Source organism: Streptomyces sp. NPDC006798, assembly GCF_040635975.1.
Taxonomy (GTDB): Bacteria; Actinomycetota; Actinomycetes; order Streptomycetales; family Streptomycetaceae; genus Streptomyces.
The window spans coordinates 1-40,565 of sequence record NZ_JBEYIS010000059.1; the positions used below are offsets into that span (position 1 = coordinate 1).

Genomic DNA, 40,565 nt, shown 5'->3' on the forward strand with positions numbered 1-40,565 from the left:
CGCCTCGCGGGCCCCGGCCGCGCCCGCCGCCCCCCGCCGCCCCCCCCGACCCACCACGGGCACCGCGGTCCCCGGTGCCGGATCCCGGCGCCCGGCGCGGCGGCGTCACGGTGCTGATACGCCGGACCACTGGCGGGGCGCCCGGACGGCGGTCCTGGGCGGCCGCGCGGAGTGGTAGATGCGCCGCTGCCGGATCTCGGGCGGCGGGGTGAGCCGCCGGTAGGCGTGCGCGGCGGAGACCAGGGCCATGTGGTGGTACCAGCCGGGCAGGGAGCGGCCCTCGAAGTCGAGCAGCCCGAACTCGCGGGCCATGGTGTCGACGGAGGCCGCGGTGGCGGCCCGCAGTCCGGTGAGCGACGCGACCTCGCCCAGGGGCCGGGCGGTGAGATTGGTCATCCACAGCGGGCCGGCGCGGCCGTCCGGCCGCGGCTCGGTGAAGAGGCGGTGGGGGCGCTCCGGCAGCCGGGTCGTCCCCGCGCCCGGGGGAGTGACCAGTGCCGACTGGACCCGGACCCGCTCCCGGCGGCCGTCCGCCGTCGTGACCGGCACGTCGTCGGGGGTGCCGCACGAGGACAGCAGGGACTTGGCCGTCACGAACTCCGGTGCTCCCGGGGGACGTTCGACGGCGAGCCGGACCCGCAGGGCCGGTGGTACGGCGATGACGAACTCGTACCCCCGGCGGCCCAGCGCGCGGAGGAACAGGCCCGCGTCCGGGCTGTCGCTCAGATCCGCCACGACGGGCGCGGGGGTGATGTCGTCATGGGCCGCGAGGGTGTCGACCAGTTCGAGCGCCTGGATCCACAGCGGGCGGTAGTGCACGGTGTCGGGGATGCGTACGCGCCGGCGCTGCCGGGGATCCTCGGTCCACTGCGTGGGCAGATGCAGCCGCCAGTCGACGGGTACCGGGGTTCCGCCGATACAGGTGAAGGCGCCGATACCGAGCTGGCAGTTGAGGGTCCGGCCGGAGAACGGGTCGAAGTAGCGGTGTACGCCGACGGACCGGTCGCCCCGCTTGGGGAGCACCGCGCGGCCGATCGTCCAGGCGGTCGCCGGACCGTGTCCCTCCGCCCAGCGGGTGAGTTCCCGCATGACCGGCCCCCAGTCCCAGGGGCTGATACAGATGAATTGACGCATCGACTGGGCGGCGGTGGGTGAGGCGGAGACGGTGTCGGCCATGCGGCGAACGGACTTCTTCCCTTGGGTGATGAGTAACCCGAGCAGGTAGGACTCCGCCCATCTTCGCTGGTCGGCCCTTCGCAGGCTACCGAACAGCGCTGCGGAGAAGGCAGTTAAGGAAGCGCTAAAATCTGACACTCCGTGCCCCCGTTGGTCTGAGTCGATACCGGGAAGTGGGGATTTCCCGTGCTGCCATGGAGATAGAAGCTAAGCGGAACCCGGCCGTCGCTCCATAGGCTCGCCGTGTCCGGGGCGCGGCGACGGGCCGGGGTCCCGGCCGTCCCGGTGGCCGGGCCGCGAAGTGCGGGGTAAGCGGTGCCTCCGCCGCAGGCGTCCCGGGATCCCGTCCGGTAAACCTCGAAAAGTAGTGACGGTCCTGACCATGATCCTTGCCCCCGCAGGAGTTCGCGCGGTCTACTCGGATAGGCGTTCGGAACGAGCCGCTTCGGTTGGGAAGTCGGCCTGAACCGTACCGCCTCAACGCTTCCGGTAATGGCTTCGGCGACCTATCGGATCGCGGGCGATGCGAACGGGGGAATGCTGATGTGCGGGTTCGACGGAGAAGGGGGCGATATGTTCGGTGTATATGGCATTTATATGCTGGGCGGTCATTGTCCGGATATCGCCGCGGCGTTCGCATCCGGGTTCTGACCCGATATCACTGCCGCAACTCCGCGGTCCTGAGAGTCATACCCCTGTCCAAGAGCTGCATATTCGCCTGGAGGTATGGTGACCAACCGTAACGGGGGCCCCGAGGGGGAGCAGCCCGCCCGGTTCCGCAGAAGCCCGCACCCGGCGCCGCGTACGTACCACGCGGTCGACGGCGAGCAGCGGCACGGCCGGGTGCTCACGACCAATGTGGGGCTCCAGATCCCCGCCGGGCTCGCCTTCGAGGAATGGGAGCGGGCCGGACGCCGGTTGTCGGGACTCGTGAACTCCTCTTCCTGGTGGCTCGGTGACTGGCTCGTGTACGGCAAGGACCACTACAGCGATCGTTACGAGCGGGGAATCCGCGCGGCCGGACTCCAGTACCAGACCCTGCGGAACTACGCCTGGGTGTCCCGGCGGTTCGACGTCGTCCGGCGGCGGGCGGGCCTGAGCTTCCAGCACCACGCCGAACTGGCCCCGCTGCCCGTGGAGGAACAGGACGCGTGGCTGGACCGGGCCGAACAGCTGGGCTGGACCACCAAGCAGCTGCGGGGGGCCATCCGGCTCGCCCGTGAGGACGCCGCCGACACCGGCCGCGAACCGGCGGCGGAGACCGAGCGCCCGGCCGAGCCGACCCGCCGGCTCGCGGTGCCCGACAGCCGGCTCCAGTGGTGGCACAAGGCCGCGGAGCAGACCGGGACCGACTTCGAACAGTGGGTCATGGCGACCCTCGACAACGCTGCCGAGCAGGTCCTGGAGGAGGCGCGAGCCTAGCGCTGTGACCGGAAGGTTCACCGGCCCGCGACGCCCCGCGCGGCGCTAGGGCGTGTCTGACGGATCTTGCCGGGCTCGCGGCCCTGGCACCGCTCCCCCTGGGCCCGGCGGCCCGGGAGGTACCCCCACGCCGCGTTGTCGTCGGTCGCCTACGGCCCCCTGCGCCTGGCGGCGCGGGTGGGGGCACCTCCCGGGCGGAGCCCAGGGGGCGTACCCCCACCGCGTGGACTCCCTCCTCCGCCTTGCGATCCACGGCACCCCGCTCGCTGATCCAGCCTGATCCGTCAGACACGCCCTAGAAGGTGTCCGGGCCGGGCCCCCGGGACGGGCCGATCGCGGCGTCCGGCAGGGCCGGTCCGAACCAGGTGGTGAGGGCGGCCCGGAGCGCCGGACCGCCGGGCCCGTCGCCGTCGCCGTCGTCGGCGGCCCAGGCGACATGGCCGTCGGGGCGGACGAGGAGAGCGGCGGGAGCGGGGATCCCGCCGACGCCGGGCACGGCCCAGTCGGAGTCCGTACTCCGCGCCTCGACCAGGTCGACCCGGTCGGCCCAGCCCCGGACGGCCGCCGCCGTCCCGGCGCCGGGACGCAGTTCCAGCAGTACGGGGCGGGCGGCGGCCAGCAGCTCGTACACCCGGGTGGTGCCGTCCGGTGTCTTGAGCCCGGCGTCGGGTACCCGGCGGCCCGTCAGGGCATGGCCGCCGCCTGCCGGATAGCGGATGTCGAGGGCCGTGAGCATATTCCGGAGGTACCGGTTGACGTCGTCGTAGACCATGATCGAGGCGAAGACGTCGCGCAGCGCCTCCGTCTGGGGGTCGGGGCGCCCCAGGGCCGACTGGGCCCGGGTGTTGCGGAGTACGGCCTCCGCGACGGGGTGCCGCTCGGTGTGATAGCTGTCCAGCAGGCTCTCCGGCGCCCGACCCCGGATCACGGCACCGAGCTTCCAGCCGAGGTTGACCGCGTCCTGCACTCCCAGGTTCAGCCCCTGGCCGCCCGCCGGGAAGTGGATATGGGCCGCGTCGCCCGCGAGCAGCACCCGGCCCGCCCGGTACCGGTCGGCCTGCCGCGCGGCGTCGTTGAACCGGGACACCCACCGGGGGGCACGCATCCCGTAATCGGTACCCGCGAGCCTGGTCAGCGACTGCCGGAGCTGTTCGAACGTCACGGGTGCGGTGCCGTCCGCGACCCGGTCGTACTCCGAGGTGATCACCCGGTGCCAGCCGGGCTCGAAGGCGATCGCCGAGAAGTTCCCGCCCGCCACCCGCCGCCCCCAGATGTACTCCTCGGGCAGGCCGGGGAGTTCGACGTCGCCGATCAGCGCCGTCATCGTGGCCGGAGTGCCGGGGAAGCCGATTCCCGCCAGCTTCCGGACCGTACTGCGCCCGCCGTCGCAGCCCACCAGATAGCGGGCGCGCAGCGCGGCCGGAGCCGTACCGGCCGGGTCGAGTCCGACCGTGACCCCGTTCGCGTCCTGGTCGATCCGGCTCACCCCGGCCGAGCGGTGGATCCGTACGCCCAGCTCCACCGCCCACTCCTCCAGCAGCCGCTCGACGGCGGGCTGAAGGATCATCAGCGGATAGGGATGCCGGGACTCGGACGGGTCGAACTCCAGATAGAGACCGGAGAAATGGCCGACCGGCTGGAGCTCCCCGGCCGCCAGGAAGCGGTCCAGGACGCCGCGCTGGTCCAGCACCTCCAGCGTGCGCGAGTGCAGCCCCCCGGCTCTGGTCTCGTCCGACCGCCGGGAAAGCCGCTCGGCCACCGTCACATCGGCGCCCGCCAGCCGTAGCTCGCAGGCGAGCATCAGTCCCGTCGGCCCGGCGCCCGCGATCACCACATCCGTGTCCGTGCCGGTCTGCCCCATGCCGCTTCCCCCTCGCTCCGAGCGCCTCCGCCGTCGTGGCGACACCGCCCACGTTCGGGTCGGTGCCACGGCGGTTCAAGAGGGCCGGGGTGCCGGGACGGCGGACCGCCACCGGGCTTGCCGTCCCGCCGGCGGGACAGCCGCCCGCCCGAGGCCCTCATGCCTCCGGACTCCGTGTGAGGAGCGCCACCCGAGGACCAATGGCTGGAAAGAGGGGGTTTGCGGCCGGTGCGGACGGTACGCGGCCGGTGCGGGGCGCGCGGCCCCTACCGTAATGATCACGACCGGGTTCGTAGTGGCGGGCCCGGGGACGACACGAGCGGGAGTGTGGGAGCGGGATGACGGGAACCGACTGGGGCAAGCGGTCCGTGGTGGTGACGGGTGCGACCCGAGGTATCGGACGGGGGATCGCCGAGCTGTTCGCGGCCCGGGGCGCGGCCGTCGCGATCACCGGCCGGGACGAGACCGGCGCCCGCCGGGCCGCCGGTGAACTCGCCGCCGCCACCGGCGGCCGGGTCACCGGGTTCGGCCTGGACCTGCGGGACCCGGACGCGATCGAGACGGTCGCGGCGGAGGCCGAACGGCGGCACGGACATGTGGACGTGGTCTGTGCCAATGCCGGGATCTTCCCCGGGAAGCCGCTGCGGGAGATGACGGCCGCCGATGTGGACGACGTCCTCACCGTGAATCTGCGCGGCTCGATCCTGGTGACGAAGGCGTTCCTGCCCGCGATCGAACGCGCCGGGCACGGCCGGATCGTGCTGACCTCCTCCATCACCGGCCCCCTCACCGGGTACCCCGGCTGGTCCCACTACGGGGCGAGCAAGGCCGGGCAGCTCGGTTTCCTGCGGAGCGCGGCGCTGGAGCTGGCACCCGCCGGGATCACGGTCAACGCCGTACTCCCCGGCAATGTGCGGACCGAGGGCCTGGACGGTCTGGGGAAGGACTATCTGGCCCGGATGACCGCCGCGATCCCCGTCGGCCGGATCGGCGAGACCGCGGATATCGCGCACGCGGTGCTCTTCCTCGCCTCCGACGAGGCCGCGTTCATCACCGGCCAGACCCTCACCGTCGACGGCGGGCAGACCCTCCCCGAGTCCCTGGAGTCCATCGCGGCGACCTGACCCCGGGCGCCGTGGACCGGTCCTGCCGACGGAGTGGGTCAACCCCGCCGTCCGGAAACGCGATTGACCTCAACCTTGGTCGAGGTTGTCGCATGGTGGTCGGCGGCGATGCCCGTCGCCCCGGACCCGCGTGGTCCGGAACCGGAGGGAGCGATCATGAGCGATGAGGTCCTCGTGGTGGGAACGGTGCCGCGGCGAACCCGGGAGGCGGTGTCCGCGGTGGTGAAGGCGCTGGAGGGGGCGTTCAACACCAAAGACCCGGTCGCACTGGGCGAACAGTTCTCCACCGACGCGTCCTGGACCAATGCCATGGGCGCCCGGCTGGACGGCCGGAAGGCCGTCACCGAATTCAGCGCCCCCGCTCTCAAGGGTTTTCTCAGCGACTCCTACGCCCGCTACGACATCGTCAAAGTCCTGGAGGTCGCGCCCGGGGTCGTCGCCGTCAACGTGGTCCAGACTCCCACCGACGCCGTGGGCGGTCCCGCCGGCGGTCCGTGGGGCTCGGCGCTCTATGTGATCGCCGAACGCCCCGACGGCTGGAAGATCGTGGCCGGACAGAACACGGCGGTGAACACCCCGGCGGCCTGACGCCCGGCGGGGCGCGTCATCGGGTGGAGGGCCCGTACCGGTGAGCCGGTGCGGGCCCTTGTCGCGCTGCCCGGCCCCCTTCCCCTGCCGCCGCACGGCGGGATCCGGCCGACCAGTGGCACGGGCTGATCCTCGCCGGCCGTGATAAGCCCGGCCGACTTACAATGATCATGACCATGCCCCCCTTGTCGCGGTTTGACCGGCCGCGAGGCAAGGGGCGCAGTATGAGGGGGAGACTCAGTCATGCGGTTAACCGTGTTCAGAGGCGAGGCGGTTCCCGTCCGGGAGAGATTCGACTCCTGGCGGACCCTGGTTCATTCAAGCCACGCGCCCGTCGACATCTGGACCGACGGAAACGACGACTTCCGCGCCACCCACCGGCTGCTGAACCTCGGCCCGGTCACGGTCTCGGAGTTGCACAGCACACCCGTCCGGACCCGGAGAACGTGCCGCCACATTCGTCAATCGGACCCCGAGCTGTACTTCCTGTCCTTCATCCGGGCAGGCGGGGCCGCCGTCCAGCAACACAGAACCCAAGGCACCGCGGAACCCGGGGAGACGCTGTTCTACAGCATGTCCCACGCACACGAGGGCAGGCTCGCGCCGGGGCGGCCGACCCAAATGGTGGAGCTGATCCTTCCCCGGGCGTCCCTTCCGGTGCCGTCCGCGCGACTGGACCGGCTGCTGGCCACCCGGCTGCCCGCCGGTACCGGACTCGGCGCCCTGCTGCGGGACATGGTGGCACGGATATCCGACGACCCGTCGGTCAGCGACCCCGTCAACGCCCCCGTACTCGGCCGTACCGTCGTCGATCTGACCACCAGTTACCTGGCCCGGGCCGCCGCCGTGGAGCTGCCGCCCGACGCTCTTCCGAACGCCTTGTTGTTCCGGATTCGGGGCTTCATCGAAAGGAATCTGGCCGACCCGGACCTCACCCCGTCCTCGATCGCCGAGGCGCACCACATCTCCCTGCGCACCCTGCACCGGCTCTTCCGGACCACCGGGGTCACCGTCGCGGCCCAGATCCGCGAAGCCCGGCTGGAGCGGGCCCGGCTGGCGCTGGCCGACCCGGCCCTGCGGGCCGTCCCGATCCGGGAGATCGCGGTCTCCTGCGGCTTCCCGCGCCCGGCGGAGTTCACCCGCGCCTACCGGGCCCGGTTCGGCCGGCCTCCCAGCGACTGCCGGACGGAGGGGGCTGCCGCCTGACACCGCCCGGTCCCGGAGTGCCGGGACCGGGCCGCGGGTTCCCCCCGCCTCCGTGATGGCACGCAGGCACAACAAAGCTGTCACCGGGTGCTAAGGGCATCACCACCCCCCGACGATCACTCTGTACATGTCACGGGGACGGGGCCCGGGGGGACCGCCGCACAGATCCGGTACTGCCCGGAAACGTCTCCGATTCCGCCCGCCGGGGGAGTGCTGCCGCCGGTGGGACGGGGTGGCCGGAAATCAGCCCGGCCCCACCGGGATCGCTCCGTGCCGATGTCTCAGGGCCGGCTGTCGAGCCAGGTCAGATCGTGTGCGTAGAGCACCCGCTGGCAGATCGGGGTACAGCCGGTCGTCAGCGGTGAGTACTCCGAGACGGACCAGAGCCGATTCTTGCCGCGCTCGATCGTGAGGGCTTCCGTACCGACCGCGGTCAGGACGGGTGAGCCGATGGTGGAGAGGGTGCCGTTGGTATTCCACTGGGCCCGGTAGAGACGGCCGGGGTTGGACCTGCCCTGGCTGACATTGATGTAAAGCTTGTTCGACTGCTCGATCGCCGCCACTCCCTGGACCTGGCCCCCGGGGACCGGGAGGTAGTTGCTCCAGCTCCGGGCGGGGACTTCCCCGGTCCGCAGGGCCAGGTCCGCCACCGGATAGGAGGCGATCCGCCCGGGCGAGGGGAGGGCCGCGGTGGGACGGCAGTACTCACCCATGATCAGCTGGTCGGGGACGGTGGAGCGGTCGAGCGTGAGATACGACGCCTTGGGCGCTCCGGTGGCGACACAGGCTTGCGAGACCTCGGGCTGCGGATTGGTCTGGGGAGCCTTGAACTTCCAGGCCGCCACCTGCGGGATCACATACCGGTAGCCGTAGCTGTACCAGACGTTGCCGTGCCGCCCGACCTTGGTCTTGTCCCGCACATCGGCGGTGGTCGGTACGCCGTCGGTGTCCGCGCCCATGGCGTCACGGGTGGCCGGGTTCCCGTCGGGGTCCAGATCCAGGATCTTCTGGACGTCGAAGACCCGGATGCCGTTACGGGTGTCGGCGACGTAGAGGTAGTCGCCGTACCAGACGATGCCACCGGCGTGCAGGCCCTCCTGGATCGGCGCGTCGTCCGAGGCCACCCCGTAGTACGAGATCCTGCCCGCGCTCACGGTGGTCCAGGCCAGCAGGGCGTGCTGGTACTTGACCTCGGTGACGGCCTGGGTGACGGGATCCCTGAGGGTCTTCACGAAGGTGACGCGTACGCCCTTCTGATTGCACGCGTCGTCGGCCGCCAGCTCGGTCGCCGTGCAGTCGGCCGTGGTGTTGTCGTTGTCGTTGTTGCGGCCCGGGTCCTCGGTGTCGTACGAGGTGAAGAGCTGGATGTCGCCCCCGGCGTTCCCCCAGGACTCGTTGAGCTTGGCGTCCGAGACTCCGGACACGCCCTGGGGGACCCACTCCTTGTCGACCGAGTCGACGTCGTCCAGACAGTACTTGACCTGGGGCTGGGGAGCCGTCGGGCCGAACGGGTCGCGGGCACAGCCGGGCTGGGCGGTACGGTCCGCCGACCCGATGGCGTTCGTCAGGGTCCGCTTGGGCAGGACCGACTCCAGCCGGGTGACCCGGGTGGCCGTCTCGGTGTTCATCGCACCCGCCACCAGAGTGTGGTCGGCCGGGTCCGCGACTCCGCCCGGCGCGGACCAGGCCCGGGTGCCCGAGGCGCGCAGCGGGCTCTCGGCGGACCGAGGGTCGTGTATACGGCTCTCGGACGGCTCGGATGCCGGGGGAGCCGGATCGGCCCGCACCGGTACCGCGAGCCCGGTGAGTACCAGAGCCGTGGCCAGACCGACCGTCAGACGCCGTCGGCGGTGGGATCCCGGTCTCCGGGGATTGCTCGTCAGTGATCTCAACTGTCGCATGTGGCGCAGATTTTCAGACCGCCTTCCGGGCGGACAAGACCGTTTTCGGAGGGTGGGCGGCGGACCGGTTTCCGGTACAATCCCGCCGGTCGGAGAGCCGCACGGCCCGTGCCGGACGTTGCCGAAGCTCTCCGGTGGAGCTGAGTATCCGTCTGAGTAGCGGTGCTCAGGACCCGGGCGGGCGCGCCCGGAAGGCTGACGGATATGCCGACGCCATCGCATCCGGGTCCGCCGCCGTATCCGCCGCCCCCGCTGTCCCCGCCGGGCGCCGCCGGACCGCCCGCGCGGTCCCGGAACCGCCGGAGCCGGATCGCCGTGATCACGGTCGCGCTGTGCGTGCTCAGCGCCGGGACGGCCGTCTGGTGGCTCACCCGCGACGACGGTTCCCCGCTCGCCGACCGGCCCCGGGTCGAGGACGAGAAGGCCGGGATCTCCTACGCGATCCCCGAGGGCTGGCGCGCGGAGCGGAAGGGGCTGATCGAAGCCTTCACCTCGGCGGTCGTCGGCCGGGGCTCCGAGGAATCCGACGGCGCCGGAACCGCTGACGGAACCGCCGGGGGCGAGGGCGGCGAGGGGGGCTCCCTGTTCGCGGGCCGGGCCGAAGCCGTGCCCGGAGCCGGTCTCCGGCGGGAGACCGAGCGGGCCGCCTCCTCGAACGCCGGTTTCTTCTGCCCCGACGGGCGCTCCGCGCTCCAGGAGTCGAAGGCGACGACGGTGGACGGCCGCCCGGCCCATACGGTGGTGGTGAAGGTGACCGGCACCGACTGCGGAAAACTCCACCTCCGGCTGAACGTCGTCTCGGTCGACGACAGCCGGTCCGCTTTCCTGCTGGGCGTCACGGACGACACCGGAGCCGGGAACAGCCGCCTGATCGACGACGTACTGGCGGATATGTCCCTCTCGTGACCCGATACCGCCGACCCGCCGACAGCCGTAGGGCCCGGAGGTCCCTCACCCGCGCAGCCCCCTCGGCGTGCTCCCCGGCCCGGCGGCGGGCAGATTGGCGGGACGGACGCGGCGAGAGGCGAGACACGGATGGGGCAGGACGAACGGGACGCCGGTGCGCGGGCCGGGCGCGGCCAGCCGTACGGCGAAGCCACGGCCGCCGGGCGCGGCGGTACGGCCTCCCGGCTGCTCGCCCGGCTCGCCCTGCTGGCGGCGGCGGGCGTGCTGGCGGTGCTGGTGACGGCGGTGGGCGAGGCAGGGCTGCTGATCGTGGTGGCCGCGCCGCTCGCGGTGGCCGGGTGTGCCGTCGGCGTCTGGTGGTTCCTGGCCTACCGGGGTCCCGTCCGGGTACTCGGGGCGGCCGTGGCGATCGCGGCGCCCGCCGTCGTCGTGGCGCTGCTCACCGTCGCCGGGCTCTGGCTCACGGCCCTGCTCCTGGCCGTGTGCTGGGCCGCGACCCTGAGCTGTGCCCGGGCGGCCCTGCGCCTGTCGTACCCCCGGAGGGCACGGCGGGTACGGCGGGCGGCCCGGCCCGGCCGCGCCGTACTGATCATGAACCCGAGGTCCGGGGGCGGAAAGGTGGACCAGTTCGGGCTGGCCGAACGGGCCGAGCGGCTGGGCGCGCGGGTGATCCGGCTCGACCCGGAGGCCCCGGCCGATGTCGCCGGGCTGGCCCGTACGGCGGTCGCCGGGGGAGCGGATCTGCTGGGCGTGGCGGGCGGTGACGGCACCCAGGCCCTGGTCGCGGCCGTGGCCGCCGACCACGATCTGCCGTTTCTGGTGATCCCGGCCGGAACCCGCAACCACTTCGCCCTCGATCTGGGCCTCGACCGCGCCGATCCCGGCCGTGCCCTGGACGCCCTGACCGACGGCGAGGAGGTACGCGTCGACCTCGGCACGGTCGACGGCCGCCCGTTCGTCAACACGGTCTCCTTCGGCGTCTACGCGGATGTCGTCCAGCGCCCCGAGTACCGCGACGCCAAAACGGGCACGGCGCTCGCCGCCATGCCCGATCTGCTGGTCGGCCCGGACGTCCGGCGGCTCGACGCGCGGGCGGACGACACGGACCTGTCGTCCCTTCAGGCGGTCCTCGTCAGCAACAACCCGTACACCTCGCCCGACGTACTCGGCGGTTCGGGCCGCAGACCCCGGCTGGACTCCGGTCTGCTGGGCGTCCTCGGGATCCGGGTGGAGGGCGCGGCCCAGGCCGCCGAACTGGCCGTCCGGGGCTCCCAGTCGACGGCGCTGACCGTACGGACCGCCCGGCGGGTGGAGGTGTCCGCCGACGCGGCCGAGATCCCCGTCGCCGTGGACGGCGAGGCGCTGCGGATGCCCACCCCCGTCGTCTGCGCGCTCCGCCCCGGCGCGCTGCGGGTCCTGGTGCCGCGCGACCGCGCGCCCGCCGCCGTACCCGCGCGGCCGGTGGACTGGCGGCGGCTGCTGCGGCTCGCGTTCGGCCGGTCCCCGTGACGGCAGGGCCCGGACGGGAAGCCGGACCGCCGGTGACCGTACCCGCGCGGCCGTCGTCCGTCAGCCGCCCCCGGGGGCGGCGGGGCCGGCCTTCCGTACGGTGGTGTCGCCGGGGGTGACCCGGCGTCCGTCCGAGGCCCGTACCTCCAGATCGCGCAGGGGCTGCTCCCGGCGGCGGTCGACCAGCTCCGAATGGGGTTCGCCCGGTTCGAAGAAGTGCTGCTCGCCCCACTGCCGCAGCGCCACCACGACCGGGAAGAGCGCCTCGCCCTTGGCGGTCAGCACGTACTCGCGATAGGCGCTGCCGTCGGACGCCGGGACGGTTTCGAGGACACCGCCCGCGACCAGGGCCCGCAGCCGGGCGGTGAGGATGTTCTTCGCCACGCCGAGGCCGCGCTGGAACTCGCCGAAACGGCGGCTCCCGTCGAAGGCGTCCCGCACGATCAGCAGGGACCACCAGTCGCCGATGGCGTCCACCGACCGGGCGACGGGGCAGTCACTGTCGTCGAAGCGCGTCCTGGCCACCATGGCGACCCCTCTCATGTCGGTTGCAACATGCTACCAGTGGGCGCTACGGTCGCCATTGGTAGCAAAATGAAACCAGATGGTGGGGGGATGCCGATGTCCGTCGACGAGAAGGCGGCGATACGAGGGGCCGGGACGCCGGGCGGTCCGCCCCGGGGGCTCGTCGCCCTGTTCGCCGTCGCCTGCGGGGCCGCGGTGGCCAATGTCTACTTCTCCCAGCCCCTCCTGGTGACCATGGGCCGGGATCTCGCCATGAGCCCGGCACTCGTCGGCGCCGTCGTCACGCTCACCCACACCGGATACGGGCTGGGCCTCTTCCTCCTCGTACCGCTCGGCGATCTGGTCGACCGCCGCCGGCTCGTCGTCGCCCAACTGCTCCTGCTCGTGGCCGCGCTGCTCGCGGTGGCCGCCGCCCCCACGGCGGCGGTCCTGCTCGCGGGCATGGCGGCGACCGGACTGCTCGCGGTCGTCACCCAGACCCTGGTGGCCTTCGCCGCCTCCCTGGCCCCGCCCGCCGGACGCGGCCGGGTCGTCGGCCTGGTCACCAGCGGTGTCGTCATCGGAATCCTGCTCGCCAGAACCGTCTCGGGTCTCGTCGCCGATCTCGCGGGCTGGCGCGCCGTCTATCTCGTATCGGCGGCCCTGACAGCGCTGCTCGCCCTGGTCCTGTACCGCGCGGTGCCACGCGACCGGGGCGCCCCGGCGGCGGCACCGGGCTACGGCCGCCTGCTGCGTTCCACGGTCACCCTCTTCGCCCGGGAACCGCTGTTCCGGCTCCGGGCCCTCTACGGGCTGCTGGTCTTCGCCGCCTTCAGCACCCTGTGGAGCGGGGTCGCGCTGCCGCTCAGCGAGCCCCCGTATCAGTTCTCGCACACCGCCATCGGGGCGCTGGGCCTGATCGGGGCCGCGGGCGCCCTCGCCGCGACCGCGGCGGGACGGCTGGCCGACCGGGGTTACGCCGGAGCGACCACCGGCACCGGTCTCGCCCTGCTGCTCCTCTCCTGGCTGCCCCTGGCGTTCACCCCCGACAGCCTGTGGGCGCTGGCCGCCGGGGTGATCCTGCTCGATCTCGCCGTCCAGGCGGTCCATGTCACCAACCAGACCGTGATCTACGCGCTCCGGCCGGACGCGGGCAGCCGGCTCATCGGCGGCTACATGATCTGCTACGCGATCGGCAGCGCCACCGGCGCCCTCACCGCGACGTCCCTCCACGCGGTCGCCGGATGGGGTGCCGTCTGCGCGGCGGGCGCCGTCTTCAGCTTCCTCGGACTGGCCGTATGGGCGGGTGCGCGGCGAACGGCCCGGGGCGCGGGGCCCGGGCCGCGGACATCCTGAGGCGACCCGGTGTGACCCGAACCCGCGCGGCGGGCACCGGGGCTCCGTAACGGGGCTGTCACACACCCCCGCCGACGGTATGGGGCCGCCCGTCCGCCGGGAAGGACGTACGGGACAAGGCGTGGAAAACGCTCCGAGGTCCCGGGAAGGGGATACATGGCAAGAGCGACAGGGCGGACGGTGGCGGTCCTCGCGGCGGCGGGGGCGCTGGTCCTCGGAACGACGACCGGCGCGTCCGCCGCCACCGGCACCTTCGTCTACCACACCCAGCCGGGCAATGTGGCGCACACCCTGACCGACCCGTCGGAGAGCCGGTGCTACCCGGTGGGCCGCGGCGCGCAGGGGCGGGTCGACAACAACACCGACCGCCGGGCGGTCCTCTACGCGGAGAAGAACTGCCGCAACGCCACGGCCGAGGAGCTGGAACCCGGACAGTGGGTCGCCGACGCCGTCTTCATGTCGGTGAAGTTCACTCCCTGAGCGGGGGCGGTACGGCACCCCGGCCGGGCGGCCGGGGTGCCGTCGCGTGCCCGGAGGCGGTCCGAGGTGCGAGGCCAGGGGTGCGGCACCGGGTGCGCGGCCGGGGGAGCGGAGCCGTACCTAAATCGATGCTCAGCCGCGAATGACGTCATCATCTTCCGTTTCCGCCCGGCCGACTGCCAGCATCTGCGCAAGTCACCCCGTGTGGAGAAAAACTGGAGGATCCATGGCAAACCGGAGACGCGCCCGCTCCCTCGCGGCCCTGGCGCTGGTCGCCCTGCTGACCGTCTCCTGCGGACGCTCCGAACAGGGCGGCGGCAGCTCCGCCGCGGACCCCGCCGCCTCGGGCAGGAGCGCCGCCGAACTGGTCCCGGCGGACATCCGGAAGAAGGGCGTACTGCGGGTCGCCACCGCCGTCGGCTATCCGCCCATGGAGATGTACAAGCCGGGGACGACCGAGCTGACCGGGGTCGATCCCGATCTGGCCCGGGCCGTCGCCGACCGGCTCGGCCTGAAGCTCGAACTCACCAACGCCGCCTTCGACGGGCTGATCCCCGGACTCCAGTCGGGCCGGTTCGATCTGGTGATGTCCTCGATGACCGACAGCCCCGAGCGGCGCAAGGCCGTCGACTTCGTCGACTACTTCCGGACCGGGGGCGTGGTGATGACCAAGAAGGGGAACCCGGAGGGGATCACCTCCTTGGAGGACCTCTGCGGCAAGGCCGTCGTCCTCGCCAAGGGCAGCTCCAACCTCGCGATCGGCCAGAAGCAGAACGCCGAGTGCGCCGAGAAGATGAGGATCTCGCAGAGCGAGGACGCGCCGACGGGGCTGCTCCAGCTCGACAGCGGCCGGGCCGTGGCCACCATCGTGGACTATCCGGTCGCCGCGATGTTCGTGAAGGAGAAGGGGGTCTACGAGGCCCTGCCGACGCAGTACGGCTCCGCTCCCTGGGGCATCGCCGTCGCCAAGGACGACTCCGGACTGCGCGACGCCGTCCAGAAGGCCCTCCAGGGGCTGATCGACGACGGCGGCTACCGGAAGATCCTCGACTCCTACGGCGTCGGCGGCAGCGCCGTCCCGAAGGCCACCGTCAACGACGGCGCCTGAGCGGGAGAACACCATGACCCAGCTCCGAAAAAACGATTCTGCAATGACCGGCTCCGGACCGGCCGCGGCTCCCGCGTCCCCGGTGGCGGATCCCGGCACGGACACCGGCCCCGCCGACGGCGACGCCCTCGCCCTGAAGGTGTCCGCCCGGCCCAGGCCCGGGCGCTGGCTGGCCGTCGCCGCCGCCGTCTTCTTCGCGGTCTGGCTGGCGTACACCGTCGTCGTCAACCCCAACCTCCACTGGGACATCGTCGTCGACTACCAGTTCGACCAGCGGATTCTCAAGGGCCTCTGGGTGACTGTCCAGCTCACCCTGGTCTCGATGGCCGTCGGGATCGCCATCGGGGTGCTCGTCGCGGTGATGCAGCTCTCCGAGAGCCCCGTACTCCGGGTCATCGCCAGCGCCTACACCTGGTTCTTCCGGGGCACCCCGCTCCTGGTCCAGCTGATCTTCTGGTTCAATCTGGCGCTCCTCTTCCCGGTGATCGGCATCGGGATCCCCTTCGACGGCCCCAAGCTCGTCGAGTGGCAGACCAACGCGGTCATCACCGGCTTCGTCGCGGCCCTGCTCGGGCTCTCCATCAACGAGGGCGCCTATATGGCGGAGATCGTCCGGGCCGGGATCCAGAGTGTCGACCCCGGACAGCGCGAGGCGGGCGAGTCCATCGGCATGTCGAACCGGCAGGTCCTCACCCGGGTCGTCCTGCCGCAGGCGATGCGGGTGATCATCCCGCCGTTCGGCAACCAGTTCATCTCCATGCTCAAGACCACGTCCCTGGTCTCGGTGATCGCCGGATCCGATCTCATGACCGTCTCCCAGCATCTCTACCTCGCCAACTTCGAGGTCATCGCCCTGCTGATGGTGGCGTCGATCTGGTACCTCGTCCTCACCACCGTCGCCAGCGTCCTCCAGCACTTCGTGGAACGGCGCTACAACCCCGCCGCCGTCCCGGTACGCCGCCGGGTCCTGGCCAACCTCGTACCCGGCCGTACCGGCAAGGGAGCCGCCGCGTGAACGACATCGTCCTCGAAGCCCGGGGCATCCGGAAACGGTTCGGCGACACCGAGGTGCTCCGAGGCGTCGACCTCGACGTCGCCCGGGGCGAGGTGGTCTGCGTCATCGGCCCCTCCGGCTCCGGCAAGTCCACCCTGCTGCGGTGCTTCAACCATCTGGAGAAGATCGACGCGGGCCGGGTCCGGGTCGACGGCGAACTCGTCGGCTACGAACAGCACGGCACCTCCGGGACCGTACTGCGGGAGCGGCGCCCCAAGGACATCCGCCGCCAGCGGGAACGCATCGGCATGGTCTTCCAGCGGTTCCACCTCTTTCCCCACCGCACCGCCCTCCAGAACGTGATGGAAGGGCCCGTCGCCGTCAAACGCCGCCCCCGCGCCGAAGCCGAACGGCAGGCCCGGGAACTCCTCGACCGGGTCGGTCTGGCCGACCGCGCCGGCCACTACCCGGCCCAGCTATCCGGCGGCCAGCAGCAACGGGTCGCGATCGCCCGCGCCCTCGCCATGGAACCGGCCCTGATGCTCTTCGACGAACCCACCTCCGCCCTCGACCCCGAACTCGTCGGCGAGGTCCTGGCCGCCATGCGCGACCTGGCCCGGAGCGGAATGACGATGATCGTGGTCACCCACGAGATGGGCTTCGCCCGGGAGATCGCCGACCGCGTCCTCTTCCTCGACCGGGGCGCCACCGTAGAAGAAGGACCCCCGGAGCAGCTCTTCGGCGACCCCCGGCACGAGCGCACCCGCGCCTTCCTGTCGACGGTGCTGTGATGGCGGCTCCCACGGCCGCCCCACGGCCCCCCTACGACGTACTGCTCCGAGGCGGCACCCTGGTCGACGGGACCGGCGCCCCGCGCCGGGCCGCCGACATCGGGATCACCGGCGGCCGGATCGCCGTACTGCCGCCGGGCACCCGCCCCGAGGCGGCCGAGGTGATCGACGCGGCCGGACGGATCGTCACCCCCGGCTTCATCGACGTCCACACCCACTCCGACGCCCTGGCCGCCCGCCCGGCGGACCGGGCCGAAGGAGGGGGAGACGGCGACGACGCCCTCGAAGCCCTCCGGCTCGCCCCGCTGCTCCAGGGCGTCACCACCGAGATCGCGGGCAACTGCGGCAGCGGACTCTTCCCCGCCCGGCCCGAACGGCTGCCCGCCCTCGCCGAGCACACCCGGGTCGTCTTCGGCATCGGAGCCGTACCGCCCGCCGAGGACTTCGACGGCTTCGCCGCGGGCCAGGACCCGGCCCTGCGCCGTACCCATATCGCGTCCCTGGTGGGCCACGGCACCCTCCGCGCCGGAGTGATGGGCTTCGACGACCGTCCCCCCGCCCCCGGCGAACTGCGCGCCATGTGCGCCCTGCTCGACCGCTGTCTGGCCCAGGGCGCCGCCGGGCTCTCCACCGGACTGATCTACCCGCCCGGCGGCTACGCCGGCACCGGCGAACTCATCGCACTCGCCGAGGTGGCCGCCCGGCACGGCAAACCGTATGTGACCCATCTGCGGGACGAGATGTCCCAGGTGGAGACCGCCGTCGAAGAGGCCCTGGAGATCGCCCGCGAGTCCGGCGCGCCGCTCCAGATCTCCCACCACAAGACCGCCGGACGCCACGCCTGGGGCGCCACCCTGCGGACCCTGCCGATGCTGGAACGCGCCCGGGCGGAGGGCGTGGACGTCCTGTGCGACGTCTACCCCTACACGGCGGGCAGTACGGTACTCCACGCCCTGCTGCCGCCCTGGGCCAACGAGGGCGGCATCGGAGCCCTGCTCGCCCGGCTCCCCGACCCGGCGGTCCGCGACCGGATCCGTACCTCCATCGCCCGGGGCGTCGACGGCTGGGAGAACACCGTCGGCAACGGCGGCTGGGACCTCGTCTCCGTCGCCGCCGCCCCCCGCCACCCGGCCGCCGAAGGACGGCGGATCGCCGACCTCGCCGCCGAGGCGGGCACCGATCCGGTGGAGTACGTCTGCGATCTGCTGCTCGCCGAAGCGGGCGGGGTCACCATCATCAGCCACTCCATGCGCGAGGACGACGTACGCCGGGTGATCGCCAGCCCCCTGTCCATGATCGGCTCCGACGGGGTGCCCAAACCGGGGCGCCCGCACCCCCGCTGGGCGGGCAGCTTCGCCCGGATCCTCGGCCACTACGGGCGCGACGAGGGACTCCTCACCCTGGAGAGCGCCGTCCACAAGATGACCGGAGTGCCCGCGCGGCGATTCGGGCTCACCGGACGCGGCACCGTCCACGACGGGGCCCGGGCCGATCTCGTCGTCCTCGACCCCGATACCGTACGGGACAACGCCACCTTCGACCGTCCGCTGCTCGCGCCCGACGGCGTCGCCGCGGTCGTGGTCGCGGGGCGGGTCGCCGTCCGCGACGGCCGGCCCACCGGGGTGCGCGCCGGAGAGGTGGTGAGGGTGCCGTGACACTGGCCCGAGTGGCCGCGGCCGCCCGCAGCGCCGCCGCGCTGCCGTTCGTCCTCGGCGTCGCCGCGATCGACGTGGACGACGGCCGCGCCATCGGCGTCGACGACACCGTCGTCCTGCCGGTCGCCTCCACCGCCAAGCTGCTGCTGCTGGCCGAGGTCGCCCGCCGGATCGACGCCGGTGAACTCGACCCGGCGGCGCCGGTCGAACTCGACCCGGCCGACCCCGTCCACGGCACGGGCCTCCTGGTCCGGCTCGGCCGCACCGGCTGGACCCTCGGGGACCTGGCCCTGCTGACCGCCGCCGTCAGCGACAACACCGCGACCAACGCACTGCTGCGGCTGGTGGGGACCGAGTCGACCGGCCGCCTCGCCCGGCGGCTCGCCCTCGGCGAACTGACCGTCCACGACCGGGTCCGCGACCACCGGGGTCCCGGTGACCCGCCGGTCTTCGCCACCGGCACCGCCCGCGCGCTCGCCGAACTCGCCGCGCACACGGCCCGCGGCACCCTGGTCACACCGGGGGCGTCCCGGCTGCTCCTCGGCTGGATGCGGGCCAACACCGACCACGGCCTGGCCCCGGCACTCGCCGTCCACGACCCCTACACCGAGGACTTCCCGGTCCCGCCGCCCGGCGTCCTGCTGGTCGCCAACAAGACCGGCACGGACCCCGGGGTCCGTGCCGACACCGGCGTCTTCATCGGCGCGCGCAGGGTCGCGTACGCGATCGTGGCGCACTGGGACACGGCCCTCGGCGAGAGCACCGAACGGGCGGCGGTCCACGCCATCCGCGACGTCGGCCGCACCCTCGCGGAGTACGCGGCGACGCCCGGAGCGCCCTGAACCGGCGGGGCGCGGGACGCCCCGCCCCGGAGCGCCGGACGGGCCGGGTGCGGTCCGCCCGGCCGGGGTCGGACCCGATGGTCCCGGCGTACGGAGCCCTCCGGGCCCGGAGCTCCCGGTCCGCCGGGCCGGCGGCGCACAGGAGGCGTGGGGGCGGTGGGCCGATGCGGGGACGGGGGCGCCGGGACATGCCGGCGGCTTCCGCGTACGGCGTGGGTCCCACAAGGGGCCGCGTCCGCCGGACCCGGGAGCGGTGATGCCGTACGCGGCCGGGGCCCCCGCTCCGGCGGACGTACGGGACTTCTACGGCGGCGCCCCCGGACTCACGCCCACTGCGCCCCCAGCAGCGCCCCGACCTCCTCGGCCGCCGAGCGCAGATCCGTCAGGAACGAACGGAGCAGCGGATTCTCATTGGTGCCCCGGGTCGCGACGCCGATCCGGCGGTGCAGGCGGGGGTGGTCGAGCCGGCAGACGTGGACGCCCGCCGTATCGCCCAGACCGAGCGCCGGGACCAGGGCGATCCCCATACCGGCCCGGGCCAGATTGATCGTCACCTGGTAGTGGTCGCTGCGGCAGCGGACCCGGGGCAGAAAGCCCTCGACGGCGCAGGCGCGCTCCAGGACGGGCTCCCCGCTGTGGCCGCCCCGGGTGCCGATCCAGGTCTCGCCCTCCAGGGCGGCCAGCCGGACCACCGAACGGCGGCCCAGCCGGTGCCGCAGCGGCACCACGATCAGCTGCGGCTCGTCGAAGAACATCTCCACGTCCACCGACGCCTGACGGCACCACGGATCCAGCGGATGTTCGAAGACCACCACCGCGTCCAGCCGTCCCGCCTCCAGATCGGGGACCAGTTCGTGCGGCTGTCCGAGGATCAGCTCCAGCTCCACATGGGGCCGGGCCGCCGCGAACGCGGACAGCGCCCGGGGCAGCAGCTCCAGACCCGCCGAGGCGAAGAATCCCAGCCGCAGCACCCCGGCCTCGCCGACGGCATGGCCGCGCAGATCGTCCCGCGCGACGTCCATCAGATCGGCGATGGCCTGGGCGTGCTCGGCCAGCCGCCGCCCGGCGGCCGTCAGCCGCAGACTCTGCGGGGCGCGCTCCACCAGCGCGACGCCCATCTCCTGCTCCAGCCGGGCCAGCTGGTGCGAGACCGCCGACGCGCTCAGATGCAGCGCCCCGGCGGCCCCCACGATGGTGCCCTTCCGGGCGATCTCCAGCAGGACGAGCAGACGGCCACTGTTCAGCATCGCGCCAGATTAGGCCGTGGTCAGCCGACGCGCGGTGACCTGTGCCACCCCCGCCGTGCCCGGCACCTCACCGGGGCCGGGGACATCCAGCCGCAGCAGATCGTCCTCGGTCTCGCGGCGGACCACCAGCCGGGCACCGCCGTCGCGGACGAAGACCACCGCCGGACGGGGCAGCTTGTTGTAGTTGGACGCCATGGCATAGCCGTACGCCCCGGTCACCGGGGTCGCCAGCAGATCGGAGACCGCCAGATCGGCGGGGAGCGCCGCGTCGTCGACCAGGATGTCGCCGCTCTCGCAGTGCTTGCCCACCAGCCGGGCCCGCAGCGGGCGGTCAGCGAACGGCGCGCGGGGCAGGAACGCCTCGTACCGGCCGCCGTAGAGGGCGGGGCGGATGTTGTCGCTCATCCCGCCGTCGACCCCGACATAGGTCCGGACGCCCTCGATGTGCTTGATCGTGCCCACCCGGTAGAGGGTCAGCCCCGCACGGGCCGTGACGGACCGGCCGGGCTCGACCACGAACGGCCCCGTCCAGCCCGCGTCCCGGACGGCCGTCCGGACCCCGGCGGCCCACTCCGCGAACGAGGGCACCCGCTCACCCGCCTCGTACGCCACCCCCAGCCCGCCGCCCACGGTCAGCCCGGCCACCCCGGATTCGACGGCGAACCGGGCGATCGTCGCCGCGCCGTCCGCGAGCCGCCCGGCGTCCAGCACCTGGGAACCCACATGGGCGTGGACACCCTCCAGCGCCATCGCCCCGGACGACCGGGCCCGCCGTACGGCCGCCGCGGCGGCACCCGTCGCCAGCCCGAAACCGAACTTGGAGTCCGTGCCGCCGGTACGGATCGCCTCGTGGCCGCCCGCGGCGACCCCGGGCGCCACCCGCAGCACCACCGGGACGGGGGCGAGCCCGTGGACGGCGGCGAGCCGCTCGATCCGGTCCATCTCGTCGAAGTTGTCCACCACGACATGCCGTACCCCGGCCCGGACCGCGGCCAGCAGTTCGCCGTCGTCCTTGTTGTTGCCGTGCAGGACGATCCGGTCGCCCGGCACACCCGCGTTCAGGGCCACCCGCAGCTCACCGCCGGAGGCGACGTCGAGCAGCAGCCCCTCCTCGTGCGCGAGCCGGGCCATCGCGGTGCACAGGAACGCCTTGGCGGCATAGGCGACCCGGCCGGGCCCGAAGGCGGCGACCGCCTCCCGGCACCGCCGCCGCAGATGCTCCTCGTCGTAGACGAACAACGGCGTCCCGAACCTGCGCCCCAGCTCCACGAGGGAGACCCCGCCGACGGACAGCCCGTCGGGGCCGTCCTGCGCGGTCAGCGGCAGCAGATCCGGGGAGACGGCTTCTGACATGGTTTCCTCCCCGTTGGCCGGACTCACCGCCATCCTCCGGCCCCCGGCCGGGCGGCAAAAGCGGAATCTTCGGTGGGTGAGCATCGGAAAAACGGTGGCTGCCGCCGGGGCGCCGCGGGGCAGCGCCGTCACGTTTCATCACCGGGGGAGCCGGTTTCATCACACCAGCCGCCGGGACCGCGCCCGGCGGGGTTGCCGGGCGACACCACCGGGGCGGGCGGCGGCCCCGCCCCCGCCCGCCTTTGACATCACGTTTCCTTCAAGAACCAGGATGGAACGCGAGGCCGGGCCGGACCGGACGCCTCCGGCCGGGACCGCCGACGCGGCACCGGGGAGACGGGCCGGGCCGCCCGGCACCGACGACGTCCCGGAGGACCATGGGCATGAGCACCACCACCAACGCACGGACGGCCGCCGCGCCGGGAGCCGCCCCGGACGCGGAAGCGGACCCGGCGGCCGGGCTCGCGAGAACCGGCGCCCTGGCGCGGCTGCTCGCCCCGGTCCGGACCCATCTCGTGATCTGCGCGCTCCTCTCGGCCCTGGGCGCGGCGGCGGGCATCGTGCCGTACATCGCCGTCGCGGAGATCGCGGCGCTCGTCCTCGACGACCCGGGGGGCGCCGACCGGGCCGTGTGGACCTGGGTCGGCGTCGGCGCCGCGGGCGCGGGCCTGTGGCTGCTGATGCTCGTCCAGTCCGCCCGGATCGGGCACTACGCGGACGCGGCGATCCTGCACGATCTGCGGGTCCGGATCGTCCGCCATCTGGGCGCGCTGCCCCTGGGCTGGTTCCGGGCCTCCGGCTCCGGCCGGGTCAAGCGGGCGATGACCGGCGACCTGGAGGAGATGCACGAGGTCATCGCCCATGCCCTGGGCCGGCTCACCGGCGCCCTGACCGTCACCGTCGTCGGTACCGGCTACCTCCTCCTGGTGGACGCCCGGATGGCGCTGATCGCGCTCGGCGTGCCGGCCCTGACGGCGGTCTTCTACCGGATCTCGATGCGCTCCATGACGACCCATATGAACCGGCTGATCGCCGCCGAGGGCCGGATCAGCGCGGCCAGCGTCGAATACGCGGACGGCATCCAGGTCGTGAAGACCTTCGGCACCGGCGGACGGGTACTGCGCTGCTACGACGACACGGTCGACGAGTACGCCGCGGCCTTCGCCGCCTGGGTCGCCGAGGTCCGCTACAGCTCCGCCGTGTCCCGGCTGTGCGGCTCCGAGACGGCGGTCCTCGCGGCCGTCGCCACCGCCGGACTGGTCCTCGTGGACCGCGGCTCGCTCGCCGTCGCCGAACTCGTCGCCTTCCTGGTCGTCGCGATCGGACTGCCCAACTCGATCATCCCGGCCGTCACCGCCTCCCAGGGGGTCCGCAAGGGCCGGATGGGCGCCACCAACATCGAACGGCTGCTCGCCCAGCCGCCGCTGCCCGAACCCGGCGAGCCGCGGCGCCCCGCCGGACACGGTGTCGAGTTCGACCGGGTCACCTTCTCCTACGACGGCGTCACCAACGCGCTGGAGGAGATCGACGCGGTCTGTCCGCCCGGAACGGTCACCGCGATCGTCGGACCGTCCGGCGCGGGCAAGACGACCCTGGCGAGCCTGCTGCCCCGGTTCTACGACGTCACCGGCGGAGCGGTCCGGATCGGCGGTACCGACGTCCGCTCGATCCGGTCGGCCGAGCTGCTGGCGTCGATGTCGCTGGTCTTCCAGGACGTCGCCCTGCTCCGGGACAGCGTGGCCGAGAACATCCGGATCGGCCGCCCCGGCGCCGACGACGCCGCGGTCCGCCGGGCCGCGACCGCCGCCCACGTCCACGAGGTGATCGAGCGGCTGCCCGACGGCTACGACACCCCGCTCGACGCGGGCGGCGGCGCCCTCTCCGGCGGGGAACGCCAGCGGCTGACGATCGCCCGCGCCATCCTCTCCGAGGCGCCCGTCGTCGTACTCGACGAGGCCACCGCGGCCCTCGACCCCGACAGCGAGTCCGCCGTCCAGAGCGCCCTCGCCACCCTCGCCGTCGGCAAGACCGTGATCGTGATCGCCCACCGGCTGCACACCATCGCCGGAGCCGACCAGATCCTCGTCCTCGACCGGGGACGGCTGGCCGAACGGGGCCGCCACGAGGAACTGCTCGCCCGCGACGGGCTCTACGCCCGGATGTGGGCCGCGCAAGAAGGAGTACTCGTATGATCCGCCGGCTCTACCGGCTCTGGCCCGACCCCCGGCTCCTGGGCCGGCTCTGGCTGCTGACGGCCGCCCAGGCCGTCCTCCAGGGGCTGCTGCTCGGACTGCTCGTCCCGGTCCTCGACGCCGTCGTCCGCCCCGAGCCCGACCTCGGCGCGGCCCGCCCCTGGCTGGTCACCGGCGCCGTCGGCGCCCTCTGCTACGCCGTACTCGGCGTCGTCGCCACCCCGGTCGGCTTCGCCGCCGCCGGATCCCTCGCGGCCCAGCTCCGCCGCAGGCTGATGCGCCATGTCAGCACCCTGCCGCTGGGCTGGTTCACCGCCGAGCACAAGGCCCGGCTCGCCCGGGCCGTGACCGCCGACGTCGGCGACGCCCCCCATCTCGCGGTCACCGTCGCCGGACCCGCGATCACCGCCACCCTGCTGCCCGCGACGGTCGTCGCCGTGACCCTGGTGGTCGACTGGCGGATGGCGCTGCTGCTCTGCGTGATCGCCCTGGTCGCCCTCTGGGCGCTGCGGCGGGCCGGGCGGATCGCCGAACTGGCCGAGACCGAACTCGAACGGGCGGCGGCCCAGGTCGCGGGCCGGGCCGTCGAACTCGGCCAGGCCCAGACCGTGCTCCGGGCCGCGGGACACGCCGACGGCACCCCCCGGATGCGGGCGGCGCTGGCCGACCACCGCGAGACCTACCGCGAGGGCATGCGCCGGGCCCGGCGCCCGTTCTTCGTCTACACCGGTGTGATCATGGCGGGGTTCGTCGCCGTACTGGCCCTCGCCGCGGCCCTGATGCTCGGCGACCGGGTCGAGGTCGCCGAAGGCATCGCCCTGCTGGTACTGGCCGCCCGCTTCCTGGAGCCGCTGGGCAATCTGATCGACCTGATCGGCGCCCTGCGCGCGATGACCAACAAGATCGCCCGGATCGAGGAGCTGCTGGCCACCCCCACCCTGCCCGCCCCGGCCGAACCGGTCCGCCGGATCGACACCGCGGACATCGAGTTCAGCGGCGTCGGCTTCACCTATCCGGGTGGCGACACTCCCGCCCTGACCGGGGTGTCCCTGCGCTGCCGACCGGGTACCACCACGGCCCTGGTGGGGCCCTCGGGCTCCGGCAAGACGACGGTCACCCGGCTGATCGCCCGCTTCTTCGACGTCGACGCCGGGGCGGTCCGGGTCGGTGGCACCGACGTCCGCGAACTCGACCCGGGCACCCTGCTCGACGAGATCGCCATCGTCTTCCAGGACGTCTATCTCTTCGACGACACCATCGAGAACAACCTCCGGCTGGCGGCCCCGGACGCGACCGAGGAGGAGCTGGCCGCCGCCGCCCGGGCGGCCCGGCTGGACGAGGTCATCGAACGGCTGCCGGAGGGCCGGCGGACCCGGGTCGGCGAGGCCGGGGCCCAGCTCTCGGGCGGTGAGCGCCAGCGCGTCGCGATCGCCCGCGCGATCCTGAAGCGGGCCCGTATCGTCCTGGTGGACGAGGCGAGTTCGGCGCTCGACCCGGAGAACGAGGCGGCGGTGGCCCAGGCCCTCGCCAACCTCGGCAAGGACCCGGACCGTACGGTGATCGTGATCGCCCACCGGCCCGCGACCCTGGCCACGGCGGATTACGTGGTCTCGCTCGACGGCGGTCGCGTCACGGAGTACGGCACCCCCGGGGAGCTGGCCCGGACGGACGGCGCCTTCGCCCGGCTCCGCGGCCAGTACGAGCGGGCCCGGCACTGGCGGATCGCCGACCGCGGCTGAACCGTCCGTACCCGCCCCGTGTCCGCCCCCCCCGGCGGGACCGACGGCCGACGGCCACCGGCCCGCCGGGCGCGCGGCGGACCGGCAGCCGGTGGACGGGCGGTTCAGCCCTGGTGCCGCCACCAGAACGAGGCGGGCCGGTCGTGCCGGGTGACACCGAGCCGCCGCCACAGCGGCCGCAGCAGATCGCGGAGTCCGGGATCGCCGTGGACGAAGGCGTTCGGCAGGACGACGTCGAACCGCTGCGGGGCCGCCGTCAACAGCGCCGCGAGCAGATACTGCTCCGAGTAGAGCCGCCACCGCCAGGACTCCGGATAGTCCGACGGCAGCATGATGTCGTGCACCTGGACCAGCACACCCGGCTTCAGCCGGGGCAGCAGCTCGAAGAAGAAGACCATCACGTCCGAGCCCATGTGCAGCCGGTGCGAACCGTCGAGGAAGACGATGTCACCCGGCTCCAGCGCCTCGAAGACGGCGGGATCCGCCTGCTGGAGCGGAACCCGGATCACCTCGTCGCAGATCGCGTCGATCGGGGCCCTCGGCGTGGGGTCGATCGAGACGATCCGGGTGGCGAGCCCGAGATCGTCGACGGCCCGCCGGGCGAACATGGTGGAGTTGCCCGAGCCGATCTCCAGATACCGGGCCGGCTTCACCTCGGCGAGCAGCCCGTAGAGGGCGAGCGCGTCCAGCGGGGGTAGCCAGGTATTGCCCCAGAAGGGGTCGGAGCCGTACTCCAGGCCCTGGACGGGGATCCGGGCCAGCAGGTCCTCGTGGTCGAGGAAGCGGGTCAGCCGATCCGCGTAATCCGTCCGCCCCTTCTCCAGCAGAGCGCGTACGGGGGCGAGTTCGGCCCGGGGCTCCGGGGTGATCATATGGTCGAGGAAGACCGGTTTGACCAACCCCGAGGCCCAGAGCAGCAGCCCCTGGGCGAAGGGTCTGTCGTCCAGCCGGTCGAGGCCCCGCTGAAGTGCGGGAAACCGGTCGAACAGATTGGGTGAGGGTTCGCGGGCGGCGGTGGACTTCTGTGCGCGCAAGGGAGAGGGAGCCTTTCGGTCACGATACGGCCGGGAAGGACGTGCTCTGAGGCGTGCGCGGTGCGTGTTCGATCGGAGGAATGATCCGGACTCGAAGATCTTTTCCCGAAACGCCCGGGTGAAATCCGGCGCCTTCCGGCCACTCCGCCACCTCGACGGCGCCCCCGCCCGGCGGGACACTCGTCGCGCCCGGAGTGTGTTTCGAGGGGGAGCGATGCCGGCGACCGTCGGGGAACGAACAACCGCCGCACTCTTCGGTGGCACGGTGGGCGGACTGCTCACCGCGGTGACGCTCGAATACTTCGTGGAGGCCGCGCTGAGCCTGGACTGCTCGGCGTCGCTGCCGTGGAAGGCCGGTCTCGGGGTCGGCGTTGTCGTCGCCGCGGCGCTCTGGTTCGCGGCGGGGCCCGACGACTACGGGCCGCGCCCGGGCGGAAGGTCCTGGGAGGAGGAGTTCGGCGACGGCGGCGGCAATCTCAGCTGCGGCGACCGCGGTGGCTGTGGAGGAGACTGACGGGCCGTCCGGCCCGCCGCCCGGGGCAGGGCACGGTTCCGGCCACGGCCCGGGGCTCCGGACCGTTCTCGCCCTGCGCGAGGTTCCGGCGCAGCCAGCCGGGGACCAGCAGACCCGCCGCGGCGACCACGACCGCCAGCAGTACCGGCCAGACGAAACCGGTCCGGGCGGCGAGTGCCAGCCCCGCCGCGTTGACCGCGGTGATGAAGACGCCCTCCACGCAGAGCGGCAGGGTGTAGTCCCCGGCCGCCGACTCCGGCCGGGCCAGCCGCATCGACACCGCCGAGATCAGGGTGACCTTCGCCCCGTACACCGTCCCCGTGGCGATCAGGACCAGCGCCGTGGGCCCGAGGGGGCGTGCCCGAGGGCGAGCGGCAGCAGGGCGGCGGTACCGACGATCCCCGCGACGGCCAGGACCGGTGCGCACCGGCGGACCCCGAACCGGGTCAGCGCCGCCCCCATGACCAGCGCCGCGACCGTCTGCACCCCGTATCCCACCGACTGGACCAGGGCGATCCGGTCGGCCTGCCAGCCGGCGTCCAGCAGCATCGCCGACTGCGGGCCCGACACCAGCCAGCCCCCGGCGGCGAAGGCCGGAATGACCGCCAGGGCCCACCAGCGGGTGCGCGGACGCCGGAGGTAGTCCAGCAGGGCCCCGAACCCCGCCGCCCGGGCGGAGGTGTCCGGGGCGGCCGGGCGGACGGCCGGTTCCGCCACCCGGGACAGGACCGCCAGCGGTACGGCGTACACCAGGGCCAGACAGACCAGGGCGGCCGTCCACCCGGCACGGGCGTACAGCAGCAGGGCGCCGCCCGAGCCGATCAGCATGGAGAGGGACGCGGCGGCCGTCTGGACGCCGTTGGCGGTGCCGTACGACCCCGGTGGCACCAGACGTACGGTGAAACCGGCGAGGGCCGTGTCATGGACCATCGACACCAGCATGAGCAGCACCGTCAGCACCAGGACCCGGGGCAGATCGGCGACCGGGTCCAGCGGCGCGAGCGCCAGCAGTATCGCCACGAGCGCCAGCTGGGTGGAGATCAGCACGCCGCGGTAGCGGCCCGCCCGGGACGGCCGGACCCGGTCCACCAGCGGCGCGGCGAGGAACCGGGCCGCGTAGACCAGCCCCAGCAGATTGACCAGGGCGACCGTGCCCATCGACACGCCACGGTCAGCAGAATCGTGCCCAGGGTGAGACAGAAGAACGAGAAGCCGATGTAGGCGACCAGATGGAGGGCCCCGAGGACGGGGAGCACCCGGCGAGCGGGGTGGGTCGTCGCCGTCGTTCCGTTCATCGCACCTACGCTCTCCAGCGGTGGGTAAGGTTAGGCTCACCTTGCTTGTTGCGGTGGACGTGATGTCAACTGGGCCCATGGACGAGCACCGTGTCGACATCGGCGAGGCGGCGGCCCTGTTCGGGCTGTCCCCCGCGACCCTCCGCTGGTGGGAGAGGACCGGCGTACTGCCCCCGCCGCCGCGTATCGGTGGCCGCAGGCGGTACGGCGAGCGCGAGCTGCGCCGGGTGGGACTCGCCTACCTCTGCTGCGTCCTGGGACGGATGCCGCTGGGCAGCGCCGTCTCCGTGGTCTCCGGGAACGACGGCCCCGAAACCTGGCGGCAGGCGGTCACCGACCAGATCTCCCGGCTCGACCGGGAGCTGGACGAACTGCGCACCGCCCGTACCTATATGACCCATCTGCTGCGGTGCGAGGACGACGACATGACCGACTGCCCCTATCTGGAGTGGGAGGTCCGGGCCCACACTCCACGGGGCAGACTGCCGCACGAGGACGTCGTCGCCGCGGCGCGCGCTGCGGGCACCGGAGCATCCCCGTACGGCCGGGACACCGGCCGTACGGGACACCGCGGGCCGCGTGACGAAACGGGTGACGGGGCGGCGGGGAGTGACGCAACACCCCCGGTCTGCCGGGCCTGCGGCTGGGCCCTGCCCACCGGGCCGCGCGCCGGCAGGCCCCGGGTGTACTGCTCCGCGGCCTGCCGCCAGCGGGCCTTCCGCACCCGCAGGGCCGGAGCCTGACCCGCCGGCCGGGGCCGGTGCCGACCGGGATTCCGTACGGCCCCGGTCCCGGCCGCCGCTCACTCGTCGAGATCGTCCTCGGTGAAGAGGAAGATCCCGCCGATGATCAGGGCCGCCCCGATGAACTGCCAGACGGTGACGGACTCCTTGAGGAAGACGATCGCCGCGGCCACCCCGAAGACCGGGATGATGTTGAGCACGATGCCCGCGGCGCTGACCGAGAGCCGGGTGATGGCGTGGTTGTAGAGGAGATAGGCCACCCCCAGGCCGAAACCGCAGACCACCGCGGCCACCAGCCAGTGCCCGGGATGGACCGAACCGGTCAGCGCGTCGGCACCCGCCCCCCACTGCCAGGCCAGCAGCGGCAGGGTGAACAGCAGGCCGAAGGCGAACTGATACGCCGTCACCGCCAGCGGATCCATCACCAGCACCGCCCGGCCCGCGATCATGGTCGCGACAGCCGCCGCCAGCGATCCGGCCAGCACCAGCAGGGAACCGGCGGAGAGACCGAGATCCGCCCGGGGCCCGCCGAGCACGGCGACGCCCGCGGCGGCCAGTACCACCCCGGTGACCGCCCGCCCGGTGGGCATCCGCCGGTTGAGGAACGCGGCCAGCGCCACGATGAAGACCGCCTCCGTGCCGTCGAGCAGGGCGGCCTCGGTGGCGTCGATATAGGCGAGCCCCAGGCCGATCGCCCCGTACCCCAGCATCGGCTCGAAGAGCCCGAGCAGGGCGAGCAGCCGCAACTGCTCACCGGTGGGCCGCCGGTGCCCCCGGGCCAGCAGGATCGTCCAGAGCAGCGCCGTCGACGCGGCGAGGATCAGGGCGAGCAGACTGACCACGGACAGCCCGGCCAGCGCGTACTTCTGTCCCGTGGTCCAGACGCCCCACAGCACCGCGGCGATCAGCAGCGGCGGAAGTCCGGTCTGCCGCCGGGTGAAGACGGTGGTCATCGGGTTGACTCCGGCTCCGGAAACCGGGCCGCCGGGGACGGCCGCCGGGCGAAGGATCCGGGGGGCGCGGTGTGCTGCATGGGCATACGATCCCGTCGTCGGCGTCGCCGCGCGGAAGAACGCGCGAAGGAACTCATGGCGGAAGTGGCGGAAGCGGCACGGATGTAGCACGGCGAAGGACCCGGCCGCCACACCGGTGCCCCGGCCCGGAGGACCGGCGGCACCGTTCAGATCCCCAGCGCCTCCTCCACCACCCGCTCCGCCTCCGCGACGGTCTCCGCCGCCCCGCCCGCCACGAGATAGCGCCACTTGCCGTCGAGATGGCGGGTGTCCGAGGTGATCACGGCCCGGACGTCACCGGACGGATCGGCGAGACCGGCCGCCGCCAGCCGGTCCACGGCCCGGGGAAAGTCCAGGTCACCCGTGCACAGCCGGCCGTCGGCACGCCAGTGCAGCGGTCCCGGTCCCGGCCGCAGCCGCCGGGCCAGCCGCTGGAGATAGGTGCCCCCGGTGGTCCGTACATTGGCCTCGGTGATCACATAGCCGCCGTCGTGGACACCGAAGTCCACATCGAGGATCCCCCGGTAGCCCGCCGCGCGCAGCCGCTCCCCGACGGCCAGGGCGGCGGCGCGCAGTCCGGCCGTACGGGGCCCGTCGGCGGCCGGGGTCACCATCCCGGTCCAGGCGTTGTTCACCGTCCGCTGGTCGCAGCTGTAGTACTCGGTGACCCCGGTCTCCCCGGCGATCAGCTCCAGGCTCGGTGACGCGGTGAGCGGCAGGAACTCCTCGTAGACCCAGCCGCAGTCCTGGTCCGGCTCGTCCGCCAGCGCCGCCCGGACCCGGCGTTCCCGCCCGGCCCGCGCCCCGGCCGGCACCACCACATTCCCGAAGCCGGTGGAGGAGCGGTCGCGCTTCACGATCGCCGCCGGACGGTCGGCGAGAAACGCCGTGACGGCGGTGACGAGCCGCTCGCGGTCGGCCGCCCAGCCGCCGTCGGCGACCGGCAGCCCCAGTTCGGCGGCCGTCTCCCGGATGCCGCTCTTGGTGTTGATCCGGCGCACCTCGCGCAGGGTGGCATCGCTCGGATGGGACGCGTAGGGAAAGAGCCCGACCCCGGTCGCGCGGGCGAAGTCGACGACCCGGCGGTCCAGCGCGAACGGCTCCACGAGCCCCGGCGCGACCAGCGCGTCCAGGGCGCCGAGCGCGGCGGCGACATCGAGGACATGGCCGGTGGTGATCTCCGCCGGGGCCACGACCTCGACCCGGTCGACGTCGAGCCCCACGGTCCGGGCCACGTACTCCCGGAACCGGCCGCCGCACGGCGCGAGCGTCACCACGCAGTCGCCCGGCTCCGCCTCCCAGAGCATCCGGGGCGTGGGCAGGGCCATGGCCCGCAGATAGCGGGCCGTGGGGTTGGCGGCCATGGTGTCGCTGTTGAGGTTGGAGAGGATCGTCCGGTTCGGCCGCGGGGTCATCCGCCGCTCTCCTCGGCCGCGGGTGCCGGGGGATAGTGGTGCTCCTCGCCCCAGGGGTCCGTGACCCGGGTGGTGTCGTCGCTCAGATAGCCCGGGCCGATGGGCACCTTTCCGTGCCCACCAGGGATGTCGAGCACATAGGTGGGCTGGCACATCCCGGAGACCCGGCCGCGCAGACTCCGCATCAGCTCCTGCCCCCGGGTGATGGTGGTACGGAAGTGGCCGGTGCCCTTGGCGAGATCGCCGTGGTGCAGGTAGTACGGCTTCACCCGGTTGACGATGAGCGTACGGAACAGGTCCTCCAGCGCCTCCGGCGTGTCGTTGACCCCCTTCAGCAGCACCGTCTGGCTGACCAGGGGGATCCCGGCGTCCACCAGCCGGGCGAGCGCCGTCCCGGCCTCGTCGCCGATCTCCTGGCTGTGGTTGGTGTGCACCACGATCCAGACCGGGGTGTCCATCCGCAGGGCGTCGATCAGTTCGGGGGTGATCCGGCCCGGATCCACCACCGGCACCCGGGTGTGGAAGCGGATCACCTTGACGTGGTCCACCGCGTCCAGCGCCGTCAGGATCGGCCGCAGCTTCGACGCCGCGACGACCAGCGGATCGCCGCCGGTGAAGATGACCTCCCACACCTCGGGCCGGGCCCGGATGTAGTCCAGCGCGGCCTCCAGGGCCGCGCCCCGCAGCATCGGGTCACCGGGGCCGACGACCTCCCGGCGGAAGCAGAACCGGCAGTAGACCGGGCAGACATGGACCGGCTTCAGCAGGACCCGGTCCGGATAGCGGTGGGTGATCCCCTTGACGGGTGTGAAGGGGTCGTCGCCGATCGGGTCGTCGCTCTCCTCCGGGGCTTCGACCAGCTCCAGTGGTGTGGGCACGAACTGGCGGCCCACGGCGTCGTCCGGGTCGGCGATCCGGTCCAGGACGGCGGGGGTGATGCTCACGGCGTAGCGCCGGGCCACATCGGTGATCGCCGGCAGATCGGCCTCCTCGACCAGCCGGCCGGCCACGAGGTCCTTCGGTGTGCGGGCGGAGCGACGTCCCACTGGTCTCTTCCTCTCCCGTCGTGCCATCGCTCGGACGCGATGCCTGACCTGTGCGGATCGGATGGGAAACGCTGGTACGGCGGAGCGGCGCCCGGTGGCGCGTGGCGGAGAGCGGGAGCCGGGTTCACACCGTGGAACAGATTGAAGCCCCGGCCGGTCATCTCGATGAACGACCTCGGCATACCCGATGCTGGTGGCCGCATCGGTGACTTGTCAACGAGAAGAGGCGAAGCAATGGAATCGTCATACGATTCCATTGGCCTATCGGCAGGTTGTCGCAAGATCTGTGCATCGAAGCGTTTTCGACAATCAACGCGGGCCGTATGGTAAGACCTCGTAACTTTCTTTGCCGACCGCCCTTGCGCGCCGTCACCGGCTTCCGTTAGCGTGCCGTTCGCCGCGGTATTTTCCGTTCCCTCGCCGGGCGCGACCGTCCACCGGACGGCCGTGCGTCACACATCCGTGCCATGTGGGGAGCCAGGCCCATGCACGCAGCTCAAACGGATCACCACCACCCCTGTCCCGGCCCGGCGGACGCCCGTCGCCGCCCGGGCCGCCCGTCATGACCCCTCGTATCGGGATCACCGCCCGCTTTCGCCGGGAACAGCTCAGCCACTGTATTCACCGGGGATATGTCGACCAGGTGGTGCGGTCCGGCGGAATGCCACTCGTCGTCCCCTGTACGGAAATCGCGCTCTGCGAACCCTATCTCGCCGCCTTGGACGGGCTGTTGCTCACCGGCGGCGAGGACATCGACCCGGCGCACTGTGCGGGCCCGGACCGGCAGGGCGATTATGCCTACCAGCCCCGACGTGATGCGTTCGAGCTGCGACTGGCCCGTAATGCCATGGACCGTGGAATGCCGGTCCTCGGTATTTGCCGCGGTGCCCAGATCCTCTATGCGGTGACCGGGAATTCCCTGATCCCGCACATTCCCGACGTCAACGGGGGACTGGTCGCCCACCGCGCGTCCCTCTCCGAATCCGTCCGGCACTCCGTCACCCTCGCCGAGGACAGCCGGGTCCACGCGGCCTACCGGGAGCGCGCGGTGAAGGTGACCTCGTACCACCATCAGGGCCTCGGGGAGCAGTCGCCGGGCGATGTGCGCTGGCGCGTCACGGCCACCGCCGACGATCTGCTGCCCGAGGCCGTCGAAGCGGAGGGGCACCGATGGACCGTCGGCGTGCTGTGGCATCCGGAACTCCCCGCCGACCCGGGCGGACCGGACCCCGATCCGCTGATCGCGGCGTTCGTGACGGCGGCGGCAGCGGCGGTGACGGCGAGGGGCTGACCTTCGAGGTACGCCGGCTCGGACCCGGCGACCTCCCCCTCCTGCTCGACCTCCAGCGGCGGGTCCACGGCGCCCTGGACGACCCCTCGATCCTCCAGACCAGTACCCCCGAGTTCATCGCCTACTGCCTCGGCGGCGGAGGACGCTGCTACGGGGTACGGCACGGCGCCCGTACGGTGGCGTACCGGATCGTCTACTTTCCCCGCGACCGCCCGTTCAACCTGGCCCGGGACACCGCCATCGACCCCGCCGAGCACCGGTACGTCGCCCACTGGGACACGGTCGCCGTCCTGCCGGAGCGGCGCGGCCACGGGCTGGCCCGGCTGATGAACACCCGGGCACTCGCCGACCTGGCGGATACCGACATCCGCCATCTCCTCGCCACCAGCGCCCCGGCGAACCCGCACGGGGTACGGACCCTGATGGCAGCCGGATTCCGGCCCGTGGACCTGGTCCGCAAGTTCGGCGGCCGACTGCGGTTCCTGCTCTACCGGCCCGCGCCCGCCGCCGGACCCGCCGCGCCCGCCGCCGGGCCGACCGGCACCGCCCCGGCGGCGGGCGGACCCCCGGAACCGGAGCGCGTGGTGGACTTCGCCGCCACCGCGGAACTGGCCCGCGCCTTCGCCGACGGCTGGACCGGCGCCGCCGTGGAACCCGGCCGCGACGGCGAAGGCCCCCGGCTGCGTATGGTCCACCGCCCCCACCCCTTCGGCACCGCCCGGAACTGAACCGACCGCAAGAACAGGACCGCACGAGATGGAGATTCTGCTCACCAGCCCCCGACCGGACCTGGGCACCACCGACTTCGCGCGGGCCGGGAACGTCGTCCACGCCCCGGAGCTGGACACCGCCCCCGCCGACCGGCTGCTGGCCGCCCTCCTCCGGTACGGCGCGACCGGGCTGATCGGCTCCCGGCGCCCCGCCGGACCCCTGCTCGACCACTGGGAACGGCACGTACCGGGGGTGAAGTTCCTCGCCTACGAGACCGGGCCGCCGGTACCGGGACCGGCCCGGCCCGGCGGCATCGAGGAGTACCGCGGCGGTACCGGACTCGACGGTCTCGCCGCCGCCCTCGCCCGCTGCGAACGGCGCTACACCCTCGCCCGCCCCCTGCCCGGCCCCGGCGGCCCCATCGGCCGCCGATTACCCGAGACCGTCCTCGTCGGCGCCGGGATCGTCAATCTGGTCACCGCGATCGCCCTGGTCGAGGCGGGCCACCGGGTGACCGTGATCGACCGCTCACCCGCCCCCGGACGGGCCCGCTGGGACGCGTACGGCTGTACCCACGCCGGGGACGACGCCCGGATGTTCACCTTCACGGAGATGGACAACTACAACAACCAGGACTTCCACGGCGGCCCGCCCCGCCACTTCCGCCGGCTGATCGAGGACCACGGCTGGCTGGCCCGCGAGCCCGCATCCCTCACCGCCGCCGAACGGGCCTGGATCGACGAGTTCGAACGCGTACCGTCCTGGCTGGCCCGCGCCTACAACGAGGACGTCTTCACGCTCAGCGCCGAAGCCGCGGGCGAGTGGACCCGGCTCCGCCGCGACCGGCCCGAACTCTTCGACGGCGTCGTCCTCGCCGACGGCATCCTCCGGGTCTACTCCGACCCCGGCCACCTCGCGGCCGCACTCGCCCGCCACCACGCCATCGGCGCCGTCCTCGCCGAACCCACCCCCGCCCGGCTCGCCCACGACGCCCCGGCCCTCGCCCGCCCCCTCGCCGACGGCACCCTCGCGGGCGGCTTCCTCGTCCCCGGCTTCACCCTCAACGTCCACAAGTTCACCCGGCGGATCACCGCCTGGCTGCGGGGCCACGGAGTCCGCTTCCACTGGAACACCCCCGTCACCGGCGTACGGCGCGACGCCGACGGCACGGTCACCGGACTCGACTGCGCCCTGCCGATCCCGCCCGGCGCCCATCTCGTCGTCTCCCCGGGCGTCCCCGGCGACACCCTGCTGGCCCGCACCCCCTGCGAGGGACGGATCCACGGAGTCCTGGGCGGCTGGACCCGGGTCGGCAACGACCCTCCCGGACTGCGGCACTCCCTCAAAGCGGGGCGGCGCGGCCATCTCGCCGAGGACGCCAATGTGACCCTCGCCGTCGACGGCGCCGGACGGGACATCCTCGTCGTCGGATCCGGCTACGGCTACACCGGCGCCGGAACCGAACCCGACCCGCGCCAACTGCGCGCCCTGCGCCGGGGCGTCCTCGACACCGCCGACCGGCTCTTCCCGGACCGGAACGCGCCCTACACCTCCGCCGACCCCCACGACGGCTACGCCTTCAAATACTGCGTACGGCCCTGGACCGCCACGTCCCTGGGCGTCCACCACACCGAACCGACCGCCGACGGGGGCCTGTTCGTCGTCACCGGCGGCCACAACACCGGCGGATTCGCCCAGTCGCCCGCGGTCGCCCGCGCCGTCCTGGCATCGCTGCGCCGGGAGAGCCACCCGATGCACCGGCTCTACCACCCGGAGCGCTTCACCGCCTTCGCCCCCGCGCCCCGGGCGATCGCGGCGGCCCCCCTGGCCGGCCGCTGACCGCCGCCCGGCCCGGCCCATCCGCGAGACGAGGACGCCATGCACACCGACCCCCCGCTCGACCCCGACTGGGACGAGTTCCGCGCCCTGGGCAAACGCATCGTCGACGAGATGGCCGACCACCTCGCGGGCATCCGCGACCAGCCGGTCTGGCAGCCCGTCCCTGACACCGTCCGGGCCGGTTTCACCACCCCCCTGCCCACCGGGGGCCGCCCCATGGACGAGGTCTACGAGGAGTTCCGGGCCACGATCCTGCCGTTCCCCCGGGGCAATATCCACCCCCGCTTCTGGGGCTGGGCCAACGGTTCGGGCGTCCCCGTCGCCGCCCTCGGCGATCTGCTGGCCTCCCTGATCAACTGCACCCTGGGCTCCGGCGGCAACGCGGCCATGATGGTCGAGGAACAGGTGGTGGAGTGGTTGAAGGAGGCCATGGGCTGGCCCGCCACCGGCTCCGGAGTCCTCACCAGCGGCGCCTCCATGGGGCAGCTCACGGCACTGGCCGCCGCCCGCCAGGCGTGCGGGGCGGCCGACGTCCGCGGCGAGGGCGCCGTCCTCGGCGGCGTCCAGTACACCGTCTACGGTTCCGTCGAGACCCACCACTCCGTGGAGAAGGCGGTGGAACTCCTCGGCATCGGACGGCGGTTCCTCCGGCTCGTCCCGGTGGACGACGCCCACCGGATCGAGATCGGCGCCCTGCGCCGTACCATCCGCGCCGACCGGGCGGCCGGACTGCGCCCGCTCTGCGTCGTGGGCAACGCGGGCACCGTCAACACCGGCGCCGTCGACCCGCTCGACCAGCTCGGCGCCCTGGCCCGGCGCGAGGGCATGTGGTTCCACGTCGACGGCGCCTTCGGCGCCTTCGCCCGGCTCGTCCCCTCCCACCGGCCCCTGCTGGCCGGACTCGCCGAAGCCGACTCCCTCGTCCTCGACCTCCACAAATGGCTCTACATGCCGTTCGACGTCAGCTGTCTGCTGACCCGGGAAACCGGCGTCCTGGAGGCCGCGTTCCGCTCCGGCGCCGACTACATCGCCCCCACCGAACAGGGCCCGTCGGCCTATCCGGTGGCCTTCTCCGACCGGGGCGTCGAACAGTCCCGCCGGTTCCGCGCCCTCAAGGTCTGGTTCGCCCTCAAGACGCACGGCGCCGACGCCTTCGCCGAGGCCCTCGCGGAGAACCTCGCCCAGACCGCGCACCTGGCCCGTCTGATCGAGGCCGACGACCGTCTGGAGCTGGTGTCCCGGGGCGACCTCAACGTGGTCTGCTTCCGCTACGTCCGGCCCGGCGCCGACGCCCGGGAACTGGACCGGATCAACCGGACCGTCCTCGGCCGGCTCCAGACCCGCGGCCTCGCGATGCCCTCCCACACCCGGATCCGGGGCGCGTTCGTGCTGCGGGTCGCCCACCACAACCACCGCTCCGAACCGGCCGACTTCGACTTCCTCGTCGACCAGGTACGGCGGCTCGGCGACCTGGCCGTCCGGGACGGCGGGTCATGACCGGGCCGGGGCGCGGACGGCGTGGGCTCCCCGCCGTACCCCGGCCGGGCGGGCATCATGTCCCCGGAGAGGCCCCGGCGGCGCTCCGGGCCGGCGGGCGGAGCAGACGGGAGAGACGTACGGATGACGCGTACGGCACCGGGCACCCCGGCCGCGGGACTCGCCGCCGCGCTCACGGCCACCGCGCTCTGGGGCTTCACCTTCCTCGGTCCCGCCGCCGTCGCCCCCGTCAACGTCTACGCCCTCGTCGTCGGCCGCTACGCCGTCTTCGGAGTGCTCTCCCTGGCCGTGCTGCTGACCCGCCGCCACCGGCTCCGGGCGCTCGACGGCCGCTCCGTCCTGGCCGCCCTGCACCTCGGCGTCGTCGGCTACATCGGCTTCTATCTGCTGCTGGGGCTCTCCGCCGAGACCGGCGGCAGCGTCCTGGCCGCCACCCTGACCGGGCTGATCCCCCTGATGGTGGCGGTGGTCTCCAACGCGCTGGAGCGGGTCCTGCCGTGGCGCGCCCTGGTCCTGCCCGTCCTGCTGACCTCGGCCGGACTGCTGCTGGTCAACGGCGGCGCGCCGACCGGCGGCACGGAGGGTTCGGGACCCGCCGCCGGGGTGGTGCTCGGGGTGCTGGCGAGCGCCGCGTGGTCGTACTTCGTGATCGTCAACCACCGGCTGCTCGCGCGCCGGGCGACGGTCGACAACACGACCTGGACGGCGCTGATCGGCCTCGGCGCCTTCGCCGGATCGCTGGTCCTGGTCCCGGTCGCGGCTGCCGCGGGCGGCCCGGCACCGTTCTCGGACGCCGCCGTGTTCGTCCCGTTCCTGCTCTGGTGCGCGGCGATCGCGGTCCTGGGCTCCTGGTGCGCCACCTGGTTCTGGAACATCGCCTCCCGCCGGCTGCCCGCCGCCGTCATGGGTCCGGTGATCGCGATGGAGGCGGTCTTCGGCGCGGCCTTCAACCTGCTCTGGGCGGGCCGGACCCCGACCTTCCACGAACTGTGGGGCGGTGCCCTGGTGGTCGCAGGGGTCCTGCTGGGCTCCGTACTCTTCCACCGCGCGGGCCGCGCCCGGAGCCCGGCCGGGCCCGCCGTGCTCCACGACGCCCGGGAGGAGCCGTCGGGTACGGGCCGCGGCTGACGGCGGCGGGGCCCTGCTGGTGACATCGGCCGCCCGACAGCCCCGGCGATAAGGTGCACGGATCGAATCCGGGGAGGAACACATGCGGATCGCCGTGGCCGGTGCCACCGGCAATATCGGTACGCTCACCGTCGCCGCGCTGGCACGGAACGGGCACGAGGTCGTCGGGATCAGCCGCTCGCTCGGTGTCGACCTGGTGTCAGGGGAGGGGCTGGAAGAGGCCCTGACCGGGGTCGACGCGGTCGTCGACGCCACCAACAACCCGCCCGGTGAGCGGGAGAGGACGGTGGAGTATCTGGGGACCGCCACCCGTAACCTGCTCGCCGCCGGATCCGGGGCCGGGGTCCGGCACCATGTCCTGCTGTCGATCGCGGCGGCGGTCCGGGTGGACGGCAACGCCCACTACGCGGGCAAGCGGGAGCAGGAGCGGCTGGTCGCCGAAGGGCCGGTGCCGTGGACGATCCTTCCCGCGACCCAGTTCCACGACTTCGCCGAGATGGTGGCGGGCTGGTCCGAACGGGACGGGGTGGCCACCATCGCCCCGCTGCTGGTCCAGCCGGTCGCCCCGGCCGATGTCGCCGACGTACTCGCGGAACTCGCCGAGGGCGAACCGCGGGGCCGCTACCCGGACCTGGCCGGTCCCGACCCCCACGACCTGGTCGACATGGCCCGCCGTACCCACCTGGCCCGGGGCCGTTCGGTGAAGCTCGTCCCCACCTGGTCGGGGATCATCGGCCCCGCCATGGCCGGAGACGTCCTGCTGCCCGCCGACGGCGCCCGGATCGCCCCGACCACCTTCGACACCTGGCTCGACCAGCAGCGCTGACCCGCCGACCGGACCGGCACCTTGCGGACCCCCGTTCCCCGGTCCGCCCCGGGCGCGGCCACGGGATCCGCTCCGGGCCGTGTGCGCGAGGGGCGGCCGACGCGACCGTCACCGAACGGCTCTCCGGCACCGGGCCCCACCGCGGGGGCGCCACCCGCCGGTGGCGAGGACGACGTGCTCGGCGCGGTGCTGGACGCGGGCGCCGAGGAGGTCAACGACCTCGGTGAGTCCTTCGAGGTGCTGAGCGAGGCCACCGACC

The 40,565-nt window shown here is 73.1% G+C and carries 36 protein-coding genes and 1 pseudogene; 25 read left to right on the plus strand and 12 right to left on the minus strand.

The window, feature by feature from the left end:
* Positions 1 to 105: 105 nt before the first annotated feature.
* Complete coding sequence (locus tag ABZ714_RS29445) at positions 106 to 1,314, minus strand: transposase (protein WP_358828395.1); 1,209 nt, start codon at positions 1,312 to 1,314, stop codon at positions 106 to 108.
* 354 nt (positions 1,315 to 1,668) lie between these two features.
* On the opposite strand from ABZ714_RS29445, the gene ABZ714_RS29450 reads away from it, so the two are divergent.
* Together ABZ714_RS29450 and ABZ714_RS29455 are read left to right on the plus strand one after the other, a co-directional pair.
* Entirely contained in the window at positions 1,669 to 1,827 is a 159-nt protein-coding gene (locus ABZ714_RS29450) for a hypothetical protein (RefSeq protein WP_358828396.1), read from the plus strand.
* Between the two features lie 75 nt (positions 1,828 to 1,902).
* Complete coding sequence (locus tag ABZ714_RS29455; protein WP_358828397.1) at positions 1,903 to 2,598, plus strand: LmbU family transcriptional regulator; 696 nt, start codon at positions 1,903 to 1,905, stop codon at positions 2,596 to 2,598.
* Positions 2,599 to 2,893: 295 nt separating this feature from the next.
* Here ABZ714_RS29455 and ABZ714_RS29460 read toward each other — a convergent pair whose 3' ends face one another.
* Positions 2,894 to 4,459 carry an FAD-dependent monooxygenase gene (locus tag ABZ714_RS29460; protein WP_358828398.1) on the minus strand — a complete coding sequence of 522 codons (1,566 nt, stop codon included), beginning with the start codon at positions 4,457 to 4,459 and terminating at the stop codon, positions 2,894 to 2,896.
* Positions 4,460 to 4,797: 338 nt separating this feature from the next.
* Here ABZ714_RS29460 and fabG point away from each other — a divergent pair, with 338 nt between their 5' ends.
* The 3 genes from fabG to ABZ714_RS29475 all read left to right on the plus strand — a co-directional run bounded on the left by fabG (position 4,798) and on the right by ABZ714_RS29475 (position 7,377).
* On the plus strand, positions 4,798 to 5,583 hold the full coding sequence (fabG, locus tag ABZ714_RS29465) for a 3-oxoacyl-ACP reductase FabG (RefSeq protein WP_358828399.1): 786 nt from the start codon (positions 4,798 to 4,800) through the stop codon (positions 5,581 to 5,583).
* Between the two features lie 156 nt (positions 5,584 to 5,739).
* On the plus strand, positions 5,740 to 6,171 hold the full coding sequence (locus ABZ714_RS29470) for an SgcJ/EcaC family oxidoreductase (protein WP_358828400.1): 432 nt from the start codon (positions 5,740 to 5,742) through the stop codon (positions 6,169 to 6,171).
* A 243-nt stretch (positions 6,172 to 6,414) separates the two neighbouring features.
* A complete protein-coding gene (locus tag ABZ714_RS29475) occupies positions 6,415 to 7,377 on the plus strand; it encodes a helix-turn-helix domain-containing protein (RefSeq protein ID WP_358828401.1) in 963 nt (320 codons plus the stop codon).
* Positions 7,378 to 7,658: 281 nt separating this feature from the next.
* Here the strand turns inward: ABZ714_RS29475 and ABZ714_RS29480 are convergent, their stop codons facing one another.
* Entirely contained in the window at positions 7,659 to 9,005 is a 1,347-nt protein-coding gene (locus ABZ714_RS29480; protein ID WP_358828402.1) for a hypothetical protein, read from the minus strand.
* A 477-nt stretch (positions 9,006 to 9,482) separates the two neighbouring features.
* Between ABZ714_RS29480 and ABZ714_RS29485 the strand changes: the two genes are divergently transcribed.
* A complete protein-coding gene (locus tag ABZ714_RS29485; RefSeq protein ID WP_358828403.1) occupies positions 9,483 to 10,184 on the plus strand; it encodes a hypothetical protein in 702 nt (233 codons plus the stop codon).
* A gap of 129 nt (positions 10,185 to 10,313) precedes the next feature.
* A complete protein-coding gene (locus ABZ714_RS29490; RefSeq protein ID WP_358828404.1) occupies positions 10,314 to 11,693 on the plus strand; it encodes a diacylglycerol kinase family protein in 1,380 nt (459 codons plus the stop codon).
* A 60-nt stretch (positions 11,694 to 11,753) separates the two neighbouring features.
* On the opposite strand, the gene ABZ714_RS29495 is transcribed toward ABZ714_RS29490, so the two are convergent.
* On the minus strand, positions 11,754 to 12,221 hold the full coding sequence (locus ABZ714_RS29495) for a helix-turn-helix domain-containing protein (protein ID WP_358828405.1): 468 nt from the start codon (positions 12,219 to 12,221) through the stop codon (positions 11,754 to 11,756).
* A gap of 93 nt (positions 12,222 to 12,314) precedes the next feature.
* Here ABZ714_RS29495 and ABZ714_RS29500 point away from each other — a divergent pair, with 93 nt between their 5' ends.
* The 7 genes from ABZ714_RS29500 (at position 12,315) to ABZ714_RS29530 (ending at position 19,423) form a co-directional block, all read left to right on the plus strand.
* Entirely contained in the window at positions 12,315 to 13,553 is a 1,239-nt protein-coding gene (locus ABZ714_RS29500) for an MFS transporter (RefSeq protein WP_358828430.1), read from the plus strand.
* A gap of 156 nt (positions 13,554 to 13,709) precedes the next feature.
* A complete protein-coding gene (locus ABZ714_RS29505; RefSeq protein WP_358828406.1) occupies positions 13,710 to 14,033 on the plus strand; it encodes a hypothetical protein in 324 nt (107 codons plus the stop codon).
* A 226-nt stretch (positions 14,034 to 14,259) separates the two neighbouring features.
* Positions 14,260 to 15,141, plus strand: coding sequence for an ABC transporter substrate-binding protein (locus tag ABZ714_RS29510; RefSeq protein ID WP_358828407.1), 882 nt, complete (start codon positions 14,260 to 14,262; stop codon positions 15,139 to 15,141).
* Positions 15,142 to 15,184: 43 nt separating this feature from the next.
* Positions 15,185 to 16,156 carry an amino acid ABC transporter permease gene (locus tag ABZ714_RS29515; RefSeq protein ID WP_358828408.1) on the plus strand — a complete coding sequence of 324 codons (972 nt, stop codon included), beginning with the start codon at positions 15,185 to 15,187 and terminating at the stop codon, positions 16,154 to 16,156.
* On the plus strand, positions 16,153 to 16,926 hold the full coding sequence (locus ABZ714_RS29520; RefSeq protein WP_358828409.1) for an amino acid ABC transporter ATP-binding protein: 774 nt from the start codon (positions 16,153 to 16,155) through the stop codon (positions 16,924 to 16,926). The genes ABZ714_RS29515 and ABZ714_RS29520 overlap by 4 nt, the downstream gene beginning before the upstream one ends.
* Positions 16,926 to 18,581: a D-aminoacylase gene (locus ABZ714_RS29525; protein ID WP_358828410.1), complete on the plus strand. Its 1,656-nt coding sequence runs from the start codon at positions 16,926 to 16,928 to the stop codon at positions 18,579 to 18,581. The genes ABZ714_RS29520 and ABZ714_RS29525 overlap by 1 nt, the downstream gene beginning before the upstream one ends.
* Positions 18,578 to 19,423 carry a serine hydrolase gene (locus tag ABZ714_RS29530; RefSeq protein ID WP_358828411.1) on the plus strand — a complete coding sequence of 282 codons (846 nt, stop codon included), beginning with the start codon at positions 18,578 to 18,580 and terminating at the stop codon, positions 19,421 to 19,423. Before ABZ714_RS29525 ends, ABZ714_RS29530 begins: the two co-directional genes overlap by 4 nt.
* A gap of 323 nt (positions 19,424 to 19,746) precedes the next feature.
* Here ABZ714_RS29530 and ABZ714_RS29535 read toward each other — a convergent pair whose 3' ends face one another.
* Both ABZ714_RS29535 and lysA read right to left on the minus strand, forming a co-directional pair.
* Positions 19,747 to 20,670 carry a LysR substrate-binding domain-containing protein gene (locus ABZ714_RS29535; RefSeq protein ID WP_358828412.1) on the minus strand — a complete coding sequence of 308 codons (924 nt, stop codon included), beginning with the start codon at positions 20,668 to 20,670 and terminating at the stop codon, positions 19,747 to 19,749.
* A gap of 9 nt (positions 20,671 to 20,679) precedes the next feature.
* Positions 20,680 to 22,023: a diaminopimelate decarboxylase gene (gene lysA / locus ABZ714_RS29540; RefSeq protein ID WP_358828413.1), complete on the minus strand. Its 1,344-nt coding sequence runs from the start codon at positions 22,021 to 22,023 to the stop codon at positions 20,680 to 20,682.
* A gap of 383 nt (positions 22,024 to 22,406) precedes the next feature.
* Here lysA and ABZ714_RS29545 point away from each other — a divergent pair, with 383 nt between their 5' ends.
* Positions 22,407 to 24,215 (plus strand): ABC transporter ATP-binding protein, encoded by a 1,809-nt coding sequence (locus ABZ714_RS29545; RefSeq protein WP_358828414.1) that lies wholly within the window; start codon positions 22,407 to 22,409, stop codon positions 24,213 to 24,215.
* Positions 24,212 to 25,954, plus strand: a complete 1,743-nt coding sequence (locus ABZ714_RS29550; protein WP_358828415.1) for an ABC transporter ATP-binding protein — start codon at positions 24,212 to 24,214, stop codon at positions 25,952 to 25,954. Before ABZ714_RS29545 ends, ABZ714_RS29550 begins: the two co-directional genes overlap by 4 nt.
* A gap of 104 nt (positions 25,955 to 26,058) precedes the next feature.
* Here ABZ714_RS29550 and ABZ714_RS29555 read toward each other — a convergent pair whose 3' ends face one another.
* On the minus strand, positions 26,059 to 26,988 hold the full coding sequence (locus ABZ714_RS29555; RefSeq protein ID WP_358828416.1) for a class I SAM-dependent methyltransferase: 930 nt from the start codon (positions 26,986 to 26,988) through the stop codon (positions 26,059 to 26,061).
* Positions 26,989 to 27,202: 214 nt separating this feature from the next.
* On the opposite strand from ABZ714_RS29555, the gene ABZ714_RS29560 reads away from it, so the two are divergent.
* Complete coding sequence (locus ABZ714_RS29560) at positions 27,203 to 27,502, plus strand: hypothetical protein (protein ID WP_358828417.1); 300 nt, start codon at positions 27,203 to 27,205, stop codon at positions 27,500 to 27,502.
* Here the strand turns inward: ABZ714_RS29560 and ABZ714_RS29565 are convergent.
* Both ABZ714_RS29565 and ABZ714_RS29570 read right to left on the minus strand, forming a co-directional pair.
* The gene (locus ABZ714_RS29565; protein WP_358828418.1) at positions 27,465 to 27,815 is read right to left on the minus strand and encodes a hypothetical protein; all 351 of its coding nucleotides are present in this window, start codon (positions 27,813 to 27,815) and stop codon (positions 27,465 to 27,467) included. The genes ABZ714_RS29560 and ABZ714_RS29565 overlap by 38 nt on opposite strands.
* A 14-nt stretch (positions 27,816 to 27,829) precedes the next feature.
* Complete coding sequence (locus ABZ714_RS29570; RefSeq protein ID WP_358828419.1) at positions 27,830 to 28,660, minus strand: MFS transporter; 831 nt, start codon at positions 28,658 to 28,660, stop codon at positions 27,830 to 27,832.
* Positions 28,661 to 28,874: 214 nt separating this feature from the next.
* Here ABZ714_RS29570 and ABZ714_RS29575 point away from each other — a divergent pair, with 214 nt between their 5' ends.
* Positions 28,875 to 29,540, plus strand: coding sequence for a MerR family DNA-binding transcriptional regulator (locus ABZ714_RS29575; protein ID WP_358828420.1), 666 nt, complete (start codon positions 28,875 to 28,877; stop codon positions 29,538 to 29,540).
* 59 nt (positions 29,541 to 29,599) lie between these two features.
* Here ABZ714_RS29575 and ABZ714_RS29580 read toward each other — a convergent pair whose 3' ends face one another.
* The 3 genes from ABZ714_RS29580 to ABZ714_RS29590 all read right to left on the minus strand — a co-directional run bounded on the left by ABZ714_RS29580 (position 29,600) and on the right by ABZ714_RS29590 (position 33,014).
* A complete protein-coding gene (locus ABZ714_RS29580) occupies positions 29,600 to 30,493 on the minus strand; it encodes a DMT family transporter (RefSeq protein WP_358828421.1) in 894 nt (297 codons plus the stop codon).
* A 227-nt stretch (positions 30,494 to 30,720) separates the two neighbouring features.
* Complete coding sequence (locus ABZ714_RS29585) at positions 30,721 to 31,968, minus strand: hypothetical protein (RefSeq protein WP_358828422.1); 1,248 nt, start codon at positions 31,966 to 31,968, stop codon at positions 30,721 to 30,723.
* Positions 31,965 to 33,014, minus strand: a complete 1,050-nt coding sequence (locus ABZ714_RS29590) for a lysine-2,3-aminomutase-like protein (protein WP_358828423.1) — start codon at positions 33,012 to 33,014, stop codon at positions 31,965 to 31,967. Before ABZ714_RS29590 ends, ABZ714_RS29585 begins: the two co-directional genes overlap by 4 nt.
* 562 nt (positions 33,015 to 33,576) lie before the next feature.
* Between ABZ714_RS29590 and ABZ714_RS29595 the strand changes: the two genes are divergently transcribed.
* The 7 genes and pseudogenes from ABZ714_RS29595 to ABZ714_RS29625 all read left to right on the plus strand — a co-directional run.
* Positions 33,577 to 34,305 carry a gamma-glutamyl-gamma-aminobutyrate hydrolase family protein gene (locus ABZ714_RS29595; protein WP_358828424.1) on the plus strand — a complete coding sequence of 243 codons (729 nt, stop codon included), beginning with the start codon at positions 33,577 to 33,579 and terminating at the stop codon, positions 34,303 to 34,305.
* Positions 34,203 to 35,033, plus strand: a complete 831-nt coding sequence (locus tag ABZ714_RS29600) for a GNAT family N-acetyltransferase (RefSeq protein WP_358828425.1) — start codon at positions 34,203 to 34,205, stop codon at positions 35,031 to 35,033. Before ABZ714_RS29595 ends, ABZ714_RS29600 begins: the two co-directional genes overlap by 103 nt.
* Before the next feature lie 28 nt (positions 35,034 to 35,061).
* Positions 35,062 to 36,855, plus strand: a complete 1,794-nt coding sequence (locus ABZ714_RS29605; protein WP_358828426.1) for an FAD-dependent oxidoreductase — start codon at positions 35,062 to 35,064, stop codon at positions 36,853 to 36,855.
* Between the two features lie 39 nt (positions 36,856 to 36,894).
* The gene (locus ABZ714_RS29610; RefSeq protein WP_358828427.1) at positions 36,895 to 38,352 is read left to right on the plus strand and encodes a pyridoxal-dependent decarboxylase; all 1,458 of its coding nucleotides are present in this window, start codon (positions 36,895 to 36,897) and stop codon (positions 38,350 to 38,352) included.
* A 123-nt stretch (positions 38,353 to 38,475) separates the two neighbouring features.
* Positions 38,476 to 39,480 (plus strand): DMT family transporter, encoded by a 1,005-nt coding sequence (locus tag ABZ714_RS29615; RefSeq protein ID WP_358828428.1) that lies wholly within the window; start codon positions 38,476 to 38,478, stop codon positions 39,478 to 39,480.
* Between the two features lie 82 nt (positions 39,481 to 39,562).
* Complete coding sequence (locus ABZ714_RS29620; protein WP_358828429.1) at positions 39,563 to 40,306, plus strand: NAD(P)H-binding protein; 744 nt, start codon at positions 39,563 to 39,565, stop codon at positions 40,304 to 40,306.
* A gap of 165 nt (positions 40,307 to 40,471) precedes the next feature.
* Positions 40,472 to 40,565, plus strand: a pseudogene (locus ABZ714_RS29625) (YebC/PmpR family DNA-binding transcriptional regulator); the annotation flags it as partial.

Excerpts from the sequence above, each read along its gene's own strand:
- ABZ714_RS29580 (WP_358828421.1), bottom strand. The coding sequence starts at position 30,493 with ATGACCACCGTCTTCACCCGGCGGCAGACCGGACTTCCGCCGCTGCTG.
- ABZ714_RS29620 (WP_358828429.1), top strand. The coding sequence starts at position 39,563 with ATGCGGATCGCCGTGGCCGGTGCCACCGGCAATATCGGTACGCTCACC.
- ABZ714_RS29485 (WP_358828403.1), top strand. The coding sequence starts at position 9,483 with ATGCCGACGCCATCGCATCCGGGTCCGCCGCCGTATCCGCCGCCCCCG.
- ABZ714_RS29510 (WP_358828407.1), top strand. The coding sequence starts at position 14,260 with ATGGCAAACCGGAGACGCGCCCGCTCCCTCGCGGCCCTGGCGCTGGTC.
- ABZ714_RS29550 (WP_358828415.1), top strand. The coding sequence starts at position 24,212 with ATGATCCGCCGGCTCTACCGGCTCTGGCCCGACCCCCGGCTCCTGGGC.
- ABZ714_RS29450 (WP_358828396.1), top strand. The coding sequence starts at position 1,669 with ATGGCTTCGGCGACCTATCGGATCGCGGGCGATGCGAACGGGGGAATG.
- ABZ714_RS29500 (WP_358828430.1), top strand. The coding sequence starts at position 12,315 with ATGTCCGTCGACGAGAAGGCGGCGATACGAGGGGCCGGGACGCCGGGC.
- fabG (WP_358828399.1), top strand. The coding sequence starts at position 4,798 with ATGACGGGAACCGACTGGGGCAAGCGGTCCGTGGTGGTGACGGGTGCG.
- ABZ714_RS29505 (WP_358828406.1), top strand. The coding sequence starts at position 13,710 with ATGGCAAGAGCGACAGGGCGGACGGTGGCGGTCCTCGCGGCGGCGGGG.
- ABZ714_RS29610 (WP_358828427.1), top strand. The coding sequence starts at position 36,895 with ATGCACACCGACCCCCCGCTCGACCCCGACTGGGACGAGTTCCGCGCC.
- ABZ714_RS29455 (WP_358828397.1), top strand. The coding sequence starts at position 1,903 with ATGGTGACCAACCGTAACGGGGGCCCCGAGGGGGAGCAGCCCGCCCGG.
- ABZ714_RS29525 (WP_358828410.1), top strand. The coding sequence starts at position 16,926 with ATGGCGGCTCCCACGGCCGCCCCACGGCCCCCCTACGACGTACTGCTC.
- ABZ714_RS29595 (WP_358828424.1), top strand. The coding sequence starts at position 33,577 with ATGACCCCTCGTATCGGGATCACCGCCCGCTTTCGCCGGGAACAGCTC.
- ABZ714_RS29545 (WP_358828414.1), top strand. The coding sequence starts at position 22,407 with ATGAGCACCACCACCAACGCACGGACGGCCGCCGCGCCGGGAGCCGCC.
- ABZ714_RS29575 (WP_358828420.1), top strand. The coding sequence starts at position 28,875 with ATGGACGAGCACCGTGTCGACATCGGCGAGGCGGCGGCCCTGTTCGGG.
- ABZ714_RS29615 (WP_358828428.1), top strand. The coding sequence starts at position 38,476 with ATGACGCGTACGGCACCGGGCACCCCGGCCGCGGGACTCGCCGCCGCG.
- ABZ714_RS29605 (WP_358828426.1), top strand. The coding sequence starts at position 35,062 with ATGGAGATTCTGCTCACCAGCCCCCGACCGGACCTGGGCACCACCGAC.
- ABZ714_RS29585 (WP_358828422.1), bottom strand. The coding sequence starts at position 31,968 with ATGACCCCGCGGCCGAACCGGACGATCCTCTCCAACCTCAACAGCGAC.
- ABZ714_RS29495 (WP_358828405.1), bottom strand. The coding sequence starts at position 12,221 with ATGGTGGCCAGGACGCGCTTCGACGACAGTGACTGCCCCGTCGCCCGG.
- ABZ714_RS29490 (WP_358828404.1), top strand. The coding sequence starts at position 10,314 with ATGGGGCAGGACGAACGGGACGCCGGTGCGCGGGCCGGGCGCGGCCAG.
- ABZ714_RS29480 (WP_358828402.1), bottom strand. The coding sequence starts at position 9,005 with ATGAACACCGAGACGGCCACCCGGGTCACCCGGCTGGAGTCGGTCCTG.
- ABZ714_RS29570 (WP_358828419.1), bottom strand. The coding sequence starts at position 28,660 with ATGGGCACGGTCGCCCTGGTCAATCTGCTGGGGCTGGTCTACGCGGCC.
- ABZ714_RS29460 (WP_358828398.1), bottom strand. The coding sequence starts at position 4,459 with ATGGGGCAGACCGGCACGGACACGGATGTGGTGATCGCGGGCGCCGGG.
- ABZ714_RS29470 (WP_358828400.1), top strand. The coding sequence starts at position 5,740 with ATGAGCGATGAGGTCCTCGTGGTGGGAACGGTGCCGCGGCGAACCCGG.
- ABZ714_RS29535 (WP_358828412.1), bottom strand. The coding sequence starts at position 20,670 with ATGCTGAACAGTGGCCGTCTGCTCGTCCTGCTGGAGATCGCCCGGAAG.
- ABZ714_RS29560 (WP_358828417.1), top strand. The coding sequence starts at position 27,203 with ATGCCGGCGACCGTCGGGGAACGAACAACCGCCGCACTCTTCGGTGGC.
- ABZ714_RS29515 (WP_358828408.1), top strand. The coding sequence starts at position 15,185 with ATGACCGGCTCCGGACCGGCCGCGGCTCCCGCGTCCCCGGTGGCGGAT.
- ABZ714_RS29475 (WP_358828401.1), top strand. The coding sequence starts at position 6,415 with ATGCGGTTAACCGTGTTCAGAGGCGAGGCGGTTCCCGTCCGGGAGAGA.
- lysA (WP_358828413.1), bottom strand. The coding sequence starts at position 22,023 with ATGTCAGAAGCCGTCTCCCCGGATCTGCTGCCGCTGACCGCGCAGGAC.